52 protein-coding genes (1 of these 52 cut by a window edge) are annotated in these 56,125 nt (G+C 68.7%); 38 read left to right on the top strand and 14 right to left on the bottom strand.

Annotated features, from left to right (window positions below; translation table 11 throughout):
* The 4 genes from recG to AAD027_RS16950 all read left to right on the top strand — a co-directional run.
* A protein-coding gene (recG, locus tag AAD027_RS16965) for an ATP-dependent DNA helicase RecG (protein WP_341727217.1) crosses the window boundary here: on the top strand, positions 1-1,133 show its 3' portion. Its footprint begins 1,021 nt before the window's first position; the window shows 1,133 of its 2,154 coding nt (coding positions 1,022-2,154); its start codon lies beyond the left edge, outside the window; its stop codon occupies positions 1,131-1,133.
* A 224-nt stretch (positions 1,134-1,357) separates the two neighbouring features.
* Positions 1,358-2,296, top strand: a complete 939-nt coding sequence (locus AAD027_RS16960; RefSeq protein WP_341727216.1) for a nucleoside hydrolase — start codon at positions 1,358-1,360, stop codon at positions 2,294-2,296.
* Between the two features lie 338 nt (positions 2,297-2,634).
* Positions 2,635-2,877 carry a type B 50S ribosomal protein L31 gene (locus AAD027_RS16955; protein ID WP_341727215.1) on the top strand — a complete coding sequence of 81 codons (243 nt, stop codon included), beginning with the start codon at positions 2,635-2,637 and terminating at the stop codon, positions 2,875-2,877.
* Between the two features lie 265 nt (positions 2,878-3,142).
* Complete coding sequence (locus AAD027_RS16950; protein WP_341727214.1) at positions 3,143-4,432, top strand: citrate synthase; 1,290 nt, start codon at positions 3,143-3,145, stop codon at positions 4,430-4,432.
* Positions 4,433-4,492: 60 nt separating this feature from the next.
* Here the strand turns inward: AAD027_RS16950 and AAD027_RS16945 are convergent, their stop codons facing one another.
* From AAD027_RS16945 to AAD027_RS16935, 3 genes are all read right to left on the bottom strand, one after another.
* Complete coding sequence (locus tag AAD027_RS16945; protein ID WP_341727213.1) at positions 4,493-5,311, bottom strand: TIGR04325 family methyltransferase; 819 nt, start codon at positions 5,309-5,311, stop codon at positions 4,493-4,495.
* A 261-nt stretch (positions 5,312-5,572) separates the two neighbouring features.
* Complete coding sequence (locus tag AAD027_RS16940; protein WP_341727212.1) at positions 5,573-6,229, bottom strand: hypothetical protein; 657 nt, start codon at positions 6,227-6,229, stop codon at positions 5,573-5,575.
* Positions 6,230-6,380: 151 nt separating this feature from the next.
* Positions 6,381-8,804 carry a penicillin-binding protein 1A gene (locus AAD027_RS16935; protein ID WP_341727211.1) on the bottom strand — a complete coding sequence of 808 codons (2,424 nt, stop codon included), beginning with the start codon at positions 8,802-8,804 and terminating at the stop codon, positions 6,381-6,383.
* Between the two features lie 216 nt (positions 8,805-9,020).
* Here AAD027_RS16935 and AAD027_RS16930 point away from each other — a divergent pair, with 216 nt between their 5' ends.
* The 14 genes from AAD027_RS16930 to AAD027_RS16865 all read left to right on the top strand — a co-directional run bounded on the left by AAD027_RS16930 (position 9,021) and on the right by AAD027_RS16865 (position 25,246).
* Positions 9,021-10,079 carry a pilus assembly protein PilM gene (locus tag AAD027_RS16930; protein WP_341727210.1) on the top strand — a complete coding sequence of 353 codons (1,059 nt, stop codon included), beginning with the start codon at positions 9,021-9,023 and terminating at the stop codon, positions 10,077-10,079.
* Positions 10,079-10,864 (top strand): PilN domain-containing protein, encoded by a 786-nt coding sequence (locus AAD027_RS16925; protein WP_341727209.1) that lies wholly within the window; start codon positions 10,079-10,081, stop codon positions 10,862-10,864. Before AAD027_RS16930 ends, AAD027_RS16925 begins: the two co-directional genes overlap by 1 nt.
* Positions 10,861-11,529, top strand: coding sequence for a type IV pilus inner membrane component PilO (locus AAD027_RS16920; RefSeq protein ID WP_341727208.1), 669 nt, complete (start codon positions 10,861-10,863; stop codon positions 11,527-11,529). The genes AAD027_RS16925 and AAD027_RS16920 overlap by 4 nt, the downstream gene beginning before the upstream one ends.
* Before the next feature lie 5 nt (positions 11,530-11,534).
* A complete protein-coding gene (locus tag AAD027_RS16915) occupies positions 11,535-12,056 on the top strand; it encodes a pilus assembly protein PilP (protein WP_341727207.1) in 522 nt (173 codons plus the stop codon).
* A gap of 14 nt (positions 12,057-12,070) precedes the next feature.
* A complete protein-coding gene (locus AAD027_RS16910; RefSeq protein ID WP_341727206.1) occupies positions 12,071-14,005 on the top strand; it encodes a type IV pilus secretin PilQ in 1,935 nt (644 codons plus the stop codon).
* A 164-nt stretch (positions 14,006-14,169) separates the two neighbouring features.
* Positions 14,170-15,195 (top strand): AAA family ATPase, encoded by a 1,026-nt coding sequence (locus AAD027_RS16905; protein WP_341727205.1) that lies wholly within the window; start codon positions 14,170-14,172, stop codon positions 15,193-15,195.
* Between the two features lie 37 nt (positions 15,196-15,232).
* Entirely contained in the window at positions 15,233-16,129 is an 897-nt protein-coding gene (locus AAD027_RS16900) for a DUF58 domain-containing protein (protein WP_341727204.1), read from the top strand.
* Positions 16,129-16,581 carry a DUF4381 domain-containing protein gene (locus AAD027_RS16895; protein WP_341727203.1) on the top strand — a complete coding sequence of 151 codons (453 nt, stop codon included), beginning with the start codon at positions 16,129-16,131 and terminating at the stop codon, positions 16,579-16,581. Before AAD027_RS16900 ends, AAD027_RS16895 begins: the two co-directional genes overlap by 1 nt.
* Positions 16,578-17,603, top strand: a complete 1,026-nt coding sequence (locus tag AAD027_RS16890; protein ID WP_341727202.1) for a vWA domain-containing protein — start codon at positions 16,578-16,580, stop codon at positions 17,601-17,603. The genes AAD027_RS16895 and AAD027_RS16890 overlap by 4 nt, the downstream gene beginning before the upstream one ends.
* Positions 17,582-19,366 carry a VWA domain-containing protein gene (locus tag AAD027_RS16885; RefSeq protein WP_341727271.1) on the top strand — a complete coding sequence of 595 codons (1,785 nt, stop codon included), beginning with the start codon at positions 17,582-17,584 and terminating at the stop codon, positions 19,364-19,366. Before AAD027_RS16890 ends, AAD027_RS16885 begins: the two co-directional genes overlap by 22 nt.
* Positions 19,363-21,042: a BatD family protein gene (locus AAD027_RS16880; protein ID WP_341727201.1), complete on the top strand. Its 1,680-nt coding sequence runs from the start codon at positions 19,363-19,365 to the stop codon at positions 21,040-21,042. The genes AAD027_RS16885 and AAD027_RS16880 overlap by 4 nt, the downstream gene beginning before the upstream one ends.
* A gap of 167 nt (positions 21,043-21,209) precedes the next feature.
* Positions 21,210-22,532 (top strand): dicarboxylate/amino acid:cation symporter, encoded by a 1,323-nt coding sequence (locus AAD027_RS16875; protein ID WP_341727200.1) that lies wholly within the window; start codon positions 21,210-21,212, stop codon positions 22,530-22,532.
* A gap of 102 nt (positions 22,533-22,634) precedes the next feature.
* The gene (tkt, locus tag AAD027_RS16870; RefSeq protein WP_341727199.1) at positions 22,635-24,650 is read left to right on the top strand and encodes a transketolase; all 2,016 of its coding nucleotides are present in this window, start codon (positions 22,635-22,637) and stop codon (positions 24,648-24,650) included.
* 122 nt (positions 24,651-24,772) lie between these two features.
* A complete protein-coding gene (locus AAD027_RS16865; protein ID WP_341727198.1) occupies positions 24,773-25,246 on the top strand; it encodes an REP-associated tyrosine transposase in 474 nt (157 codons plus the stop codon).
* Between the two features lie 89 nt (positions 25,247-25,335).
* Here the strand turns inward: AAD027_RS16865 and AAD027_RS16860 are convergent, their stop codons facing one another.
* Positions 25,336-27,276 carry an acetyl-CoA hydrolase/transferase C-terminal domain-containing protein gene (locus tag AAD027_RS16860; RefSeq protein WP_341727197.1) on the bottom strand — a complete coding sequence of 647 codons (1,941 nt, stop codon included), beginning with the start codon at positions 27,274-27,276 and terminating at the stop codon, positions 25,336-25,338.
* A 109-nt stretch (positions 27,277-27,385) separates the two neighbouring features.
* Here AAD027_RS16860 and AAD027_RS16855 point away from each other — a divergent pair, with 109 nt between their 5' ends.
* The 3 genes from AAD027_RS16855 to AAD027_RS16845 are packed head-to-tail and all read left to right on the top strand — an operon-like array spanning position 27,386 to position 29,950.
* On the top strand, positions 27,386-27,754 hold the full coding sequence (locus AAD027_RS16855) for a BlaI/MecI/CopY family transcriptional regulator (protein WP_341727196.1): 369 nt from the start codon (positions 27,386-27,388) through the stop codon (positions 27,752-27,754).
* On the top strand, positions 27,744-29,429 hold the full coding sequence (locus AAD027_RS16850; protein ID WP_341727195.1) for a TonB family protein: 1,686 nt from the start codon (positions 27,744-27,746) through the stop codon (positions 29,427-29,429). Before AAD027_RS16855 ends, AAD027_RS16850 begins: the two co-directional genes overlap by 11 nt.
* Positions 29,426-29,950, top strand: a complete 525-nt coding sequence (locus AAD027_RS16845; protein WP_341727194.1) for an energy transducer TonB — start codon at positions 29,426-29,428, stop codon at positions 29,948-29,950. Before AAD027_RS16850 ends, AAD027_RS16845 begins: the two co-directional genes overlap by 4 nt.
* A gap of 3 nt (positions 29,951-29,953) precedes the next feature.
* On the opposite strand, the gene modC is transcribed toward AAD027_RS16845, so the two are convergent.
* The 5 genes from modC to AAD027_RS16820 all read right to left on the bottom strand — a co-directional run bounded on the left by modC (position 29,954) and on the right by AAD027_RS16820 (position 33,666).
* Positions 29,954-30,571, bottom strand: a complete 618-nt coding sequence (gene modC / locus AAD027_RS16840) for a molybdenum ABC transporter ATP-binding protein (RefSeq protein ID WP_341727193.1) — start codon at positions 30,569-30,571, stop codon at positions 29,954-29,956.
* 199 nt (positions 30,572-30,770) lie between these two features.
* The gene (gene modB, locus AAD027_RS16835) at positions 30,771-31,472 is read right to left on the bottom strand and encodes a molybdate ABC transporter permease subunit (protein WP_341727192.1); all 702 of its coding nucleotides are present in this window, start codon (positions 31,470-31,472) and stop codon (positions 30,771-30,773) included.
* 10 nt (positions 31,473-31,482) lie between these two features.
* Positions 31,483-32,268, bottom strand: coding sequence for a molybdate ABC transporter substrate-binding protein (gene modA / locus AAD027_RS16830; RefSeq protein ID WP_341727191.1), 786 nt, complete (start codon positions 32,266-32,268; stop codon positions 31,483-31,485).
* Positions 32,269-32,305: 37 nt separating this feature from the next.
* Positions 32,306-32,806, bottom strand: coding sequence for a hypothetical protein (locus AAD027_RS16825; protein ID WP_341727190.1), 501 nt, complete (start codon positions 32,804-32,806; stop codon positions 32,306-32,308).
* A 35-nt stretch (positions 32,807-32,841) separates the two neighbouring features.
* Positions 32,842-33,666, bottom strand: a complete 825-nt coding sequence (locus AAD027_RS16820; RefSeq protein WP_341727189.1) for a S1/P1 nuclease — start codon at positions 33,664-33,666, stop codon at positions 32,842-32,844.
* Between AAD027_RS16820 and AAD027_RS16815 the strand changes: the two genes are divergently transcribed.
* Positions 33,665-34,108: a hypothetical protein gene (locus AAD027_RS16815; protein ID WP_341727188.1), complete on the top strand. Its 444-nt coding sequence runs from the start codon at positions 33,665-33,667 to the stop codon at positions 34,106-34,108. The genes AAD027_RS16820 and AAD027_RS16815 overlap by 2 nt on opposite strands.
* Here AAD027_RS16815 and AAD027_RS16810 read toward each other — a convergent pair.
* Positions 34,105-34,728 carry an OmpW/AlkL family protein gene (locus tag AAD027_RS16810; RefSeq protein WP_341727187.1) on the bottom strand — a complete coding sequence of 208 codons (624 nt, stop codon included), beginning with the start codon at positions 34,726-34,728 and terminating at the stop codon, positions 34,105-34,107. The genes AAD027_RS16815 and AAD027_RS16810 overlap by 4 nt on opposite strands.
* 149 nt (positions 34,729-34,877) lie before the next feature.
* On the opposite strand from AAD027_RS16810, the gene gap reads away from it, so the two are divergent.
* The 5 genes from gap (at position 34,878) to AAD027_RS16785 (ending at position 42,424) form a co-directional block, all read left to right on the top strand.
* Positions 34,878-35,882, top strand: coding sequence for a type I glyceraldehyde-3-phosphate dehydrogenase (gap, locus tag AAD027_RS16805; protein WP_341727186.1), 1,005 nt, complete (start codon positions 34,878-34,880; stop codon positions 35,880-35,882).
* Positions 35,883-36,132: 250 nt separating this feature from the next.
* Entirely contained in the window at positions 36,133-38,883 is a 2,751-nt protein-coding gene (locus AAD027_RS16800; RefSeq protein WP_341727185.1) for a DUF2339 domain-containing protein, read from the top strand.
* Positions 38,880-40,238 carry a DUF3999 domain-containing protein gene (locus tag AAD027_RS16795; protein ID WP_341727184.1) on the top strand — a complete coding sequence of 453 codons (1,359 nt, stop codon included), beginning with the start codon at positions 38,880-38,882 and terminating at the stop codon, positions 40,236-40,238. Before AAD027_RS16800 ends, AAD027_RS16795 begins: the two co-directional genes overlap by 4 nt.
* A 148-nt stretch (positions 40,239-40,386) precedes the next feature.
* The gene (locus AAD027_RS16790) at positions 40,387-41,559 is read left to right on the top strand and encodes a phosphoglycerate kinase (RefSeq protein ID WP_341727183.1); all 1,173 of its coding nucleotides are present in this window, start codon (positions 40,387-40,389) and stop codon (positions 41,557-41,559) included.
* Between the two features lie 223 nt (positions 41,560-41,782).
* Entirely contained in the window at positions 41,783-42,424 is a 642-nt protein-coding gene (locus AAD027_RS16785) for an HAD hydrolase-like protein (protein WP_341727182.1), read from the top strand.
* Between the two features lie 175 nt (positions 42,425-42,599).
* On the opposite strand, the gene AAD027_RS16780 is transcribed toward AAD027_RS16785, so the two are convergent.
* Positions 42,600-42,848 carry a hypothetical protein gene (locus AAD027_RS16780; protein WP_341727181.1) on the bottom strand — a complete coding sequence of 83 codons (249 nt, stop codon included), beginning with the start codon at positions 42,846-42,848 and terminating at the stop codon, positions 42,600-42,602.
* Here AAD027_RS16780 and pyk point away from each other — a divergent pair.
* Genes pyk through AAD027_RS16765 form a run of 3 tightly spaced genes read left to right on the top strand, consistent with a single transcriptional unit; the run spans position 42,847 to position 45,540 of the window.
* Entirely contained in the window at positions 42,847-44,313 is a 1,467-nt protein-coding gene (gene pyk / locus AAD027_RS16775; RefSeq protein WP_341727180.1) for a pyruvate kinase, read from the top strand. The genes AAD027_RS16780 and pyk overlap by 2 nt on opposite strands.
* A gap of 23 nt (positions 44,314-44,336) precedes the next feature.
* The gene (locus AAD027_RS16770; RefSeq protein WP_341727179.1) at positions 44,337-44,525 is read left to right on the top strand and encodes a hypothetical protein; all 189 of its coding nucleotides are present in this window, start codon (positions 44,337-44,339) and stop codon (positions 44,523-44,525) included.
* Between the two features lie 10 nt (positions 44,526-44,535).
* Positions 44,536-45,540, top strand: coding sequence for a class I fructose-bisphosphate aldolase (locus AAD027_RS16765; protein ID WP_341727178.1), 1,005 nt, complete (start codon positions 44,536-44,538; stop codon positions 45,538-45,540).
* Between the two features lie 91 nt (positions 45,541-45,631).
* On the opposite strand, the gene AAD027_RS16760 is transcribed toward AAD027_RS16765, so the two are convergent.
* Positions 45,632-46,246 carry a DUF6498-containing protein gene (locus tag AAD027_RS16760; RefSeq protein WP_341727177.1) on the bottom strand — a complete coding sequence of 205 codons (615 nt, stop codon included), beginning with the start codon at positions 46,244-46,246 and terminating at the stop codon, positions 45,632-45,634.
* Positions 46,247-46,361: 115 nt separating this feature from the next.
* Here AAD027_RS16760 and AAD027_RS16755 point away from each other — a divergent pair, with 115 nt between their 5' ends.
* The 6 genes from AAD027_RS16755 to AAD027_RS16730 all read left to right on the top strand — a co-directional run bounded on the left by AAD027_RS16755 (position 46,362) and on the right by AAD027_RS16730 (position 51,285).
* Positions 46,362-46,835, top strand: a complete 474-nt coding sequence (locus AAD027_RS16755; protein ID WP_341727176.1) for a MarR family winged helix-turn-helix transcriptional regulator — start codon at positions 46,362-46,364, stop codon at positions 46,833-46,835.
* Between the two features lie 5 nt (positions 46,836-46,840).
* Positions 46,841-47,935 (top strand): HlyD family secretion protein, encoded by a 1,095-nt coding sequence (locus tag AAD027_RS16750; protein ID WP_341727175.1) that lies wholly within the window; start codon positions 46,841-46,843, stop codon positions 47,933-47,935.
* A 157-nt stretch (positions 47,936-48,092) separates the two neighbouring features.
* Positions 48,093-49,646, top strand: a complete 1,554-nt coding sequence (locus AAD027_RS16745; protein ID WP_341727174.1) for an MDR family MFS transporter — start codon at positions 48,093-48,095, stop codon at positions 49,644-49,646.
* A gap of 209 nt (positions 49,647-49,855) precedes the next feature.
* Positions 49,856-50,242 (top strand): SMU1112c/YaeR family gloxylase I-like metalloprotein, encoded by a 387-nt coding sequence (gene gloA2, locus AAD027_RS16740; RefSeq protein WP_341727173.1) that lies wholly within the window; start codon positions 49,856-49,858, stop codon positions 50,240-50,242.
* Between the two features lie 238 nt (positions 50,243-50,480).
* Positions 50,481-50,798: an NINE protein gene (locus AAD027_RS16735; protein ID WP_341727172.1), complete on the top strand. Its 318-nt coding sequence runs from the start codon at positions 50,481-50,483 to the stop codon at positions 50,796-50,798.
* A 25-nt stretch (positions 50,799-50,823) separates the two neighbouring features.
* Complete coding sequence (locus AAD027_RS16730) at positions 50,824-51,285, top strand: DUF6265 family protein (RefSeq protein WP_341727171.1); 462 nt, start codon at positions 50,824-50,826, stop codon at positions 51,283-51,285.
* A gap of 28 nt (positions 51,286-51,313) precedes the next feature.
* On the opposite strand, the gene cysK is transcribed toward AAD027_RS16730, so the two are convergent.
* The gene (gene cysK / locus AAD027_RS16725) at positions 51,314-52,273 is read right to left on the bottom strand and encodes a cysteine synthase A (RefSeq protein ID WP_341727170.1); all 960 of its coding nucleotides are present in this window, start codon (positions 52,271-52,273) and stop codon (positions 51,314-51,316) included.
* Positions 52,274-52,302: 29 nt separating this feature from the next.
* The gene (cysG, locus tag AAD027_RS16720; protein WP_341727169.1) at positions 52,303-53,766 is read right to left on the bottom strand and encodes a siroheme synthase CysG; all 1,464 of its coding nucleotides are present in this window, start codon (positions 53,764-53,766) and stop codon (positions 52,303-52,305) included.
* A 168-nt stretch (positions 53,767-53,934) separates the two neighbouring features.
* On the opposite strand from cysG, the gene AAD027_RS16715 reads away from it, so the two are divergent.
* Both AAD027_RS16715 and AAD027_RS16710 read left to right on the top strand, forming a co-directional pair.
* A complete protein-coding gene (locus AAD027_RS16715) occupies positions 53,935-54,918 on the top strand; it encodes a LysR family transcriptional regulator (RefSeq protein ID WP_341727168.1) in 984 nt (327 codons plus the stop codon).
* Positions 54,919-55,020: 102 nt separating this feature from the next.
* On the top strand, positions 55,021-55,365 hold the full coding sequence (locus AAD027_RS16710; protein ID WP_341727167.1) for a hypothetical protein: 345 nt from the start codon (positions 55,021-55,023) through the stop codon (positions 55,363-55,365).
* Positions 55,366-56,125: the final 760 nt, after the last annotated feature.

The raw sequence follows: 56,125 nt of genomic DNA, 5'->3' as shown, positions 1-56,125 counted from the left end.
AGCACCTGGCCAACCTGCGCACTTGGCTGGAACCGCTGGGCGTGCGGGTGGCGTGGCTGGCCGGCAAGGTCACCGGCAAGGCGCGCGCCACCGTGCTGGCCGACGTGGCGTCCGGACAGGCGCAGGTGGTGGTGGGCACGCATGCGCTGATGCAGGAGGCGGTGACCTTCCGCGACCTGGGCCTGGCGATCGTCGACGAGCAGCATCGCTTCGGCGTGCACCAGCGGTTGGCGTTGCGCGACAAGGGCGCGGGCAAGGACCGCGTGCCGCACCAGTTGGTGATGACCGCCACGCCGATCCCGCGCACGCTGGCGATGGCGGCCTACGCCGATCTGGACGTGTCCGCCATCGACGAACTGCCGCCGGGACGCACTCCCGTGCAGACCGTGGCGCTGAGCGCCGAGCGCCGGCCGGAGCTGGTGGAACGCATCCGCGCGGCATGCGCGGAAGGGCGGCAGGCGTACTGGGTGTGCACCTTGATCGACGACAGCGAAGAAAGCGGAAAGTCCGGCCAGGGATGGCCGGGTGCTGGCGGAGGGACCCGCATCGAGGCGCAGGCGGCGCAGACCACGTTCGAGACGCTTTCCACCGCCCTGCCGGAACTGCGCGTGGCGCTGGTGCACGGGCGCATGAAGGCGGCCGACAAGCAGGCGACGATGCGCCGCTTCAAGCAGGGCGAGATCGACCTGCTGGTGGCCACCACCGTGATCGAAGTCGGTGTGGACGTGCCCAACGCATCGCTGATGATCATCGAGAACGCCGAGCGGCTGGGCCTGGCGCAGTTGCACCAGTTGCGCGGACGCGTCGGCCGCGGCGCCACCGCGTCCAGCTGCGTGCTGATGTACCAGCCGCCGCTGTCGATGATGGCCAGGCATCGCCTTGCGACGATGCGGCAGACCAACGACGGCTTCGTGATCGCCGAAAAGGACCTGGAACTGCGCGGCCCCGGCGAACTGCTGGGCACGCGGCAGACCGGCCTGGCCGCATTCCGCGTGGCCGATCTGGCGCGCGACGCGGCGCTGCTGCCGCAGGTGCGCACCTTGGCCGACCGGCTGCTCGCGGACGATCCCGTCGCCGCCGACCGCGTCATCGCACGCTGGGTCGGCGGCGCGGCGCGGTATGCGTCGGCGTGATGCCGTGAATCCGCCGACTCCCCTGTAGGAGGGGCTTCAGCCCGCGCCCCGACCGTCGTCATGAGCGCACATTGACGAACGCGCCGCAGCGCGCCCGGATGGCGAACAATCCTGATGGCCGTTTCCCGTTCCCGGTCGAGGCTGAAGCCCCTCCTACATGATGCGACTTTCACCGGACATGCAACGGTGCGAGACTCTCAGACCGATAGAAGAAGCGACAGAAGATGACGAAGAAGATTCCCCTGCTGATCGACACCGATCCCGGCGTCGACGACGCGCTGGCCCTGCTGATGGCTTTCAACGACGACCGCCACGACGTGGTGGGCCTGACCATCGCCGCCGGCAACGTCGGCCTGCGACACACGGTGCGCAATGCGTTGAAGCTGTGCGAGGTGGCCGGCCGCGACGACGTGCCGGTGTTCGCCGGCACGCCCGAACCGCTGCTGCACCCGGCGCCGGATGCCGGCTATGTACACGGGCAGGATGGATTCGGCGACATCGGCTACCCGCCGCCCGCCCGCAGCGCGGAAACCGAGCATGCGGCGCTGGCGATCCTGCGCCTGTCGCACGAACACGCCGGCAGGCTGCTGCTGGTGGCATTGGGGCCGCTGACCAACATCGCGCTGGCGCTCAAGCTCGATCCGACGTTGCCGCAGCGGGTGGCGCGTTTCGTGGTGATGGGCGGCGCGGTGACCGGCCACGGCAACATCACCCCTGCCGCCGAATTCAACTTCTACTTCGACCCGGAGGCCGCGCACCTGGTGTTCCAGGCTTTCGGACGGATCGACCTGGCGGACTGGGAAGCGACCATCGCCCACGGCCTGCACCACGAGCGGGTGGCCGAATGGCTGCGGGCCGACTCCCCGCGGGCCCGCTTCTATGCCGGGATCTCCGAGAAGACGCGGCTGTGGTCCATCGACCGCCGGGGCGACCACTGGTATGCCGCCGACGCCGTGGCCATGGCCTTCGCCCTGGCCCCGGAGGGGGCGCTGGAGGTGGCCGAGCGGCCGGTCGCCATCGAACTGCAGGGTGCCCATACCCGCGGCGCCAGCGTGGTGGACTGGCGCCGCGAGAGCGGCCGGCCCGACAGCGCCCATATCCTGCTGAAGTACGACCAGGACCGCTTCGAAGGCCTGATCCGGGCGGCGCTGGCCGCAGGCTGAGCGGCCAGGGCCTGCCGACGCTATTGGGACAGGCCCTGGGGCGAATCGCTGTCCAGCTTCAGGATGGTCAGGGGGGTAAAGAGGGAAGTCGGCGGCTTCGCCGCCTGTAAGTTCAGGAGTAACGGCGCTTTTCCTTACCGCCTTACAGGCGGCGAAGCCGCCGACTTGCCAGTGCGCGCAGCGCACGACTTCCCGTTTTCCGCCAAGCAGTCGCTCCGAAAGGTCGGCGAGGCCTGTCGGGACCGAAGGTCGATCCAGCCCGGTCGGGCAGGTTGCGCGGGACGGGCGGGGCGGGCTACAATGCCGCTCTTCCATTCCCGCAACACGGTGTGCCCGCCATGAAGGCCGACATCCATCCCCAGTACCGCGAAGTCGTCTTCCACGACGTGACCTCCGATTTCAAGTTCCTGACCCGCTCGACCCTGGGCAGCAAGGAAACGACGAAGTGGGAAGACGGCAACGAATACCCGCTGATCAAGGTCGAAATCTCCTCGGCCTCGCACCCGTTCTACACGGGCAAGCACAAGGTCATCGACACCGGCGGCCGCATCGACAAGTTCCAGAAGCGCTACGCGCGCTGATAGACGTTCGTCGTGTCGCCCTACGGCCGCGCCTGGTGCGCGGCCGTTTGCGTTTCCGTCTTCCGCGCGCATGTCGCGGATCGGCCGGAAACCCTTGCTGCGCGGGCCGTGGGCCTTATTCTTTGGTCTGACTTTGGTCCGGTCCTGAGCGACGGCTCCGAGAGCGGTGTGCGATAATTCGGGTCATCCAAGGCCCACTGCCTGGACATCCGTCACGCACCGACCGGGCAATCGGCCGGTGCACCCCCACGAAGGAGCGCACACTGTGTCCGAACTCGACCAGGTCACGCTGAATGCAGGCGACAAATCCGTCGTCCTGCCAGTCCTGAAACCCACGCTTGGCAACGATTGCGTCGATGTTTCCAAGCTGACCAAGGAAACCGGCCTCTTCACCTACGATTCCGGTTTCACCGCCACCGCCAGCTGCAAGTCCGCCATCACCTACATCGACGGCGACAATGGCGTGCTGCTGTACCGCGGTTACCCGATCGAACAACTGGCCAAGCATTCCAGCTTCCTGGAAGTCGCCTACCTGCTGATGAACGGCGAACTGCCGACCGCGGCGGAATTCGAGAAGTTCGACCACGAGGTCACGCATCACACGATGATGCACGAGTCGCTGAAGAACTTCCTGCACGGCTTCCACTACGACGCGCACCCGATGGCCATGCTGGCCGGCACCGTCGCCTCGCTGTCGGCCTTCTACCACGACACGCTGGACCTGGAAGACCCGGAACAGCGCCGCCTGGCCGCGATCCGCCTGATCGCCAAGGTGCCGACGATCGCCGCCGCCGCCTATCGCTATTCCATCGGCTGGCCGATCCGCTATCCGCGCAACAACCTGGAATACGTGGATCGCTTCCTGCACATGATGTTCGAAGTGCCGAGCGAGCCGCTGGAAATGAGCCCGGTCGTGGCCAAGGCGCTGGACCTGCTGTTCATCCTGCACGCCGACCACGAGCAGAACGCCTCGACCTCGACCGTGCGCCTGGTCGGCTCCACCGGCGCCAACCCGTACGCGTCGGTGGCCGCCGGCATCACCGCCCTGTGGGGCCCGGCGCACGGCGGCGCCAACGAGGCCGTGCTGAAGATGCTGGAAGAGATCGGCACCCCGGACAAGGTGGATGCCGCCGTGGCCAAGGCCAAGGACAAGGAATCGGGCTTCCGCCTGATGGGTTTCGGCCACCGCGTCTACAAGAACTTCGACCCGCGCGCCAAGATCATCCGCGAGATGACCCACAAGGTGCTGGGCGAGCTGGGCGTGAACGATCCGCTGCTGGAAGTGGCGATGAAGCTGGAAGAGGCCGCGCTGAAGGACGAGTACTTCATCCAGCGCAAGCTGTACCCGAACGTCGATTTCTACAGCGGCATCATCTACAAGGCGCTGAAGATCCCGACCGAGATGTTCACCGTCATGTTCGCCATCGGCCGCACCGCCGGCTGGGTGTCGCACTGGCTGGAGCAGCAGGTCGATCCGGAAGCCAAGATCGGCCGCCCGCGCCAGATCTACACCGGCTACGACGTGCGCGACTACAAGGGCCAGGACCAGCGCTGAGCCGTCTGGCTCCGTCCCGGAAGCAAGAGCAACGCCCCGCATCGCGGGGCGTTGCCCGTTTCAGTGGACCTCGCCGGTGATGCGCTGGAAGTAGAAGCCGTAGTAGCGGTCGATGTCGTGGCCGGGCTGGAAGGGGATGCGTACATGGCGTTCCGGCAGGTCCCAGCGGTCGCGCACGGCATAGCCCACTTCCTTCATGTCCGCGATCATCCGGGCAATGCCTTCTATCCGGTAGGGGCATACGGCGATGCCCAGGTTCTGCAGGGTGAAGTAGCGGTCCGTGGGGTGCATCGGGGTGAGGTTGAACAGCACGTGCGGGGGCGGGCGCCGCAGGCGCGACAGCAGCTCCGCCAGGCCGTAGTCCAGGTACTGCAATGCGCCGCTGCTGATCAGCAGGTCGCTTCCGTCCGCCTGCTCCGCGTCGTCGCAGAATCGCAGGCGGCGCTGCGGATCGTGTTCGCGCGCCCATTCGTTGCCGGCCGCCATCACATGCGGGAGATCGTGCACGCGCCATTCCAGGTCGGCCGGCAGGGCCAGGTAACGCCCGAAGCCGTAGTAGGCCAGGCCGATATGCCCGCCCAGGTCGAACACCCGGCGCGCGCCCTGGGCCAGCGCCTGCTCCAGCCAGAACATGACGGGATAATCGCAGGCGCGCAGGCGATGCAGTTGCGCGCGGTACATGCGGCTCGCGGCTTCCACGTCGTAGCTGGGCGGCAACTCGCGGGAGGAGAACGCCCGTGCCTGCTGCAGCGCCTGCGCATAGCTGTCGAAGACGCCGTAGTACAGATTGCCGTGGCGATAGGGCCGCCGGAAGTAACGCCGATAGAGCGGACGGGCGACCTGGCGGACGCCGGGCAGTTCCATGGCTTCGCGCGCCATGCGGATCAGATGCTGGCGATATCCGGGGAATCCCTCTTGTCCGCCGACGATGCCCATGGCCACAGTCCACCTGCAACAACTAGCCGATGCCCTTCACAACGGCAGTGCGTGCGATTGCCGGCCGCCCGCAACGAAAAAAGTGCGTCGCAAGCTGAATGGGCGCCGCGGTGGCGGTCGGTCGCCATCCTGTCCCGGCCGGAATGGCGCCCGGGGCCGATATACAGCCTCTGCAATGGGACCGATGCGCGGGCGTTCCCCGCGTCAGCCGTGGGCCGCGTCCTGTTCGTAGCCCGCGATTTCCTGTTCCGCCAGCAATTGCCGCAGTTGCGCGCCGGAAGCGCGCTTCATTGGTTTTTCGTCCACCGACGACAGCGGCGCCTGGCGCAAGGCGTCGTGCGGCAGCACGGTCAGGTCGAAGCCCAGTTCTTCCGCGCTGAACACCCAGACCGGCAGGTCGGCGATGCGTTCGCGGTCCATCCGCAGCCGGCGGGTGCGCGGCTCGGCGGGGATGCGGTGCTCTTCCAGGAAACGGGTGACGGCGTCGGGGTCGTCGCTGTGCAAGTGCAGATGCACCGGCGAGTTGGCGTCGGCGGTGCCGTCCAGCACGGGACCGACCAGGCGCGGCGAGAACGGTTCGAAAAAGCCGAGTGCGCGCAGGGCCGCTTCGCGGCGCTGGCGCAGCCCGACGGCATGGCTTTCGCCCACGAAGAGCCGCTGGTACTGGCGCAGCGCATCCTCGATCTCGCGGTTGCGCGGCAGCGATGCGTCGTCGTGGATGCCCAGCCGGTTGGCGGCCTTGAGCTTGGCCTGGTGGTAGTCGCGGACGCCGCCTTCGGCCATCAGCCGGGCGGCTTCATGGGCCAGCCGCTGGCGGCGTTCGCGGGTGCGGGTTTCGGCGTGCTGACGGGCGTGGTGCATGGCGTGCCTCCGCGTCGAAACTGGAAGCGACTGTACACCAACGGGCCGGGATGCCGGGATTCGCGAGTGGGGATTCGTTCAAGCGGCGGCATCGACCCTTTTACCGAATCCTTAATCCCGAATCCCGAATCCCGAATCCCGAATCCCGCGATCAGAAGATGTCGAACGCTTCCTCGTCCGGCACGGCGTCTTCCGGGCCGTACAGGTCGTATTCGTGGATGCGGTCCATGTCTTCGACCTTGACCCACTCGGTCACGCCGTTGAGGGTGGCCTGGACCATGCCGTCCGGCGGGTCGTTCAACGCCACCGGCTTGTCCTTCAGGGCCACGCGCATGTAGTCGATCCAGATCGGCAGCGCGGCCCGGCCGCCGTATTCGCGGTAGCCCAGCGACTGGAAGTTGTCGCGGCCCACCCATACCACCGTGGCGTAGGGGCCACCGAAGCCGCTGAACCACGCATCGCGGTGCTCGTTGGTGGAGCCGGTCTTGCCGCCCACGTCCTCGCGGCCCAATACCCTGGCCGCGGTGCCGGTGCCGCGCTGGACCACGTCGCGCATCATCGAGGTCAACTGGTAGGCCGTGCGTTCGTCGATGGCGCGCGGTGCGGTCACCATGTTCGGATCGGCCGGCTTCTCGGCCGGCTGGGGCGCATCAGTGACCGGTGCGGGGGGCTTGGCCGCCTGGGCCGGGCCGAAGTTGAAGCCGTCCACCACCTGGCTGGCCGGCGCACTGCTGCCGTACTGGCCCTGGCCGCAACCGCGGCAGGCGGTGGCCGGGTTCTCCTTGAAGACCACGTTGCCTTCGCGGTCCTTGACCTCATCGATGAACCACGGCGTCACCCGCGAGCCGCCGTTGGCGAACACCGCATAGCCGCGCGCCATCGACAGCGGCGTCAGCGACGCGCTGCCCAGCGACATCGACAGGTTGGGCGGCAGCTCCGCTTCCTCGAAACCGAACTGGCTGATGTACTGCCGCGCGAACGGCACGCCGATGCCGTCCAGCAAACGCACCGACACCAGGTTGCGCGATTGCACCAGCGCCTCGCGCAGGCGCATCGGCCCGCGGAAGCCGCCGCCGTCGTTCTGCGGGCGCCACATGTGGCCGCGACGGTCGCGGAACACCACCGGCGCGTCCAGCACGATCGACGCCGGGTTGAAGCCCTTCTCGAACGCGGCCGCGTACAGGAACGGCTTGAAGCTGGAGCCAGGCTGGCGGCGCGCCTGGGTGGCGCGGTTGAACTTGTTGCCGGCGAAGCTGTAGCCGCCCACCAGCGCGCGCAACGCGCCGTTGCCGGCATCCAGCGAGACCAGTGCGGCCTGCGCGCGCGGGATCTGCTCGATGACGTATTCGCCCTCGTTCTTGCCGGCCCTGACCCGGGCCAGGTCGCCGCGCGTGAACAGCTTGGCCGGCGTGCGGCCGGTCCACTTGCTGGACGAAGCGGGCAGGACGATCTCGCGGCCATCGACCGTCACCACGGTGGCGCTGCCGTCGTCGCCGGTGCGCGCGACGATCGTGGGTACCAGGCCGTTCTGCGCGACGATGCCGCGCAGGTGGGTGGCCAGCGTGGCGGCGTCGGCGTCGGCGGCCACGTCGAAATGCTGCTCCACGCCGTTCCAGCCGTGGCGGTGGTCGTACAGGCCCAGGCCGTCGCGCACGGCGTCGTTGGCGCCGGCCTGCAGGGCGGAGTCCAGCGTGGTGGTGACGTGGTAGCCCTTGGTCAGCGCCTCCGGGCCGAAGCGCGCGATCATCTCCTGGCGCACCATCTCGGCCACGTACGGAGCGTGGACCTCGACCGGGCGCTCGTGCGGCTTGGCGTGCATCGGTTCGGCCTTGGCCTGGGCGGCCTCGGCGGCGGTGACGTAGCCGTCCTCGCGCATGCGCTCGACCACGTAGGCGCTGCGCTCCTGGTTGCGGCCCGGGTTGCTGATCGGATTGCCGCTGGAAGGGAACTTCAGTGCGCTGACCAGGGTGGCGGTCTCGGCCAGGGTCAACTGGTCGAGGGTCTTGCCGTAGTAGTACTCGGCGGCGGCGGCGATGCCGTAGGAGCGGTTGCCGAAGAAGCTCTTGTTGAGATACAGCTCAAGGATCTCGTCCTTGCTCAGCATCTTCTCGATCCGCATGGCCAGCATCATTTCCACCAGCTTGCGGGTGTAGCTGTACTCGGAACTCAGGAACCATTGGCGCGCCACCTGCTGGGTGATGGTGCTGCCGCCGGCCACGCGGCCTTCCTTGCGGCTGACGATCTGCCAGACCGCGCGGGCGATGCCGGTGGGGTCCACGCCGTTGTGTTCGTAGAATCGGCTGTCCTCGGCGGCGACGAAGGCCTGCTTGACCTGGGCGGGCACCTGGGCGATCTGCACCGGATAGCGCCGGGTCTCGCCGAACAGGCCGATCAGGCGGCCGTCGCTGGCGTAGACGTAAAGGGGCTCCTGCAGTTCGACATTGCGCAGGGACTGGATGTCCGGCAGCTTGGACGAGACCGTGTAGTACAGGAAGCCCAGACCGGCCAGGCCGGCCAGGGACAATACGAGGAACGTGATCAGCGTCCAACGCAGAAGACGACGGAAACGGGGCATCCGGTGCTTTCCGATTGCAGAATTCGTGGCGGCAGAGTATAGATGACCGCCGGGGTCGCCATGGGCGATCCCAAGGGGAACAGGGACTTGGGGAACAACCCTCGAGAAGCGTGACAGGCCGCACAGCCACGCAAACGTCGGTTGCCAAGAGTAAAAACTTGGTTATTAATGTGGGCGCACGCTGTACGCCCAGTGCCCGTCGGAAGGGGAAAGACCGTGGGGCTAATCCCAAAAAGCCAGTCGCCGCTCATCGGCGTCGATATCAGTTCGACCGCGGTCAAGCTGCTCCAGCTGTCGCGCGTCGGAAACCGCTACCGCGTGGAGCACTACGCGGTCGAACCGCTGCCGCCCAACGCGGTGGTGGAGAAGAACATCGTCGAGGTCGAGGCGGTGGGCGAGGCCATTCGCCGTGCGGTCAACCGCGCGGGCAGCAAGGCCAAGCACGCCGCGGCGGCCGTCGCCGGTTCGGCGGTGATCACCAAGATCATCCCGATGCCCGCCGACCTGGACGACAGCGACCTGGAAGCGCAGGTCGAGCTGGAGGCCGTCAACTACATTCCGTACCCCATCGAGGAAGTGAACCTCGACTTCGAGGTGCTGGGCCCGATGCCCAACAACCCGGAGATGGTGCAGGTGCTGCTGGCCGCGTCGCGCTCCGAGAACGTCGAACTGCGCCAGTCCGCGCTGGAACTGGGCGGGCTGACCGCCAAGGTGATGGACGTGGAAGCCTTCGCGGTGGAGAACGCCTTCGCCCTGATGGCCGACGACCTGCCGATCCCGCAGGATGGCGTGGTCGCGCTGGTGGACATCGGCGCCACCATGACCACGCTCAACGTCCTGCGCCGTGGCCGCAGCCTGTACAGCCGCGAACAGGTGTTCGGCGGCAAGCAGCTGACCGACGAAGTGATGCGCCGCTACGGCCTGACCTACGAGGAAGCCGGCCTGGCCAAGCGCCAGGGCGGGCTGCCGGAAAGCTACGAAGTGGAAGTGCTGGAGCCCTTCAAGGAAGCCACGGTCCAGCAGATCAGCCGCCTGTTGCAGTTCTTCTACGCGGGCAGCGAGTTCAACCGCGTCGACCAGGTGGTCCTGGCCGGTGGTTGCGCCGCCCTGCCGGGCCTGCCCGAGATGGTCGAGGAACAGCTGGGCGTGCCGACCGTGGTGGCCAACCCGCTGGCGCAGATGACCCTCGGCCCACGCGTGCAGGCGCATGCGCTGGCCCAGGACGCCCCGGCACTGATGATCGCCACCGGCCTGGCTTTGAGGAGCTTTGACTGATGGCAAGAATCAACCTACTCCCGTGGCGCGCCGAGCGCCGCGTGCAGCGCCAGCGCGAGTTCTACGCCATGCTGGGCGCCGCCGCCATCGCCGGCCTGCTGCTGTCGTCCCTGCTGTGGCTCCACTACGACCGCCAGGTGGCGGGGCAGAACGTCCGCAACGATTTCCTCAAGGCCGAGATCGCCAAGGTCGAGGCGCAGAACAAGGAAATCGAGAAGCTCGACGAACAGAAGCGCCGCCTGCTGGCCCGCAAGGAAGTCATCGAGAAGCTGCAGGCCAACCGTTCGCAGATGGTGCACCTGTTCGACTCGCTGGTCCGCACCATTCCCGATGGCGTGGCCCTGGGCAACATCAAGCAGGACGGCGAAGTGCTGACCCTGGAGGGCCGCGCGCAGTCCAACGCCCGCGTCAGCGCCTACATGCGCAACCTCGAGACATCGGGCTGGATGACCAAGCCCGAGCTGTCGATCATCGAGTCCAAGCCCGAGGACGCGAAGGAACTGGCCTCGACCGGCGCCAGCCGCGCGCTGCCCTACGTCTTCAAGCTGCAGGTGCGCCTGGCCAATCCGACCGCCGAGGAAGAGGCGGCCGCGGCGGCGGCGGCCGATCCGGACGCGGCGGCCGTCGCTCCTGTCGAAGGCCAGCCCACGGCCACGCCGGCGGATGCCGCGCCTGCCGAGGCACCGGCACCGGTGGAGCCCGCTCCGGCCGCGCCGTCCGACACGACACCCCCTGCCACCACGCCCAGCGGTGACACCTCGCCGGCCACCGGGAGCGCGTCATGAGCCAGAAGAAGACATCGCTCAAGAACCTGGACATCAACAACATCGGCGCGTGGCCGCAGAACGCCAAGATCGGCTTCTGCGTGATCCTGGCGCTGTTCATCCTGGCGCTCTCGTTCTTCCTCTTCATCAAGGGCAAGCGCGAAACCCTGGAGTCGCTGGAACGCGAGGAAGTGACGCTGCGCGACAAGTTCGAGACCGAGCAGGCCAAGGCCGCCAATCTCGAGCCGTTGAAGCAGCAGCTCGCGCAGATGGAACAGGTGCTGCAGCAGATGCTGCGCCAGCTGCCCAGCAAGACCGAGATGCCGGACCTGATCATCGACATCTCGCAGACCGCCCTCTCCAGCGGCCTGTCCAACGAACTCTTCCAGCCCCAGCCGGAAACGCTGAAGGAGTTCTACGCCGAGAAGCCGATCCAGTTGCGCATGGTGGGCAGCTACCACCAGTTCGGCGCCTTCGTCAGCGGCGTGGCCTCGCTGCCCCGCGTGGTCATCCTGACCATGCACGACATCTCGCTGAAACCGAAGGAAGGCAAGGGCGGCATCACCAGCCGAGGCGCGCTCGAACTGTCGGGCACGGTGAAGACCTACCGCTACCTGGACGAGAAGGAAGTGGCCGAACAGGAGGCCGCGGCGGCCGCGGCGGCGAAGGCGGGGGGTATGAAATGAGTGTGATGCAATCCCGTTGGGTCGTCGCCGGTTCGCTGGTCCTGCTGCTCGGCGCGTGCGCCCGCGGCGTGACCAGCACCCCGGGCGATGCGCCGAACCTGCAGAAATGGGTCGCCGACGTGCGTGCCCGGCCGGCGCCGCCGCTGGAGCCGTTGCCGGTGATGCAGCAGTTCGAGACGTTCGAATACGCCGCCCAGTCGCTGCGCGATCCGTTCAGCGACCTCTGGAACAACACCGACGGCCCGGGCCTGCGCCCGGATCCGAACCGGCGCAAGGAAACGCTTGAGCAATACCCGCTGGACAGCCTGGACATGGTCGGTACGCTTGGCGGCGGTCCGGGGCTGGTGGCGCTGGTGATGGGGCCCGACAAGGTCACCTACCGGGTACGTCCGGGGAACTACCTGGGGCAGAGCGATGGCCGTGTCACCACGGTCCGTGAAGATGGCATAGAACTTGTCGAACTGGTGCCGGATGGCGCGGGCGGTTGGCTGGAACGGCCGGCTGCCATCGCGCTTGAAGATCAATGATTAGGGGATACACGATGACCGCTTCTAACGCCCACCGCCTGCGGCCTGCCCGGCACCTGGCAATGCTCCGGGTCTGCTATCTGGGACTGGCCATCGGCCTGTTGGCTGCCGCCAGTGCCGCCAGCGCCGGGTCGCCGGCGGCGCAGACCGCTTCCCCCGCCACCGCGTCGCCAGCCGCTCCGGCGCCCGCACGCGCGGTATCGGTGTCCAACATCGACTTCCGGCGCGGCGAGGATGGCGCCGGCCGGCTGACCGTCAAGTTCGATGGCCAGGGCGCGGCGCCCGACCTGCGCAACCAGGGCGACAGCGTGGTGGTGGATGTCGGCAACGCCGTCATCCCGGCTTCGCTGCAACGCCCGCTCAACGTGGTCGATTTCGCCACGCCGGTCCAGCGCGTCGAAGCCCAGTCCAAGGGCGGCGGCACCCAGCTGGTGCTGAGCACCCGCGGCGACTTCGAATCGCTGGCCTACCAGTCCGGCAACGAGTACGTCGTCGAGATCGTCCCGCGCGCCGGCCAGAAGGCGGTCGGCAGCTCGAACGCGACCGCCGGCACCAGTTCCAGCGCCATCGCGAACGCCGCCGCCAAGGTGGCCAGCGAGGCCCGCCGCTACGGTGGCCGCCCGGTGACCTTCAACTTCCAGGACGTGCCGGTACGCACCGTCCTGCAGCTGATCGCCGAAGAGTCCAACCTCAACATCGTCGCCTCCGACACCGTGCAGGGCAATGTCACCCTGCGCCTGGTCAACGTGCCGTGGGACCAGGCGCTGGACATCGTGCTGCGCGCCAAGGGCCTGGACAAGCGCCGCGACGGCAACGTCGTCTGGGTCGCCCCGCAGCCCGAACTGGCCAAGTTCGAGCAGGACAAGGAAGACGCGCGCATCGCGATCGAGAACCGCGAGGACCTGACCACCGATTACATCCAGATCAACTACCACAACGCCAGCGCGATCTTCAAGGCGCTGACGGAAGCCAAGGGCATCGGCAATAGCAGTGGTGGCGGCGGCAGCGGCAATACGGATAACGAAAACGGCTTCCTGTCGCCGCGCGGTCGCGTGGTGGCCGACGAGCGCACCAATACCCTGATGATCAGCGACATCCCGAAGAAGGTCGCGCAGATGCGCGAACTGATCGCGGTGATCGACCGCCCGGTGGACCAGGTGCTGATCGAGGGCCGCATCGTCATCGCGACCGACAGTTTCGCGCGTGACCTGGGTGCGCGCTTCGGTGTCCAAGGACGCAGGATTGGGGACCGTAACCAGACGATCGGTGGTTCGCTTGAGGGCAATACCAGCATCATCGAAGACGGCGAGATCCAGATTCCCGGTGGCCTGAACGTCAATCTCCCGGCGGGCGGCTTCACCAGTGGCGCGACGCCTGCTGGCGCCATCGCCTACACCTTGCTGGGGCGGAATTTCTCTCTGGATCTGGAGCTGTCCGCCCTGCAGGAAGAGGGCCGTGGCGAGGTGATTTCCAACCCGCGCATCGTCACCACCAACCAGCGCGAGGCGGTGATCCAGCAGGGTCGGGAAGTCGGCTATCTGACCGTTACCGGCAGCGGCACCGGCATCGCCACGCCGACGGTCCAGTTCAAAGAAGCGTTGCTGGAATTGAAGGTCACGCCGACCATCACCGACGACAACCGCGTGTTCCTGAATCTGAACGTCAAGAAGGACGAGGTGATCCGGTTCATCGACCTGGGCGATTTCGGCTCCGTGCCCGAGCTGGCACGTCGCGAGATCAGCACCGCCGTGCTGATCGAGGACGGCCAGACCGTCGTCATCGGTGGCGTGTACGAATTCACCGACCGCAGCAGCATCAGCAAGGTCCCGTTCCTGGGCGACATCCCCTTCCTGGGCAACCTGTTCAAGAAGAAGGGCCGCAGCAAGGAGAAGGCCGAGCTGCTGATCTTCGTCACGCCGAAGGTGCTGCGCGTGGCCGAACGCCGCTGAAGCGCGCTGCGCAAGAGACTGTTCCGCACGGGGGCCGCAAGGCCCCCGTGCCGTTTCCGGGCCGGCTTCACCCTGAACCCCGCATGCGCCTGTCCACCGCCGGATGAACCATCCGTGCGCGGCTGGGTCAAAATCGCTCCAGGCTCCGCCCACCAACAGGCCCCATGGACAGCTCACACGATCCGTCTCCCGCTTCGCCCACCGTCGCCGATCCGGAAAACGCACGCCTGCACCAGGCGTTCATCGCACTCCGTGAGGGACTGGCTCAGACCATCGTGGGACAGGCAGCGCTGGTCGAGCGCCTGCTGATCGCGCTGCTGGCCGACGGCCATCTGCTTGTCGAGGGCGCGCCGGGGCTGGCCAAGACTACCGCCATCCGCGCGCTGGCCTCGCGCCTGCAGGCCGATTTCGCGCGCGTGCAGTTCACCCCGGACCTGCTGCCGGCCGATTTGACGGGTACGGAAGTGTGGCGTCCGCAGGAAGGGCGCTTCGAGTTCCAGGCCGGGCCGATCTTCCACCCGTTGCTGTTGGCCGACGAGATCAACCGCGCGCCGGCCAAGGTGCAGTCGGCGCTGCTGGAGGCGATGGGCGAGCGCCAGGTCACGGTGGGTCGCCACACCTATCCGTTGCCGGCGCTGTTCCTGGTGATGGCCACCCAGAATCCGATCGAGCAGGAGGGCACTTTCCCGTTGCCGGAAGCGCAGCTGGACCGCTTCCTGATGCATGTGAAGATCGGCTATCCCGAAGCGGCGGCCGAAGCCGAGATCCTGCGGCTGGCGCGCGCACGCGCACGCGAGCACATGCGGTCCGTGCCATCGCCGGTGGAGCGGATGCCGCTGGAGGACGTCTTCGCCGCGCGCGCCGCGGTGCTGGGACTGCACATGGCGCCGCAGCTGGAACGCTACCTGATCGAACTGGTGCTGGCCTCGCGCGATGCCGCGCGCTACGACCCCTCGCTGGCGAAGCGCATCGCCTGGGGCGCCAGTCCGCGCGGTTCCATCGCGCTGGAGCGCTGCGCGCGCGCGCGCGCCTGGCTGGCCGGGCGCGACTACGTGACGCCCGACGACATCCGCGTGATCGCGCCGGACGTGCTGCGCCATCGCGTGCTGCCCAGCTACGAGGCCACGGCCGAAGGCTGGGACGGCGACCGCCTGGTGGCCGCATTGCTGGACGTGGTGCCGCTGCCGTAAGGCAACGGCCGGACTGCGCCGCAGGAGTGACGGACGGGTGAGCGAAGGCATCGTCCCCACGTTGGCCGAACTGGTCGCGTTGCGCGGCAGCGCGCAGCGCCGCGGACCCGCGCGGCAGGGGCGCCATCACGTGGCCGGGCCGGCGCAATCGCAGTTGCGCGGGCGCGGCATGGAATACGCCGAGTCGCGCGAATACGTCGCCGGCGACGACGTGCGCCACATCGACTGGCGGTTGACCGCGCGCAGCGGGCGCACGCACACCAAACTGTTCCAGGCCGAACGCGAGCGGCTGACCTTGATCGTCGCCGATACCGCGCCGGCGCTGTACTTCGGCACCCGCGTGCGCTTCAAGTCGGTGCAGGCGGCGCGCGCCGGCGCCATCGCCGCATGGTCCTCGCTGCGCGATGGCGACCGCATCGCGGCCTTGCGCGGCAGCGTGGCGGAAGCGCCGGTGCCGCCGGCTTCCGGTCCCAGGGGGGCCTTGCGCGTGCTGGATGCGCTGGTGCGCTGGTACACCGCGCCGCCGCTGGACGACACGGGCCTGGCCTCCGCGCTGGACAACGCCGCGCGCCTGCTGCGCCCGGGCTCGCGCCTGCTGGTGCTGGCGGACCCTCGCAGCATCGCCGACGTACCGGATGTGCGCTGGCCGGCGCTGGCGGCGCACCACGAGGTGGTCGTGCTGCTGCTGACCGATCCGCTGGAAACCGATCCCCCGGCGGACACGCTGCCGTTCGCGCTCGGCGCGCGGCGGCTGGACCTGGACCTGGCCAGCCCCGCCCAGCGACAGGCTTGGCGCGATGAGTTCCGCCAGCCGCTGGACGATGCGCTCGATCGCCTGCCGCGTCGCGGCGTGCGGGTCTGGTCGCTGTCCAGCGATGCGGCCAGCGACGCCTGGTTGCCGCTGCTGGGCCGTGCCCAGCCGCAGGTGGCGTGATGGCGCTGGCCACGCTCGTGTTGCGCGATGTGCATGTCCCCGCCGCGCCGCCGCTGTGGCCGCCGGCGCCGGGTTGGTGGCTGGTGGCGGGCGTGGTCCTGTTGGCATGCGCCGTGTGGGCGGCATGGGCGTGGCGCCGCAAACGAAGGCTGCGGACCTGGCAGCGCTGGTTCGATGCCGCGCAGGCCGGACCGGGATCGGCGCAGCAGGTCGCGGCGATGTCGGAACTGCTGCGGCGTGCGGCGCGGCGGGTCGAACCGCAGGCGGATCGATTGCAGGGCGAGGCGTGGCTGCGGTTCCTCGACGGGAACAAGGGCACGGCGTTCTCGCAGGGTCCGGGCCGCCTGCTGCTGGAGGGTGGCTACCGCCGCGACGTGGATGCTGGCGAACTGCAGGCGGCGGCCGAGGTGGCGCGCGCGCGATTTCTCGAACTGATGGCGGGGCGGCGATGAGCCTGTCGTTGCCCACGTTGCAGTTCCTGTACGACGGCTATGCCGGTTTCGCATGGCCCTGGCTGTGGCTGGCGTTCCCGCTGCCGTGGCTGGTGCGCTGGCTGTTGCCGGCGCGGCGCGGCCAGGGCGATGCGTTGAAGGTGCCTTACCGGCAACAGTTGGAAAGCATCGCCCGGCTGGGCGGACGCGCCGCGCCGCGCCGCACGGCGGCACTGGCCTGGCTGGCGTGGTTCCTGCTGTGCGCCGCCGTCGCGCGTCCGCAGCAGTTCGGCGAAGCGGTCGTGCCGCCCGGCAGCGGGCGCGACCTGATGCTGGCGGTGGACCTGTCCGGCAGCATGACCGAAGCCGACATGGAACTGGGCGGCGCGGTGGTGGACCGGCTGACGGCGGCCAAGGCGGTGCTGGCGGATTTCCTGGACCGCCGCGAGGGCGACCGCGTGGGCCTGCTCGTGTTCGGCCAGCGCGCCTACGCGATGACGCCGCTGACGCGCGACCTGCAGACGGTGCGCGAGCAGTTGCGCGATGCGGTGGCGGGACTGGCCGGCCGCGAAACCGCCATCGGCGATGCCATCGCGCTGGCGGTACGCCGCCTGCGCACGCAGGAGGAAGGCCAGCGCGTGCTCATCCTGCTGACCGACGGCGTCAATTCCGCCGGCGTGCTGACGCCGCAGAAGGCGGCGGAACTGGCGAAGGAAGAGCACGTGCGCATCCACACCATCGCCTTCGGCAGCGATGGCCGCATGGTGAGCGTGTTCGGCATTCCGCTCCCGCTTCCCTCGAGCGCGCCCGAGGGCATCGATGAAGCCACCCTGCGCGACGTGGCCATGCAGACCGGCGGGCGATTCTTCCGTGCGCGCGATACGCGCGAACTGGCGGGCATCTATGCCGAACTGGACCGCCTGGAACCCGTGCGGCAGCCGGGCGAAGCGGTGCGCCCGCGGATCGAGCGTTACTACTGGCCGCTGGCGGGCGCGCTGTTCGTCGCCCTGTTGGCGCTGGCCTGGCCGCGGAGGCGCGCGTGAGCGGCTGGCTGGACACACTGCATTTCCTGCGCCCGCATTGGCTGTGGGCGTTGCTGGCGCTGCCGTTGCTGGTCGTTTTCTGGCGGATCCGCAGGCGGCGCGCCAGCGCCTGGCGCGGCCGGGTCGATGCGCACTTGCTGCCGCACCTGCTGGCTCCTGGTGCCACCGCCGCGCGCGGCGGCCTGATCGTCGCGATCCTGGCCTACGTGCTCGCGGTGCTGGCGCTGGCGGGCCCCAGCTGGCGCATGGGCGAGCAGCCGCTCTGGCAGTCGCGCGCGTCGCTGGTCGTGGTGCTGGATCTGTCCAGCCGCATCACCGCGTCGGACATCCCGCCGTCGCGGCTGTTGCAGGTGCGCGCCAAGCTGGCGCGACTGCTCGATGCGCGCAGCGGCGGACAGGTGGCGCTGGTGGTCTATGCGGACGACGCCTTCACCGTGACCCCGCTCACCGAGGATGCCGCCAACATCCGCCTGTACCTGGACGATCTGTCGCCGGACATCATGCCGGTGGACGGCCAACGCCCCGCGCGCGGCATCGCTTGGGCGACGCGGTTGCTGAAACAGGCCGATGCCAGGCAGGGCGAGATCCTGCTGATCAGCGACCGCGCCGACAGCGAGGCGCGCGATGCCGCGGCGGCGGCGAAGTCGCAAGGCTATACCGTGTCCGCGCTGGGCGTGGGAAGCGCCGCCGGCGCGGCGTATCGCGGCAGCGACGGCACGATCGGGCGCGCGGCACTCGACAGCGGATCGCTGCAACGCCTGGCATCGGCGGGCGGTGGCCGCTACCAGGCGCTCACGGCCGGCGACGCGGATCTGTCCAGTCTCGGCGTGCTGTTGCCGGAACAGGCTGCGCAGGCCGAAGCGGGCATGGGTTCCGGAAAAGCATGGCGCGACGAAGGCTATTGGCTGTTGCTGCCCTTGATGCTGCTGTCGCTGCTGGCTTTCCGTCGCGGCGGCATCCTGCTGGTGGCGGGCTGCCTGCTGCTGCCGATGGCATCGCCCGCCCACGCGGCCGGCCAGGACTGGTGGCAACGCGCCGACCAACAGCAACACGCGCGACTCGAACAGGGTGCGCAGGCCTACCGCGGCGGCGATTTCGCCGCGGCCGAACAGGCGTTCGCCGGCATCGACACCGCCGAGGGCTGGTACAACCTGGGCAATGCGCTGGCGAAGCAGGGCCGGTACGACGACGCCATCCGCGCCTACGACTCCGCGCTGCAACGCCAACCCGGCATGGAGGACGCGGTCGCCAATCGCGCGGCCGTGGACGCCGTCCGCAAGCGTCCGCCATCGGACGGGGGGCAGGGACAGGGCAACGAATCGAAAGGCCAGGGCGACCAGGGACGGCAAGGCGAGTCGCAGAACAAGTCGCAGGACAAGCCGGACGACCGATCGCATCCGCCACAGGATCCATCGTCGCAGGATGCGTCCGGCAAGAATGAAGAAGACGCCACGGCACAACGTCCGCCGCCGTCTTCGCCATCCGGCACATCCCCCGCACCGCAGTCGCCGCCCGACGCGGCGGCGCAGGCCGCCGCCGATGCCGCGCAACGCGAGCGCATGCAGCAGGCGATCGCGCAGCAGGCCGGCGAAGGCAAGGCGGACCAGCCCGGGCAGCAGGCGGTGGCGGCGGAAACGCCCGAGCAGCGCGAGCGCCGGCAGGCCGTCGACGCCTGGCTGCGTCGCGTGCCGGATGAACCCGGATCGTTGTTGAAGGCGAAATTCCGGCTGGAGCACGAACGCCGGCAGAGGGAAGGACAATGAAGCGTGTCATCGCACTGTGGCTGCTCACGCTGCTGGCGTTCGCCGACACGGCGAGTGCCGCCGCGCGCGCCTGGCTGGAACAGCCTGAGGTGGCGCTGGGCCAGGCCATCACGTTGAACATCGAGACCGATGCGGTATCCGCCACGCCGGACCTGACGCCGCTGCTGCGCGACTTCGAACTGGAAGGCCAGTCCGACAGCCGCAGCGTGCGCCTGGTCAATGGACGGATGACCTCCAGCACCACCTTCGCCATCGCGCTGCGGCCGCGCCGCGCCGGCACGCTGGCGATTCCGGCGTTGCAGGTGGGGGCGCAGCGCACGTCGCCGTTGACGGTGGACGTCGCCGCCACGGCCACGGCGGATGCCGCGGCCAATGGCCTGGCCTTCGTCGAAATGGAGATCGACGACGCCAGCCCATACGTGCAGCAGTCCGTCGGCGTCACCGTGCGGCTGTACTACGCCATGCCGCTGGTGTCCGGCCAGCTCGACCTGGATCCGCCCGAGGACGCGCTGCTCCAGCGCGTGGGCGAGATCGTGCAGTCCAGCCGCGAGATCGACGGCCGTCGCTACAGCACCGCCGAGCGCCGCTTCCTGCTGGTGCCCGAACGCAGCGGCGCACTGACGCTGCCCGGCCCGCGTTTCGAGGGCCGCGGTGCGGGCGGCTGGATGGACGACCTGCTGGGCGGCAACAGCCGCGAAGTGCGCATCAACGGTTCGCCGCGCACGCTGCAGGTGCGCCCGCAGCCGGCCAACGCGCCGCAACCGTGGCTGCCGCTGCGCGACCTGCGCCTGCGCTACGCCGGCGCGCCCCAGCAGTTGCGCGCGGGCGAAGCGGCCACCTTCACCGTCGAGGCCACCGCGGTGGGCGCCACCCAGGCGCAGTTGCCGGAACTGCCCACGCCGTCGATCCCCGGCGCGCAGGTGTTCGCCGAACCGCCGCAGTACAACGAGACCTTCGCCGGCGGCACGCCGCAGGTGAAGCTGACACGGCGCTACGCCGTCGTGCCGGAACAGGCGGGGCGGCTGGTGGTGCCGGGACTGGCGATGGACTGGTGGGACGTGCGTGCCGGGGCGGCGAAGACCGCTTCATTGCCCGACCTGACGCTGGCGGTGGCGGCGGGTACAGGGGCCGGTGTCTCCGCACCGCCGCTGGCGAACCCGGCCAACGTGGGCGCGGCGACCGGCACGGGCGGCGATGTCATCGCATTCGACAGCGAGGACCGCAACCTGCCCGCGCACCTGTGGCCGTGGGTGGCGGCGGGCTTTGCCGTGTTGTGGCTGGCCACGCTGGTGTGGGGTTTGTTGGCGCGCGGGTCAGGCGTCCGTGCGAAGCCACGCGCTCCACCGCCGGGGGCGCCATCGACATCCGTTCCGTCGCGGGCCACGCATTCGGCCGCCGACCTGAAGCGTGCGCTGGATGCGGGCGGACTGGAGGATATCGAAGACACGCTGTGCGGCATGGCGCGCCCGCCCGCGCGGGACCTGGACGAACTGCTCGCGCGGTTGGCTTCGGCCCCCCAGCGCGGTGCGGTGGAGGAACTCCGGCGCGCGCGCTGGGCCGGCGGCGATATCGCGCTGGCACGGCAGACCTTGCGCGAGGCCTTCCGTGGCGGGCCCGTATGGCAACCCGAGCGCGCCCCGCCAGAAGAACCGCTGCCGCCGCTGTATCCGAACTAGTCACACTACCCGTCGTGGGAGCGACGTGAGTCGCGACCGGAAACTCATCGTCGCGACTCGCGTCGCTCCCACACGGCATGCGGCGGAAGTCTGCCTGGATGCCGCCGCACAATGGGTCGGCGGACGGGTTTGCTAAGCTGCGGTCTTCACTTCCGCAGGACTATCCCATGACCGAAGCCAAGACCGCCGGCAAATCCAAGCTTCCGCTGCACTGGAAGATGGCCATCGGTTTCGGCATCGGCCTGTTGGTCGGGTTGGTCGTGCACGCCACCGGCAATGCCGAGGCGGGCTGGGTGCAGGACCTGACCCGCTACGTCACCACGCCGTTCAGCAAGGTCTTCCTCAACCTGATCTTCATGCTGATCGTGCCGCTGTTGTTCTCCGCGCTGGTGGTGGGCATCGCCGAGATGGGCGACATCCGCGCGCTGGGCCGGATCGGCTGGAAGACGCTGGCCTACACCGTGCTGCTGTCGGCGGTGGCGGTGCTGCTGGGCCTGGTGCTGGTCAACGTGCTGAAGCCGGGCGCCGGCGTGGACCCGGCGCTGGCGCAGCAATTGCTGGTCGAGAACGCCGAGCGCGCCCGGCAGATCGTCGCCAGCGTGGACACCCAGCCCAAGGGGCTGGACATGCTGCTGTCGATCGTGCCGGACAACGTGCTCAGCGCGGCTTCCGACAACGGCTCGATCCTGGCGCTGATGTTCTTCGCGGTGATGTTCGGCGTGGGCATGGTGCTGACCCCGTCGGAAGCGACCGCGACGCTCAAGCGCGGCATCGAGGGCGTGTTCGAGATCTCGATGACGCTGATCGGGCTGGTGATCCGCCTGGCGCCGTACGCGGTGGCCTGCTTCATGTTCAACCTGGCCGCGATCTTCGGCTTCGACCTGCTGATCCGGCTGGGCGCCTACGTCGGCGTGGTGGTGCTGGCGCTGGGCCTGCACCTGTTCGTCAGCTATTCCGTGGCGCTGAAGCTGGCCGGCGCCTCGCCGCTGCAGTTCTTCCGCGGCAGCCAGGAGGCCATGGTGATGGCGTTCTCCACCGCTTCCAGCAACGCCACCCTGCCCACCGCGCTGCGGGTGGCCGACGAGAAGCTGGGCCTGCCCAAGCAGGTCTCGCGCTTCGTGCTGACCGTGGGCGCCACCGCCAACCAGAACGGCACCGCGCTGTTCGAGGGGGTGACGGTGATCTTCCTGGCGCAGTTCTTCGGCGTGGACCTCACCCTGGGCCAGCAGTTCATGGTCATGCTGGTCTGCATCCTGGGCGGCATCGGCACCGCCGGCGTGCCGTCCGGCTCGCTGCCGGTGGTGGCGCTGATCTGCGCCATGGTGGGCGTCAATCCGGTCGGCATCGGCCTGATCCTGGGCGTCAACCACTTCCTGGACATGTGCCGCACCACCCTCAACGTCACCGGCGACCTGACCCTGGCCACGCTGGTGGCGCGGGGCGAAAAGGGCGATGTCCGTCTGCCGGGCCAGGCCGGGGACGCGGGCTAGCACCGCCGCTGAACGCCCGCAACCGCGACAGCGGCGGCGGGGGGTGGGACAATACGCGGGCCCGCGGTCCGCCGGGCGCCGCCCCCATTGCCTGCCGATACCATGACGACGCCTGCCCCTGACAAGCCTGGCCGCCGCCAGCTCGCCAACGCCATCCGTTTCCTCGCCGCCGACGCGGTGGAAGCCGCCAAGTCCGGCCACCCGGGCATGCCCATGGGCATGGCCGACATCGCCGAAGTGCTGTGGAACGACTACCTGAGCCACAGCCCGAAGAACCCGCACTGGTTCAACCGCGACCGCTTCGTCCTGTCCAACGGCCACGGCTCGATGCTGCAGTACGCGCTGCTGCACCTGAGCGGCTACGACCTTCCGCTGGAAGAGCTGAAGCACTTCCGCCAGTTGCACAGCAAGACCGCAGGCCACCCGGAGCGCCACGAAACCCCGGGCGTGGAGACCACCACCGGCCCGCTGGGCCAGGGCTTCGCCAACGCCGTGGGCTTCGCGCTGGCCGAGAAGCTGCTGGCGCAGCGCTTCAACCGTCCCGAATACGCCATCGTCGACCACCGCACCTGGGTGTTCATGGGCGACGGCTGCCTGATGGAAGGCGTGTCGCACGAAGCCGCCTCGCTGGCCGGCACTTGGGGCCTGGGCAAGCTGGTGGCCTTCTGGGACGACAACAAGATCTCCATCGACGGCAACACCGACGGCTGGTTCACCGACGACACGCCCGCGCGCTTCGAAGCCTACGGCTGGCAGGTGGTGCGCAACGTCAACGGCCACGACCCGGTCGAGATCAAGACCGCCATCGAGACCGCGCTGAAGTCCGACGACAAGCCCACGCTGATCTGCTGCCGCACGACGATCGGCTTCGGCGCGCCCAACAAGGCCGGCAAGGAATCCAGCCACGGCGCGCCGCTGGGCAAGGACGAACTGGAAGCCACCCGCGCGGCGCTGGAATGGCCGTACGGTCCGTTCGAGATTCCGGAAGAGATCTATGCCGGCTGGCGCGCCGGCAACACCGGCCTGGTCCGCGAGGAGCAGTGGAACCGGTTGTTCGACCAGTACGCCGCGCAGTATCCCGACCAGGCCGCCGAACTGAGCCGCCGCTCGCACGGCGAACTGCCGGAAGATTTCATCGCCGCCGCCGATGCCTACATCGCCAGGTTGCAGGCCGAAGGCCCGGTGATCGCCTCGCGCAAGGCCTCGCAGATGGCGATCGAAACCTTCGCGCCGCTGCTGCCGGAACTGATCGGCGGTTCGGCCGACCTGGCGCACTCCAACCTCACGCTGTGGAAGGCCAGCAAGTCGGTCGCCAGCGACGACCCCAACGCCAACTACGTCTACTACGGCGTGCGCGAATTCGGCATGACCGCGATCGCCAACGGCCTGGCGCTGCATGGCGGCTTCGTGCCCTTCGACGCCACCTTCCTGGTGTTCAGCGACTACGCGCGCAATGCGGTGCGCATGAGCGCATTGATTCCCGCGCACAGCATCCATGTCTACACCCACGACTCCATCGGCCTGGGCGAGGACGGTCCCACCCACCAGCCCATCGAGCACCTGGCCTCGCTGCGCTACATTCCCAACAACGACGTGTGGCGTCCCTGCGACGCGGTCGAATCGGCGGTGGCGTGGAAGCAGGCCATCGTGCGCAAGGACGGGCCGAGCTGCCTGGTGTTCTCGCGGCAGAACCTGCCGCACCAGCCGCGCAGCGACGCGCAGGTGGCCGACATCGCGCGCGGCGGCTACGTGCTGGCCGACGCGGACGGCACGCCGGACGTGATCCTGATCGCGACGGGCTCGGAAGTCGGCCTGGCCACGCAGGCCAAGGCCACGCTGGACGCCGATGGCATCAAGACGCGCGTGGTGTCGATGCCGTCCACCGACGTGTTCGACCGCCAGGACGCCGCCTACCGCGAGTCCGTGCTGCCCAACGCCGTGCGCAAGCGCGTGGCCGTGGAAGCCGCCATCACCGACTTCTGGCTGAAGTACGTGGGTCTGGACGGCGCGGTGATCGGCATGCACGGCTTCGGCGCCTCCGCCCCGGCCGAAGCGCTGTACAAGCACTTCGGCATCACCGTCGAGAAGGTGGTCGAGGCGGCGAAGTCGCTGAACTGATCGGAGCCGCTGTAGGAGGGGCTTCAGCCCCGACCGGATGTTGAGACAAGATCGGAATTCTCCGAGGTTGTAGAAAGCGGAACGCCGATACGAACCGAAGCCATGGCGCGCGAAAGTGCGTCATGGCTTCTTCGCTTCCAAAGCCCGGTCACCGCGCATTGCGTAAAGGGCGTGGGTCCGAATCTGGGCGCATCTACCTGGTGACGACCACGACACATCGGCGCATCCCGTATTTCGCCAAGTGGGAACTGGCCAGCAGGATGTCTGCGGTGATGGATCGTGACGATACCTGGTTACCGCATGCGCAATTGCTGTGTTGGATTCTTATGCCCGACCATTGGCATGGCTTGGTGCAGTTGTCGGATGCGACTTCTCTGTCGAAGGTTATTGGTTTGGCCAAGGGTCGCTCCGCTCGTGCGGTTGGCCGCGTCGCCCGGCCAAGCGGGCAGATATGGGCGGCAGGCTTCCATGATCGCGCAATGCGCTGCGATGACGACGTGCTGACTGCGGCCCGCTATATCGTCACCAACCCTGTCCGCGCAGGATTGGTGACCAGCATCAGGTATTACCCCTACTGGAATTCCATCTGGCTCTGATCGGCTAGTGGACAGATGGCGGTCGGGGCTGAAGCCCCTCCTACAGTGGGGGCTTTTGTAGGAGGGGCTTCAGCCCCGACGCTTTTGGCCTACCGCGTCGCGCGCAAACCAAGCGCCAGCAGCTTCGCCTCGATGCGTTCGCCGATGCCGGCGGGCGATTCCAGGCCCATCCGCGCCATCGCCTCCGCATCGTCCGTGGAGGTGGGAAGCGCGCGCAGCACCGTGCTTACCTTTGCCCATGGCGTGGTGGTGTTCGCCTTCAGCCAGCCCAATGCCTTGACGATGCGCTGTTCCACCTCGGTGAAGTCGCTGCCCAGCGGGTAGTCGGGCAGGGTGCCGTCGCGGCGGAACGCGCGCAGCCGCGCGGACAGGTGCACGGGCGTGTTGTCGGTCCAGTGGCCGGGCGGGTGGAAGCCGGCGCGCAGCTTGCCCGCGCGTTGCGCCTGTTCGACCAGGCCGGACTGGAAGCGCGCGTCGGCGATGCCGGCCATCGCGACGATGCAGTCCTCGTCGTTGCGGCCGCGCAGGTCGGCGATGCCGTATTCGTCGACGTAGACATCCCGCAGGTGGCGCGGGATGGTGGTGTGGCCGTAGTTCCAGCGCACGTTGGATGCCGTCTTCCCGCCGTCCTCGCGCACCGCGCGGAACATCAGCACGCTGCGCGCGTCGTCCAGCGCGTGCGACATCGCCACGAAGTTGTACTGCCCGCCCACGCCGGAGACCACGCGCCCATCCTCCAGTCCGTCCGATACCGCCGCGCCCAGCGCGGTGGCCATCATGCAGGAGTTGAAGAAGCGCGCCTCGCGGCGTTGCAGGCGCTCCAGCGGTTCGTGGTCGCCGTACAGCTGGTTGATTTCGCTGATGCGGCGCATGCCGATGGCGCGGCGCTGATCGTCCGGCAGCTCGCGCAACCATTGGTAGAACGCGGGGGAACCGAGATAGAACGCGCCGTGCAGGTATTCGCCATCGCGTTCCAGGCGGGCCTGGTCGCCCAGGTTGGCGGTGCCGTCGGCGATGCGCCGCATCAGCAGTTCGTCGTCCACCACCTTGCGGCGGATCACGCCGGTTTCGACCAGCCGCTTGAAGCCTTCGTTGATCATCTCGCTGCAGCCGTACAGGCCGGTGGCGAAGGGGTCCAGTCCGCCGCTGGCGATCACCGCGGGGTGGCGTTCCAGTTCCGGGTCCAGCGCCGCCAGCACGCGCCGGTACGTCGCGTTGTCGGCATGCCGCAGCACCAGCGCATGGCACAGCGCGTCGGCCAGCGCGCCGATGCCGATCTGCAGCGTGCCGCCGTCGCGCACCAGTGCGCTGGCGTACAGGCCGATGGCGTATTCGGCGTCGGACAGCGGCTGGCGCGGCAGGCCGAACAGCGCGGGGTAGGGCCCCGGCGGCGCGACCACCAGGTCGAAGTAATCCTCTTCCACGGCCGCAGTGCCGCCGATCCACGGCAGCAGCGGGTCCACTTCGGCGACCAGCAGCGGCCGTGGCAGCCCGCGCGCCACGATGGCGTCCACCGTGTCCTGGGTCAGGTCGTTGTTGCAGGACAGCGACAGCCGCGTGCCGCCGGGTTCGCGCGCCACTTTCTGCACGATCACGTTGAGCGCGCGGTCGGCCAGCGCCCGCGCCACGTGGGTGTAGTTGAGGCTGGCGTAGCCGCGCTGCGCCGTGCTCGAACGCAGCAGCCCGCCGGACTGCATGTAGAACTCCTCCACCTCGATGTTGGCCGGCAGCGCGTCGCGCTTCATCGCCTGCACGTAGGCCAGGCGCGGGAAGTCCTCGCCGAAGTGGCGGGCGGCGAACGGCTCCACGAAGCGCGCTTCCAGTCCCTTGCCGCCGCCCGGCGGATCCAGCGACAGCGCGGTGTACAGCGACCACGGGCGCGCCGGCTCACGGGCGATGCGTTCGTACAGCGCGTTCAACAGCCGGTGCGGCTTGCCGATGCCCAGCGGGGCGCCCATGCGCAGCGGGCCATCGATGCGGGAGAGGATCAGGTCGACGGCGTCGTCGAGGCGGGTCGGGTGGAGAGTCATCGCGACAGCTTAGGGGAAGACGCATTAGCGGCCGACGAACGGCAGCGGGCAGCGCTTGACATCGGTTCTATTTACGTGCGTAATCAATAAAAATTACAGGTGTAAACATATGTCGATCAGCGAAGCCGAAGCCGTGGTGATGGAGGTGCTGTGGCGGTGCCATCCCTCCAGCGCCGAAGACGTGGTGGCCGCTCTGGCGGGGAAGGCCGAATGGGCCGAGCCCACGGTCAAGACGCTGCTCAACCGCCTGCTCAACAAGGGTGCGATCCGGGCGGAGAAGGAAGGCCGCCGTTACCTGTACTCGCCCGTGCTGAGCCGCGAGGCGTGGGTGGGCCAGCAGAGCTCGGGCCTGGTCGAACGGCTGTTCGGCGGACGGGTGGCGCCGCTGGTGGCGCACTTCAGCGAACACGGCAAGCTGTCGGCCGACGACATCGCCGAACTCAAGCGGCTGATCGCGGAGCTCGACGATGAGCCATGACATCCTCGCGGCACTGGTCGAAACGACGCTCGCCGCCTCGGCGGCGCTGCTGCTGGTGTTGATGCTGCGACGCCCGGTGCGCCACTGGCTGGGCGCCAGCGCCGCGTATGCCCTGTGGCTGTGCGTACCGGTGGCGGTGGTGGCCGTGCTGTTGCCGGCGCGCCAGGGCGAGATGCAGTGGGTCATCGCGATGCCGGGCGTATCGCTTGCGCCGGTCCAGGCCGGCGCCGCGATCTCTCCATCGGACGGAAGCCTGGGTGCGTTGCTGCTGGCGGCCTGGCTTGCCGGCGTGCTGGTCGCGGCCGCGCGGTTCTGGTGGCAGCAACGCCGCTTCAAGCGCGGGCTGGGCGTGCTGGCCGATCGCGGCGACGGATTGTTCGCCGCGCAGAACGGCCATGGGCTGCCCGCGGTGATCGGCGTACTGCGCCCGCGCGTCGTCGTGCCGGCCGACTTCGACCGGCGCTACAGCGCGGAAGAGCGTGCCTTGGTCCTGCGCCACGAGCGCACGCACATCGCCCGCGGCGACCTTCCCGCCAACCTGCTGGCGGTGTCGCTGCGCTGCCTGCACTGGTTCAACCCGCTGGTCCACTACGCGCTGCGCCGTTACCGCCTGGACCAGGAACTGGCCTGCGACGAATGGGTCATCGCGCGCCATCCCCATGCCCGCCGCACCTATGGCGAAGCGATGCTGAAGACGCAACTGGACGACCTGCCGCTGCCCGTCGGCTGCCACTGGCCGGCCCGACATCCCCTGAAGGAAAGGATCGCCATGCTGAAGAGACCGACGCCCTCCGTAAAGCACTGGATCGCCACCGCCGTCCTCGTCGGCGTGTCGATGGCGGCGACCGCCTATGCCGCGTGGGCGGCCCAGCCCGCGCAGGCACCGGCGCAGCGGCACGACTTCCACTACCGCGTGGCGATGGCGATGGACGTGGACGGCGAGCGCAACGACTTCGAGGTGCGCGAGTGGCCGGGCCGCACGTTCGGCATCGCGTCCACGGATGGCCGTGGCCGGGCATGGCGCGGCGAGTTCGCGATCGATTCCCTCGGTGCGGACCAGGTCAGGATCAGGGGCGACATCACGGTGGACGGCAGGCCGGTGGCGACGCCGGAACTGACCAGCGCGCTGGACAGGGAAGCGACGGTCCAGGTCGCGCCGCCGGATGGCGGCGCCATGTTCACGCTGACGATGACGGTCAGCCGGCAAGCCGGTCCCGTCCTGCCCGACGACCTGGCCCGCTCGCCGTCGCAGGCGCCCCCTCGATACCCCGCGGCGGCCGTGGCCGGCAAGCAGGGCGGACGTGTCCTGCTGAAGCTGCTGGTGGGCACGGACGGCCGGGTCAAGGACGCGGTGGTGGAGAAGTCGAGCCCGGCGGGCATCTTCGACGAAGCGTCGCTGACGGCGGCCAGGCGCTGGACCTTCGAACCCCGGATCCAGGGAGGGAAGCCGGTCGAGGGATGGGTACGGGTTCCGATCGCCTTCGAGCCCGACCCGCCCTCGGATGATTCCAACGGCGACGCCAGTACGGTTCCATCCGGTCAGCGCCATGCCTGGTCGACACTGGATACCCGCGCTGTCCCGGGCCTCACAGGCGTGGAGTGCGATGCGGTGGAAATGAAGGACGCGGATGCGGGCGTGCTTTCCTGCGGCAACCGGACGGCGGCTTCCCGGTGACGTATCGAAGCGGTTTCCTGATCCTCATCGTATTGCTGGCAGGCTGCGCCACGCGCATCAGCGCGGTGGACAAGCGCCTGATCCTGCCGGAAGGCACATCGCGCTACGGGATGGCCGCGCACCAGGCATTCGTCTATCCGGTGCCGCTGAACAATCCGACGCCGGCGTTTCCCGCCGGCTATGCGCCACGGGAACTTCCCGCCACCACGCTCTGTGTCTCCTTCGTGGTCGATGCCGAAGGCCTGCCCGCCGACGTGTCGCCGCTCGCCCAGGCGGGTTGCGCCGCGCCGGAGTCGTTCGCACCGCTGCGCGATGCGGTGCTGTCCGCGGTGGTGGGCTGGCGTTTCAAGCCCGCGATGTTCTGCGACTATCCGGACGCCGCGACGCGCGACCGCGACTGGAATGGCAACGGCTGCGCCGGCGAGCGGGTCGAGGCGCGCGTGGTGCCGGTATCGCTGGCCTATGCTTTCACGTTCGAAGTGCGCGACGGACAGCGCCGCGTGGCATCGGCGAAGCAGTGACCGTCAATCCAGCGCATGCACCGAATCCGCCACCCGGCGCACCTCGTCCGGGTGGTGGCTGACGTAGACGATGGGCAGGCGGATCTCGTCGCGCACGCGCTGCAGGTAGGGGATCAGTTCCTCGCGGCGGGCCTGGTCCAGCGCGGACAGCGGCTCGTCGAACAGCAGCATGGCCGGTTGCGAGAGCAGGGCGCGGCCGATCGCCACGCGCTGCGCTTCGCCGCCGGACAGGTTGCGCGTGCGGCGCGCCAGCAGCGGCGCGATGCCCAGCAGTTCCACCACCGCATCGAAACCGAACCGCGCTTCGCCGCGTGCGCCATGACGGCCGTAGAGCAGGTTGCGCCGCACGTCCAGGTGTGGGAACAGCCGCGCGTCCTGGAACACATAGCCCACGCGGCGCTTGTGCACCGGCACGTCGATCCCCCCCGTGCTGTCGAACAGGCAGCGGCCGTCCACGTCGATGCGGCCGGCGATGGGCTTGACCAGCCCCGCGATGGCGTTGAGCACGGTGGTCTTGCCGGCGCCGGAGGGACCGACCAGCGCGACCACGCGCGCTTCGTCCTCGATGCGCACATGGCGATGGAAACCGCCCCGGCGCAGTTCGATGTCGAGTTTCAGCATCGGCGGCTCCCGGCGGGGATCGTCTTTGTAGGAGGGGCTTCAGCCCCGACCGATTTCCTGACGAAGCAAGCCAAAGCCTCGGTGGTTCGCCAAACCGGGCGCGCTGCGGCGCGTTCATCATTCATGACAGCAGCAACACTATCGTGGCGCGGGCTGAAGCCCCTCCTACAGAATCCTTTCTGGCTGCCGCGCCGCATGTTCAAGCGTCCTCCCCATGCCGCGTGTGATGCCGCCGCACCAGCCACTCGGAGAGCAGCAGCGCCGCCAGCGAGATCGCCACCGCCACCGCCGCCAGCCGCCAGATGCCGGCTTCGCCGCCGGGCACCTGCATCAGCCCGTAGATGGCCGACGACAGCGTCTGCGTCTCGCCGGGGATGTTGGACACGAAGGTGATGGTGGCGCCGAACTCGCCCAGCGCCTTCGCGAAGGCCAGCACGCTGCCGGCCACCAGCCCGGGCCAGGCCAGTGGCAGGGTAATGGTGAAGAACACACGCCACGGTCCTGCGCCCAGCGTGGAGGCGGCCTGTTCCAGCCGCCGGTCGGTGGCTTCCAGCGACAGCCGGATCGCGCGCACCATCAGCGGGAAACCCATCACCGCGCAGGCCAGCGCCGCGCCGGTCCAGCGGAACGCGAACACGATGCCGAAGTGTTCCTTCAGGAAGCCGCCCACGGCGCCCTGCGTGCCCAGCGTCACCAGCAAGGCGTAGCCCATCACCACCGGCGGCAATACCAGCGGCAGGTGCACCAGCGCATCCAGCAGCGCCTTGCCCGGGAAGCGTTTGCGCGCCAGCAGCCAGCCCAGCGCGACGCCGAACGGCAGGCTGGCGAGCGCCGCCGTCGAGGCCACCTTCAGGCTCAGGCGGATCGCGGTGATTTCCTCCGGCGTGAACCAGTCCGGCATCGTCCGCCGCTCATTCCTTCACGGCGAAGCCGCGGCGCTGGAAGATCGCCCGCGCCGGCGGCGATGCCAGCCACTGCACGAAGCGCGTGGCCTGCGCGGACTGCGTGCCGTGCAGGACGGCGACCGGGTAGACGATGGGCGGATGCGAGTCCTCGGGGAAGGTCGCCAGCACGCGCACCGCGGGCTCGGCCTTGGCGTCGGAGGCATAGACGATGCCCAGCGGCGTCTCGCCGCGCGCCACCAGCATCAGCGCGGCGCGCACGCTTTCGGATTCGGCCAGCCGGGCTTTCACGCCGTTCCACAGCGTCAGCGACTCCAGTGCGGCGCGTGCGTACTTGCCGGCCGGCACGCTGTTGGTCTGCCCCACCGCCAGGCGCCCACCGCCGAGCGCGGCCAGGAACGTGGCCGGCCGTTTCAGATCGACCTGCGCGCGGCTGGCCTTCGGCGCGATCAGCACCAACTGGTTGCCGAGCAGGTCGCGCCGGGTGGAGGCCTCCAGCTTGTCGCGTTGCTGCAGGTAGTCCATCCATTCCAGATCGGCCGAAAAGAATACGTCGGCGGGCGCACCCTGTTCGATCTGCCGCGCCAGCGCCGAACTGGCGGCGTAGGAGACGCGCACCGGCACGCCGGTCTGCTGCTGGTAGGCCACGGCGGCTTCGTCCAGCGACTCCTTCAGGCTGGCGGCGGCGAACACGGTCAGCGGCGCCGGTTCATCGGCGGCGCGCGACGCGGGGATGGCGAAGAGCAGCATCGCCATGATCGACAGCGGAATACGGAGGAAGCCCAAGGCGCTCATGTGTGCGTGCTCCTGTCGGTGGAAGGGCGGGTCGTGGTTACAGCACGGTCAACGACTGCAACTGGCGGATGCTGCGCGCGGGGCGGCCGTCCTGCGGCAGGACGAGGCGAAATGGCCCGTCGTGCTCGTCCAGCGGCTGGCCGTTGCAGCGATCGACCAGGAACACGGGCTGGTTGCCCAGCGTGGGGTCGAGCTCGCCCAGCGAGAACGTCACCCGGTAACCGTCGCGCGCCTGGGCTTCCACGCGGCGTGCGAGGTGCGCCCCGCGCAGCGGTTCCGCCGGCATGGCGCCGGCACGGCGCAGTACCTCGGCCAGCGCCACGCCGGAGCATTGCAGCGACGTGCCGTGCACCTGGAGGTTCACGTCGTGGCGCGGCAGGCCGGACAGCAGGGCGGGCTCCACGGCGATATCGACCCGGGGCGCAGGCACAGGAATGGCGACCTCGCGATGCTCGGCATGCGCATGCTCGGTCGCCGCGGTCGCCTGGCAGGACAACGCCAGCGCGAACAGGACGGGCAGTCGGTACGGGATTGCCATGTGCCACCTCGTTGCCATGGAGGAAAGTGCGCCGGTCAATGCGTACTGCCCAGCGCGGCATTCAATACGCCGGCCAGTGCCGCGCCGCCTGCGCGCAACTGCCGTTCCGCAACGGGCAGGTAGCGGTCCACGTAGGCCTGGTCCAGCCGCGCGCGCGGCGGGTAGAAGCCGGGCTGCCGCACCACGCGGCACGACTGCTCCGCCCATCGTGCGGACGGTGGCGGCAGCGCGATCCTGTCCGCGTCCGGGCGCGGCAATGTGCGCAGGTAGGCAAGGTAGCTGGCCTCGTCGCGCTTCGTCGAGGCCAGCATGCGGCTGTCCCACAGGCTGTGCAGGTTCGTGCCGGTGCCGTTCCAGTTCACCTGCACCTCGTTGCCGCCCTTGTCGCGGGCGTAGCCGGCGTGCAGCGGCTGGTGCACGTCGCCGACGAAGTGGACGACGAATTTCAAGGCCCGCACTCGCTCCCCGCGTGGCTTGCCGGGGTCGGCGAGGATCGCGGCCTGTGCGCGGATCGCTTCCACCACGCAGTTGCCGCCGGGACAGTCGCGCGGCAGGTCGTACACGCAGTCGTGTTCGCCGATGTTGACGTAGTGCCAGCGCGAGGTCTTGCGACCCAGGTCGGGATCGTTGTCGCGCAGCTCGTCGGCCCAATTGGCGATGCCGGCCAGCGTGGGCACGGCTTCGCCGGCCAGGAGGTCGTCGATCTGGCGTCGTGTCTCCGGCGTCAGGTCGTCCCAGGCCAGCGACGCGACCAGGCGGTGGCCCAGCGCCCCCCATGCGTGTGCGGGAGTGGGCAAAAGCAGGGCGGCGGCGAGAAGAAAAAAGAGGATCCGGTTCATGCCGGCCACTTTAACCGACATGCCCGGATCCCCGGTCGTGCGCCTGGGCTGGATCGACCTTCGACCCCGACAGGCATCGCCGAACCGTTTCGAGGCGACGCCCGGCGGAAAGCGGGAAGTCGTGCGCTGTGCGCACGGGCAAGCCGGCGGCTTCGCCGTCTGTAAAAAGGGTAAGGGCCTGTTCACGATTTCGAGGAGCGCGGCCGGTATTCGAAAAAGAAGACCCGTCGTTCCGGCGGCTTTCAACAGCCGAATGGCTGGTCAAGCCGGAACCCAGCGACTTTCATGGAGTCGACACGAGCATTCCGAAGAGCAAAGACACTGGGTTCCGGCTTTCGCCGGAATGACGAACTCCTTCTTCGAGACCGTGAACAGGTTCTTGCAGGCGGCGAAGCCGCCGACTTCACCCTTCACCCCTTACTACTTCTTCCGCTGCATAAGGCCGAATGCCGATTCGCCCTAGAACTTCAGCACATAAGCCACGCCGTACACCCACGGGTCGATGTTGGCCGTGCCCAGCTTGGCGCCGTCCACGTGCACGTCGGTGTCGATGTCGATCCAGCGCGCATCCACGCGCACCGCGCCGCGTTCGCCGACCTTGAAGTCGATGCCGGCATGCGCGGCCAGGCCCCACGAATCGTCCAGCTTCAGGCGGGTGCCTTCCAGCGCCCCCCGCGTGTGCTCGCTGAAGAAGGTGGTGTAGTTGATGCCCGCGCCCACGAACGGCGACACCTTGCCCTGGCCGTTGAAGTAGTATTGCAGCGACACCGTCGGCGGCAGGTGCTTGGTGCTGCCCACCGTGCCCACGCCCTTGACCGCGATGTCGTGCTCGAACGGCAGCGCGGCCAGCACTTCCAGGCCCAGGTTGTCGCGCAGGAAGTATTCGAAGGTGATGGTCGGCTTAACGTCGCTGTCGATGTCCAGCGGCAGGGTGCCGCCGGCCAGCGCGCCGTTGTCGGACTTGGGATTGACCTGGTGGACGCCGATGCCCAGCGTCCAGTCGCCCTTGGACTGGGCCAGCGCGGAGATGGGGGCGGCGCCCAGGGCAAGCGCCAGGGCGAGGGGGATCAGGGCCTTGTTCATCGTTTTCATGCTCGTTGGGAACCGCGGGCAGTCTCCGCCCGCGTTGCGGCCGGCGCCTTGATCCTGATCAATGCTGCGCATGGGGGCCTGTTAGAATGGCGGCCCCGTCAACCCCGCCGCGCCGGGCGCGGCCGCAGGAGTCCTGAGCAATGTCGATCAAGGTGGGTATCAACGGCTTCGGCCGCATCGGACGCAACGTGCTGCGTTCCGCCGTGCAGAATTTCGGCAACGACATCGAGATCGTCGCCATCAACGATCTGCTGGAACCGGACTACCTGGCCTACATGCTGCAATACGACTCCGTGCACGGCCGCTTCAAGGGCGACGTGAAGGTGGAAGGCAACACCCTGACCGTCAACGGCAGCAAGATCCGCCTGACCCAGGAGCGCGACCCGGCCAACCTCAAGTGGGACGAAGTCGGCGCCGAAGTCGTCATCGAGTCCACCGGCCTGTTCCTGGACAAGGCCACCGCGCAGAAGCACCTGGATGCCGGTGCGAAGAAGGTCATCCTGTCGGCGCCGTCGAAGGACGACACCCCGATGTTCGTGTTCGGCGTCAACGACAAGACCTACAACGGCGAGGCGATCATCAGCAACGCCAGCTGCACCACCAACTGCCTGGCCCCCCTCGCCAAGGTGCTGCACGACAAGTGGGGCATCAAGCGCGGCCTGATGACCACCGTGCACGCGACCACCGCCACGCAGAAGACCGTGGACGGCCCCAGCAACAAGGACTGGCGCGGCGGCCGCGGCATCCTGGAGAACATCATCCCGTCCAGCACCGGCGCGGCCAAGGCCGTCGGCGTGGTGATCCCGTCGCTCAACAAGAAGCTCACCGGCATGTCGTTCCGCGTGCCGACCAGCGACGTGTCGGTGGTCGACCTGACCGCCGAACTGGAAAACCCGGCGACGTACGAGGAGATCAAGGCCGAGATGAAGGCGCAGAGCGAAGGCGCGCTGAAGGGCATCCTGGGCTACACCGAGGACAAGGTGGTGGCCACCGATTTCCGCGGCGACGTGCGCACCTCGATCTTCGACGCCGACGCCGGCATCGCGCTGGACCCGACCTTCGTCAAGCTGGTGGCGTGGTACGACAACGAATGGGGCTATTCCAACAAGTGCCTGGAAATGGTCCGCGTGGTGGCGGGCAAGTAAGCCCGCCCCGTCCGCGCGCCGCCTTGCGCGGCGCCGGGCCGTCGATACCAGCGAGCGCCCTCCGGGGCGCTCGCGTCGTTTTCCGGGTATCACGTCGCGATACCCGGGGCGCCCTCCGCCGCCACCGGCGGATCGGAATCTTGCAAATGCCCGGCGCTTGCCGGAGGCTGCGGGACATCGCCGCGGATGGCCTGGGGACCGGGCCTTCCTCGTCCTTGCATCAGATGAAGGACCCACATGAGGGCTGGGAATGGATGACGTAGTCGGCTTGTTGATCGTGCTGGGCCTGGTCGTGCTGGCCGTGCCGGTGCTGCTGATCGTGGCACTGGTGTCGGTGAGCGGGCTGAAGCGGCGCGTCGCGGCACTGGAAGCGCAGGTCGCCGCGTTGCGCAGCGCCCGCCCGGCCACCGCGCCTGCGCAGGGCGTCGCATCGCCGCCACGGCCTGCACCCGCATCCACGGTGCGGGAACCAGCCGACGATCCCACGCTGGCCGAGCTGCCGCGTGCGCAGGCAACCCCGCCTGCCGCGCGCGAAGCGGCGCCCCCGCCCGCGAGTACGGGCGCGGTGCCGCCGCCCGTGCCGCCATTGCCGGAACCACCGCGCGCGACGTTCGAGAACGTACGGCGCGAACCCACTCCGCCGCAGCAACCTCGTCCGCCCGCGGAATCGGACTTCGCCACCCTCGCGCTGCGCACGGTGAAGCGCTGGTTCACCGTCGGCAACGTGCCGGTGAAGATCGGCGTGCTGGTGCTGTTCGCCGGTGTCGCCGCGTTGCTGAAGTACGCGGCCGACCAGGGCTGGCTGACCGTGCCGCCGGAACTGCGGCTGGCGGGTATCGCCGCGGCGGCGCTGGGCGCGCTGGTGTTCGCGTGGCGCAAGCGCGAAAGCAATCGTACCTTCGCCCTGAGCCTGCAGGGTGGCGCCATCGGCGTGCTGATGCTGGTGGTGTTCGCGGCGTTCAAGATATTCGCGCTGATGCCGGCGGGCGCGGCGTTCGCGTTGAGCATCGTGCTGGTCGCCGGCGCCGGCATGCTGGCGGTGCTGCAGGACGCGAAGGCGCTGGCGGTGTTCGCGCTGCTGGCCGGCTTCCTGGCGCCGATCTGGCTGTCCACCGGCAGCGGCAACCACGTCGCCCTGTTCTCCTACTACGCGGTGCTGAACGCCGCCATCGTCGGCATCGCCTGGCACAAGTCCTGGCGCGTGCTCAACCTGCTGGGCTTCGCCTTCACCTTCGGCATCGGCACGGCCTGGGGCGCGTTCGACTACGTGCCGGAGAAATACGCCAGCACACAGCCGTTCCTGGCGTTGTTCTTCGTTTTCTACCTGCTGATCCCGTTGCTGTTCGCGCGTCGCCAGCCGGCCAGCCGCCGCGACTTCATCGATGGCTGCCTGGTGTTCGGCATGCCGCTGGTGGCGTTTTCGCTGCAGGCCGCGTTGATGCAGGGCAGCACGTTCGATGAGAGCCGGATGCCGCTGGCGTTCTGCGCGCTGGGCCTGGGTGTGCTGTACGCCGCGCTGGCCTGGTCGCTGCGCAGGCGCGAGAACTTCGACGTGCTGGCGCAGGCCTACGCGTTGCTGGCGGTCGGTTTCGCCACGCTGGCGGTGCCGCTGGCGCTGTCGGCGCGCGCCACGGCGTCGGTATTCGCGCTGGAAGGCGCCGCGCTGGCGTGGCTGGGCCTGCGCCAGCAGCGCCTGTTGCCGCAGATCAGCGGCGCGGGCCTGCAACTGGCGGCGGCGGTGGCGTTGCTGCTGGTGGTGGATGCCTGGCGCTTCGATGAAGTGGCGCTGGCCAACCCGACCTTCATGGGCGCGCTGCTGATCGCCCTGGCGGGCTTTGCCAGTGCCTGGGCGTACCGTGCGGGCGGCAAGCCCGGGTTCGCGCTGGCCTACTACCTGTGGGGGCTGGCGTGGTGGTGCGGGGCGGCGCTGCGCGAGTTCGACCAGTTCCTGCCGCCGGCGTGGCGCGCCGATGCCGATGCGCTCCTCATGTTCGTGGCCCTGACGGGGTGGCTGGCGGCGGAGGCGCATCGTCGCCGCCCCGCCACCGCGCTGGCGTGGACGACGCTGGCTGCGCTGGCCCTGGCTTTCCCGCTGGCGCTCTGGCAGACCGGGGCGCACCAGCATCCGTTCGCCGGCCTGCTGGGCGCATGGTCCTGGCTGGCGTATGCGGTGTTCGGCATCCGCAGCCTGCAGTGCCTGCGCGACAGCGAGCATCGCCTGGCCGGCGCCGCGCAGTTCGTGTGGTGGCTGGTGTGGCCGCTGGCGGCGAGCCTGCTGCTGGGCTGGCTGCCGGACCGCATCGACGGCATGGGCCAGGGCTGGCAACTGGCGCTGATGGCCTTGCCGTGGCTGGCGACGGTCGCGATGGCGCTGTTCCGCTGGCGCTGGATCTCGGCGCCGCTGGGCGAACGCTTCGATGGCTGGCGCAACGTGCTGCTGGGCGTGCTGTTCGCGGTGTTGTCGCTGTGGTGGCTGGGCGCGCTGTTCAGCGCGGGCGATGCCTCGCCGCTGCCGTGGCTGCCGGTGCTCAATCCGATGGAACTGGCGCAGTTGGGCGTGCTGGTGCTCGCCTTGTGCTGGCTGCTGCCGCAAGGCCATCCCGGCATCCCGCGGCCATCGCTGATCGTGCTGCTCGCCGCGGTCGCCTTCGTGTGGGTCACGTCCGTGGTACTGCATGCCGTGCACCACTGGGGCGGTGTGCCGTGGGATGGCAGGCTGCTTTCCACCAGCCTGGCGCAGACCAGCCTGACCGTGGTGTGGAGCGTGCTGGGCGTACTGGGCTGGGTGATCGGTTCGCGCCGTGGCCAACGCATGCTGTGGCTGGCCGGCGCGGTGCTGATGGCGGTGGTGCTGGCGAAGCTGGTGCTGGTGGACCGCCAGCACCTGGGCAACCTGCTGGGCATCGGCTCGTTCATCGCCTACGGCCTGCTGTGCACCGTGGTGGGTTATCTGGCGCCGGCGCCGCCGCGCCAACAGGACAGCGAGGAGTCCGTCGCATGAAGAAGCTTGCATGGCTGCTGATGTTGTTGCCGCTGGCCGCGTTCGCCGGCGTCGGCGAGCAGTATGCGCAGCGGTGGCCGCTGCTGCTGGCCAGCGACGGTGCCGGCGCCTACCGCGTGGCGCTGGACCGCGATGTCTACCGGACCACCGCCTGGCCGGACCTGCGCGACATCGACGTCGTCGATGCACGGGGCAATCCCGTGGCCGCCGAAGTCTTCGGCCCGGACCAGCCGTTGGCGCTGCCGGTTCGGCGCGTGACGGTGCCATGGTTCCCGCTGCCGCCGCAGGAGCAGGGCGATACGCCGGCGCTGAGGCTGTCGGCGCAGTTCGGCGACCACGGCCGCATCCTGCGGCTGGAAGCCGAGCAGGGCGCGACGCCGCCCGCCGACGGGACGGCGCGCGCCTTTCTCGTGGACCTTAGCAGCGTCCGCGACAACGCGCAGGCGCTGGAGATCGACTGGGAGCCGGGCACGCCGCGCGAATCGTCGTATCGGGTGGAAAGCAGCGACGATCTGCAGCACTGGCGGGCGGTGAGCCAACGCGTCGCGCTGCTGGAACTGCGGCAGGGTGGCGAGCGCCTGCTGCGCAACGAGGTACCCATCGCCAGCGGCCTGCGCTACCTGCGCTTCGTCCCCCTGGACGCCTCGCCCGCCTTGCCCGTGCGCGCGGTGCGCGTGCGCCTGGACACAGACTACATGCAACAGGCGATGACGTGGATCCAGGCGCAGGGCCGCAAGGTGTCGGAACAGGGACGCGACTATTTCGTCTACGAAAGCGATGGCCGTTATCCCATTTCGCACGCGGACCTGGCCATGGACGACTATGCGGTGGGCGAATGGACGCTGGAAAGCCGCGATGCCGCCGATGCGCCGTGGCGGCGCCGTGCGGGGCCATGGGTGGCGTACCGGGTCGGCGGCGAACGGCAGAGCGTGTCGCCGGAACAGGACGTCGGCGGCGCACCCGTGCGCGACCGTCACTGGCGGCTCAGCGTGTCGGGGCCACTGCCGGCGAAGGCGCCGACGTTGCGGTTGGGTTACCGGGCCGAGGTCGTGGTGTTCCTGGCGCAAGGGCAGGGTCCATACGCACTGGTGGCCGGCAGCGCCACCGCGAAGCGCGCGCATGCGCCGATGCCGCAGTTGGTCGACGCGTTGCGCGCCGACCGTGGCCGCGACTGGCAGCCCACGCCCGCCTATCTGGCGCAGCCGCAGAAGCTGGCCGGCGATGCCGCGCTGCAGGCGCCGCCCACGCCGCGCGACTGGAAGGCCTGGCTGCTGTGGGGCCTGCTGGTGGCCGGCGCCTTGCTGGTGGCGGGTTTCGCCTTCAGCCTGTTGAAGCGCCCGTCCGCGCAGCGGTAGTCCCGCACCCCGGCTTTCCGTGGGAGCGACGCGAGTCGCGACCGGAAATCAATGTCGCGACTCATGTCGCTCCCACGGGGAATGCACGGTTTGCGGTGTCCGCGCGCAGCCGGGACAATAGGCCTCTTTCCCGTTGCCAGGAATGCCCATGTCCATCGTCCGCATGACCGACCTCGACCTGACCGGCAAGCGCGTGCTGATCCGGCAGGACCTCAACGTGCCCATCGAGGACGGTCGCATCACGTCCGAGCAGCGCATCACCGCATCCCTGCCGACGCTGAAGCTGGCGTTGCAGAAAGGCGCGGCGGTGATGGTGACTTCGCACCTGGGCCGGCCGAAGGAAGGCGTGTGGAGCGAGACCGACTCGCTGGCGCCGGTAGCCGCGCGCCTGTCCGAACTGCTGGGCACCGAGGTGCCGCTGGTGAAGGACTGGGTGGACGGCGTGGACGTGAAGCCCGGCCAGATCGTGCTGCTGGAGAACTGCCGCATGAACGTGGGCGAGGGCAAGGACGACGAAGCGCTGTCGAAGAAGTACGCCGCGCTGTGCGACGTGTTTGTGATGGACGCCTTCGGCACCGCGCACCGCGCGCAAGCGTCCACGCACGGCGTGATCCGTTTCGCCAAGGTCGCCGCCGGCGGCCCGCTGCTGATGGCCGAACTGGATGCGCTGGACAAGGCGCTGGCGAACCCCGCTCGCCCGCTGCTGGCCATCGTCGCCGGCAGCAAGGTGTCCACCAAGCTGGAATTGCTGACCAACCTGGTCGGCAAGGTGGACCAGTTGATCGTCGGCGGCGGCATCGCCAACACCTTCATCGCCGCCGAAGGCCACGCGGTGGGCAAGTCGCTGTACGAAGCCGACCTGCTGGACACCGCGCGCAAGATCGACGCCGACGCCAAGGCGCGCGGCGCCGAGATCCCGCTGCCCAGCGACGTGGTGGTGGCGAAGGCCTTCGCGGCCGATTCGCCGGCCACGGTGAAGGCCGTCGACGCGGTGGCCGACGACGACCTGATCCTCGACATCGGCCCGCGGACCGCGCAGCGCTACGCTGAACTGATCAAGTCGGCCGGCACGGTGGTTTGGAACGGCCCGGTGGGCGTATTCGAGTTCGACGCCTTCGGCAAGGGCACCGAGACGCTGGCGCGCGCGATCGCCGCGTCGAAGGCGTTCTCCATCGCCGGCGGCGGCGACACGCTGGCGGCGGTGGACAAGTACGGCATCGCCGACGACATCAGCTACATCTCCACCGGCGGCGGTGCGTTTCTCGAGTTCCTGGAAGGCAAGACCCTGCCGGCCGTGGCGGCACTGGAAGCGCGCGGTTGAAGGAAGCACTCTCCGTGGGAGAGGGATCGAAGTGAGGCGCGCGAGGCCGCGGAAAGAGATACCCGCGACGGAACGGCCGGGTGCACGGATGCGGTTGTCGAACGGCTTGGCGATTCCGTGCAACCGGCTCCGTTTGCCGACCCTCCGGCGCTTCGCGGCGCCCTGCGTTCAATACGCGCAGGCTGTTCTCCCGACGGGGGAAGGAAACGATCCGGGTACAACCATGTCCACACTGTTCTTCGATCTCGACGGCACCCTGATCGACTCCGCCGCCGGCATCACCCGCTGCGTGGCGCACGCGCTGGACCAGCTGCGGTTCCCGGTTCCTCCGGAACCGGAACTGCGGCGCTGGATCGGTCCGCCGCTGCGCACCAGCTTCGCGCCGCTGCTGCGCGACCCGGCGTTGGTGGAGTCCGCGGTCGAACATTATCGCGACCGCTTCGAGACGCACGGCTGGGCCGAGCACGACATCTATGCGGGTGTCGGCGAAGCGGTCGAAGCCCTGCACGTCGCGGGATTCCGCCTGGCGGTGGTCACCGCCAAGAACGAACCGCATGCCCGCAAGATCGTCGCGCACCTGCCGTTCGGCCATCGCTTCGCCGATGTCGTCGGCGCCACGCCGGACGGCCGCCTGAGCCACAAGCCGGAACTGATCGCCGAAGCGCTCCAGCGCCTGTCGCTGGATGCGGCGGATTGCTGGATGATCGGCGACCGCCACATGGACATCGAAGGCGCGCGCCACCATGGCATGCGCAACATCGGCGTGCTGTGGGGATTCGGCGGCGAACAGGAACTGCGCGACGCCGGCGCGGATCATCTGGTGGCCGCGCCGCACGACCTGCACGCGGTGCTGGCCCCCCTGTAGGAGCGGCTTCAGCCGCGACCGAACGGCCGAAAAGCCTTCAAGCCCCGAATTGACACGGATAAAGCGGATAAGGCGGACCAAAGCCTAAAAGCTTTATCCGTGTTCATCCGCGTTGATCCGTGTCTTCCGCGTTTTGCGATTGGCCATCGGCGAGCGGTCGCGGCTGAAGCCACTCCTACAGGGCAGGGCGGCGGCGCAGATCCATGTGCGCGCGCAACACCGGATGTTGTTCACGAGACCAAAAAAATACCAGTCGACGCATCGCGCGGATATGCGCGAAACCGCATGAAAACAGGGGTTTCGTCGATCCCGATGCTGTCGGCGGCAGGCTGTCCCGGGACAGGGGCGCCATGCCATCGGCGCAGGTCATCGTGATGCGCGTCCGGTGTGGTAGCGTTTGCGCGAATTCAGGAAGCCGCACCATGACCGAACGCCAGCGCCGCACCAAGATCCTCGCCACCCTCGGACCGGCCACGGACCCGCCCGGTGTGCTGGAGGGCCTGTTCCGTGCCGGCGTCAACGTGGTGCGCCTCAACTTCTCCCACGGCGATCCGTCCGGCCAGGCCAAGCGTGCCGCCGCCGTGCGGCTGGCTGCGCAGCGCGTGGGCGCCGAGGTCGGCATCCTGGCCGACCTGCCGGGGCCGAAGATCCGCATCGAGCGCTTTACCGAGGGCAAGGTGGTGCTGAAGACCGGCGACCGCTTCGACCTGGTCGCCAGCGCCGACGCGCCCCCGGGCGATACCGCGCAGGTGGGCGTCAGTTACCTGGGGCTGCCCAACGACGTGACGGGCGGCGACGTGCTGCTGCTGGACGATGGACTGATGCAGTTGCGCGTCGAACAGGTCGATGGCGAGCGGATCGTCTGCACCGTGCTCAACGACGGCGTGCTGTCGGATCGCAAGGGACTGAACAAGCAGGGCGGCGGCCTGTCGCTGGGCGCGCTGACCGAGCGCGACAAGGAGTTGATCGGCATCGTCGCGCAGATCGGCGTGGATTTCATCGCCGTGTCGTTCTGCCGCAATGCGCAGGACATGAACGATGCGCGCCGCATCGCCCGCGAGCATGGCTGCGACGCCGCGCTGGTGTCCAAGATCGAGCGCACCGAGGCCATCGAGAACCTGGCCGAGATCGTCGATGCCAGCGATGTGGTGATGGTGGCGCGCGGCGACCTGGGCGTGGAGATCGGCGATGCCGAACTGCCGGGCCTGCAGAAGAAGATCATCCGGGAGTCGCTGGCGCGCAACAAAGTGGTGATCACCGCCACGCAGATGCTGCAGTCGATGGTGGACAGCCCCATTCCCACCCGCGCCGAAGTGCTGGACGTGGCCAACGCCGTCATCGACGGCACCGATGCGGTGATGCTGTCGGCCGAAACCGCCGCGGGCAGCTACCCGGTGAAGGCGGTCGAGGCGATGGCGCGCATCTGCCTGGGCGCCGAGAAGCAGTTCGAGATGGACACCGACTTCGAGAAGGCGCCGCGCAACCTGGAGCGCGCCGACCAGGCCATCGCCATGGCCACGATGTTCCTGTCCGAGCATATCGGCGTGCGCGCGATCGTGGCGATGACCGAGTCCGGCGGCACCGCGCGCTTCCTGTCGCGCTTCCGTTCCAGCGCGCCGATCTACGCGTTCTCGCGCCACGATGGCGCGCGGCGCAAGATGGCGATGATCCGCGACGTGTTCCCGATCGCCTTCGACAGCCGCGGCCTGGCCCCGCGCGAGGCCGCGCGCGACGCGATGCGCGTGCTGCACGATCGCGCGCTGCTGGCCGAAGGCGACCGGGTCATCTTCACCAGCGGCGACCACATGGAACAGCACGGCGCCACCAATACCCTGCGCCTGTTGCAGATGGGCACGCAGGGCAAGGCCGAGGGACTCGGCGAGCTCTGACCCATATCCTGTAGGAGCGCCCCATGGGCGCGATGCTTTTTGCTTCTTCTCAATGCGGCAAGGCATCGCGCCCATGGGGCGCTCCTACGGTGAAATCGGTTTCTTCCAAGCGGGAGGGCGGCAGTTCGCTCACCTGGGCGCGCCCTTCACCGCCTTTTTCCGGTTGTCGTCGCGGCGCGGGCTATAATTGGTATTTCCCCGACCGCCCCTGACAGGAACCCCATGAGCATCGAACAGCTTGCCGAAACCGCCCAGGCCATGGTGGCCGCGGGCAAGGGCATCATCGCGATCGACGAATCCACCACCACCATCGCCAAGCGGTTCCAGGGCGTGGGCATCGAGAACACCGAGGAAAACCGTCGCGCCTACCGCGAACTGCTGCTGACCACGCCGAAGCTGGGCGACTACATCTCCGGCGCCATCCTGTACGACGAGACGATCCGCCAGTCCACCAGGGACGGCGTGCCGTTCGCCAAGGTGATGGCCGCCAACGGCATCATCCCCGGCATCAAGGTCGACAAGGGCACGCACCCGCTGGCCGGCTGCCCGGGCGAAGTGGTCACCGAGGGCCTGGACGGCCTGCGCGACCGCCTGAAGGAGTACTACAAGCTGGGCGCGCGCTTCGCCAAGTGGCGTGCGGTCATCAACATCGGCGACGACATCCCCTCCGGCACCTGCATCGAGGCCAATTCGCACGCGCTGGCGCGCTACGCGGCGCTGTGCCAGGAGAACGGCCTGGTGCCGATGGTGGAGCCGGAAGTGCTGATGGACGGCAGCCACGACATCCAGACCTGCTACGAAGTCACCGAAGCCACGCTGCGTTCGCTGTTCGGCGCGCTGTACGAGCACAACGTGCTGCTGGAAGGCACCATCCTGAAGGCATCGATGGTCGTGCCGGGCAAGGACTGCGACGAGCAGGCCAGCGTGGAGGAAGTGGCCGAGTCCACCGTGATGTGCCTGAAGAGCACCGTGCCGGCGATCCTGCCGGGCATCGTGTTCCTGTCCGGCGGCCAGAGCGACGAGGACGCCACCGCGCACCTCAACGCGATGAACCAGCTGGGCGCGCTGCCGTGGCCGCTGAGCTTCTCGTACGGCCGCGCCATGCAGTCGGCCGCGCTGAAGCTGTGGTCGCAGGACCTGGTGGGCAACTTCGCCAAGGCGCAGTCCACCGTCTACGCCCGCGCCAGGGACAACGGCCTGGCCGCGCTGGGCAAGTGGGAAGGGTGAGCGACCTCGCTTGACCGTTGCCTGTCGGCAACGGTCGCGAGCGTGAACGCTACAGTGAAGGAAACGCCGGCGAAAGCCGGCGTTTTCCGTTTCAGCCGGCGTCCGCCCGCGCCCGTTCCGCGGCGCGCTCGGCCAGGCGGCGGTCCAGGGAATCCATCGCCAGGTCCGAGGCCGTCTTCAGTGCAGTGAACACCACCATCACCGCCGCGCCCGTTCCGGTCGTGCCGCCCACCAGGATGATCAGGTGCATCGGCAATATGCGCAGGTAGGGCAGGAGCATCAGCGCGCCCAGGCTGGGCTTGCCTCGCACGTCGGCGGCGTGCTGCGCGGCATAGGTCTGTCGCTGCGAGTAGACGAACGACAAACCGCACAGCGCAAGCAGCGCGATGTCTCGCGGCGAGCCCACCGGGTGCTGCGCGCACAGGAACGCCAGATAGCCCGCGTGGAAGAACCCGTAGTGCAGGGCGAAGAAATTGGCCGTGGAGCGCTTGCCGGCCTCGTCCTCGCTGACCCGCCGACCGTTCGAGGTGAAGCCCTCGGTGGTGAAATCGTGCAGCGCCAGCATCCGGTGGCGCGCATAGAAACCGATCACCACGCTCTGGATCCAGTAGGGCCAGATCAGCCAGCCGGTTTCCCAGTCGAAGGCCAGCGCCAGCAGCAGGGTGAGGGCATTGGAGGCCAGCAGGCCAAGGGCGGACGGGCGCATCCGTTCAGGATACGGCAGGCCCGGAGCCACGGGCGTGGCGATTTTCCTTCCCAAAGCTGAACGAAATCTTCCTGCCTGCAATATGATTGCCTAAGCAGCTATATCATAGGCAGCCATGAACAGCGCCGCGCCCTACAGCACCATCGGTTACCTGATCGCCGACCTCAGCCGGTTGTTCGGCCGGGTCTTCGACCGTCGTTCCGCGCACCTGGGGCTGACCCGCGTGCAGTGGCGCGCGCTCAAGCGCATCCACCAGAACGAAGGCATCACCCAGGCCGAACTGGCCGACCTGCTGGACATGGAGCCCATCGCGGTCGGCCGCGTGATCGACCGGCTGCAGAAGGCCGGCTTCGTCGAGCGCCGTGGCGACCCCGGGGACCGCCGCGTCTGGCGCCTGCACCTGCTGCCGCAGTCCACCGCGCTGATGACCGACATCGAGGCGGTCGCCACCTCGGTGCGCGAGGACTGCCAGGCCGGCGTGGACCCGGCCGAACTGGCCATCGCCCTGAAGGTGCTGGGCCGGATCCGCGAAAACCTCTCCCAGCTCGACCGCGCCAGCCGCGGCGAGTCCTCCCTCCGCAAGGGCTGAACCCCATGACCAGCAAGATCAACGAGGCCGCCGAAGCCGCGGCCAAGCCGTCCACTCCCAAGCGTCGCCGCGTGCCCCTGTGGCTGTGGATCGCCGGGCCGCTCGCCGTCGCCGGCTTCTTCGGCTGGGAATGGGTGGTGTCCAGCCGGGAGGTCAGTACCGACAACGCCTACATCAAGGCCGAGCGCATCCTGATCGCGCCGCAGGTCGGCGGACGCGTGGTGGAAGTGGCGGTCGCGCAGAACCAGCCGGTGAAGCAGGGCGACCTGCTGTTCCGCATCGACACCGACCCGCTGACCATCGCCGTGGCGCAGAACGAAGCCCTGGTCGCGCGGATGGCCAACAGCGCCAGCGCCAGCCGCGCCAAGGTGGTGGGCACCGGCACCTCCATCGAGGCCGCGCGCGAAACCCTGGCCTGGGCGCAGCGCGATCTGGCCCGCATGCAGCAGCTCGCTTCGCAGCAACTGGTGGCGCGCAAGATGCTGGACGACGCGCGCCACGCCGTTGCCGAAGCGCGCACCGACCTGGCCGACGCCATCGCCAGCCAGTCCGAAGCCACCGCTTCGCTCAGCGGCAGCGCGTCCACGCCGACCCAGGACCTGCCCGAGTACCGCGCGGCGCAGGCCATGCTGGCGAAGGCCAGGCTGGACCTGGCGCACGCCGAGGTGCGCGCGCCGGTCGACGGCATCGTCGGCCTGCACGACCTGCAGGTGGGCGAATACATCAATGTCGGCCAGACGGCGATGCCGCTGATCGCCAGCGCCCCGATCTGGGTGGAAGCCAACTTCAAGGAAACCGAACTGACCAGGATGCAGGTCGGCCAGCCTGCGACGATCAAGGTCGACAGCTATCCGGGCGTGAAGTGGAAGGCGCACGTGGCCTCCATCGCGCCGGCGTCCGGCGCCGAGTTCAGCGTGTTGCCGCCGCAGAACGCCACCGGCAACTGGGTGAAGATCGTGCAGCGCATCCCGGTGCGGCTGGAGATCGACGGCGCCGACCGCGGCGATGCGCCGCAACTGCGCGCGGGCATGAGCGCCGACGTCCACGTCGACCTGCGCGATGCCGGTGCGCAGGCCGGCCACGCGACCGCCGCGCGCTGAGCTTTTTCTCGAGGCATTCCTTTTCCATGTCATCCCGGGCGCCAGCGGATGCGATCGACGGCACTGTGGTGGGGCCGAAGAGCGCTGAGGCTGCGCCCCGGGTGACCTCTGGTCCGTACGCGCGTGCAGCGCGCGGCGGATCCCGCCTGGATTCCCCATGAGCACCTCCTCCAATGCCGCTGTAACCGCCGACGCATCGGGCGGCAAGCGCACGCTGCTGGTGGCGTCGGTGATGCTGGCCACGCTGATGCAGGCGCTGGACACCACCATCGCCAACGTCGCGTTGCCGGACATGCAGGGCTCGCTGTCGGCCACCCAGGACCAGGTGTCGTGGGTGCTGACCAGCTACATCGTCGCCGCCGCGATCCTGACCCCGGTGACCGGTTGGCTGGCGGGACGGCTGGGCCGTCGCCGCCTGCTGATCATCGCGGTCAGCGGCTTCACCGTGGCGTCGCTGCTGTGCGGCATCGCCAGCGGCATCGGCGAGATGGTGCTGTTCCGCATCCTGCAGGGCGTGTTCGGCGCGTCGCTGGTGCCGATCTCGCAATCGCTGCTGCTGGACGCGTTCCCGAAGGAAAAGCATGGCGCGGCGATGGCGATGTGGGGCATGGGCATCATGGTCGGCCCGATCCTGGGCCCGCCGCTGGGCGGCTTCCTGACCCAGAACTACAGCTGGCACTGGGTGTTCCTGATCAACCTGCCGATCGGCATCCTGGCGCTGCTGGGCATCATGGCCAGCGTGAAGAAAGACGTGCCGCACCAGCGCCCGCTGGACGGCATCGGCCTGGGCCTGCTGGCGCTGGGCATCGGCGCGTTGCAGCTGTTCCTGGACCGCGGCCAGAGCGAGGACTGGTTCGGCAGCATCGAGATCCAGATCGAGGCCGCGCTGGCCTTCCTCGCGCTGTACACCTACGGACTGTGGTGGTGGCGCAAGCGCGACCGCGCGCTGCTGGACCTGGGCCTGCTGAAGAACGCCAACTTCGCGGTCGGCTGCGCCCTGATCTTCGTCGTCGGCATCGTGCTGTTCGCCACGCTGGCCCTGCTGCCGCCGTACCTGAGCACGCTGATGAATTATCCGGTGCTGACCATCGGCCTGGTGCTGGCGCCGCGCGGCGTCGGCACGATGTTCAGCATGATGGTCGTGGGCCGCCTGCTGGGACGCGTGGACGCACGCTGGCCGATCCTGGTGGGCATGGCGCTGATGGTGATCTCGCTGCACGGCATGACCCGGTTCGGCCCGGATGCGTCGATGGAATCGATCGTCTGGCTGGGCGTGGTGCAGGGCATGGGGCTGGGCCTGGTCTTCGTGCCCATTTCCACGGTGGCCTATGCCACGCTGGAACCGCACCAGCGCACCGAGGCGGCGGGCCTCTTCAGCCTGGTGCGCAACATCGGCTCGTCGGTGGGCATCTCGGTGGTGATGACCCTGCTGTCGCGCGCCATCCAGGTGAATCACGCCGAGATCGGCGCTCGCATCCCGGCGTTCGGTGCGGAAATGACGTTGCTACCCGCCGCGATGGATCCCTCGACCGCCACCGGGCTTGCGCTGCTCAACGCGGAAGTGAACCGGCAGGCGGCCGCCATCGGCTACCTCAACGATTTCAAGTTGATGATGCTGCTGACGCTGGTCTCGATGCCGCTGGTGCTGTTGATGCGGGGTGGCAAGGCGCCTTCCGCCGGCGCCGGCGCGGATGCGGCAGCAGCGCATTGAGCGAACCTGTAGGAGGGCCTTCAGGCCCGACCGCAAAGCATCAGGCCGATGACCCAAGGGCCGCCAGCACCGTTCCCGCAAACCCGGAATCCCTTGTAGGAGCGCCCTTGGGCGCGATGCCTTTCCCTCGCTCCGCGCAAGAGCATCGCGGGCATGGCCCGCTCCTACAAAGGCAGAAATCGGGGGGGCAGGCCTCCTACAATCCGCGCATGAAGATCGAAGGCCTGCACCACGTCGCCATCATCGCGTCGGACTACGCGCGATCGAAGCGCTTCTATGCGGAAGTGCTGGGCCTGCCCATCGTGGCCGAGGCCTACCGCGAAGTGCGCGATTCCTGGAAGCTGGACCTGGCGCTGCCCGACGGCAGCCAGGTGGAACTGTTCTCCTTTCCCTCGCCGCCGCCGCGCGTGTCGCGGCCGGAAGCCTGCGGGCTGCGCCACCTCGCCCTGCGCGTGGCCGACATCGACGCGGCTATTGCGCACCTGCAAGCGCACGGCGTGGCCTGCGAACCGGTCCGGGTGGACGAGTACACCGGCAAGCGCTTCGCCTTCTTCGCCGATCCGGACGGACTGCCGCTGGAGCTCTACGAGGTCTGAGCGTTGGCTCACCCACTGTGGGAGCGACGTAAGTCGCGACCGGAGAAACAAGAAGCCATCGACCCCGAAGTGATGCGGATGAATTCGGACAAGGCCATCGCCCTCTCCGGGCGATCAACATCCATTCGTGACCGGAACCTTTGGGTCTCCGGTCGCGACTTACGTCGCTCCTACAGGGGGACGTCGCAAGCCCCGTCGCGACCTGTTACCGTTCGGCATCGACGAGCGAGGGGGCGGGATGTTCTGCAGGCAATGTGGCCAGCAACTGGCCGACCAGGCCGTGGCCTGTCCGCACTGCGGCGTGGCGACCGGCTACTTCCCGCAGGTGGTCGCGCAGAACAAGAGCCGCACCAGCTACATCCTGTTCGGCGCGCTGCTGGGCATGATCGGGTTGCCCGGCATCCACAATTTCTATGCCGGCTACAACCAGAAGGGATTGGTGCAACTGCTGGTCAGCGTATTGTCGTGCTGGCTGCTGTGGATTCCCATGTATATCTGGGCCATCGTGGAGATCTGCACGGTGACCCACGACAGCGATGGCAAGCCGATGTATTGAGCGGATTCTGTCGCGGGGTGGATGCATGAAGCGCTTGAGCATGCTCGTGGGGCTGATGTTCCTGCTTCCCGCCATCGCGCAGGCCGGCGAACTGGATTGGCTGGCCGGGCATTGGTGTGGAATGCGTGGCAAGACCTTCAACGAGGAAACCTGGATGGCGTCGCGCGGCGGCCTGCTGGTCGGCATGCATCGCGATACGCGCGACGGCAAGGCCACCGGTTTCGAGTTCATGCGCATCGCGCGGCAGGATGGGCAGTGGGTGTTCCTGGCGCAACCGGATGGCGGTGCGGCGGTGGCGTTCCCGGCCACATCGGTGACGGCCGACAGTGCGGAGTTCTCCAATCCGCGACACGACTTCCCGCGCCGCGTGATCTACCGCCGCGTGGATGCCGACACCCTGCATGCGCGGGTGGACGACGGCACCGACACCGGCCAGAAGCTGGAATGGACCTGGAAGCGGGATTGCGAAGCGCCCGCCGATCCGTGATCCGCTCCCACAGGGTGAAGTGTGGCGATCAGTCCAGCGAGGCCAGCCACTCGTCGTCCGAGCCCTCGTTGACGCCCTCGAACAGCGGCGTGGAGAAGTAGCGCTCGCCGGTGTCGGGCAGCACCGCCAGCAACACGGAATCTTCCTCCGCCTTTTCCGCCACCTGCAATGCGGCGGCGACGGTGGCGCCGGCGGAGATGCCGACGAAGATGCCTTCCTCCGCGGCCAGGCGGCGCGAGGTGGCGATGGCGTCGGCGTCGGTGATGGGCAATATCTGGTCGGCGACGTCGCGGTTCAGCACGTCCGGCACGAAGTCCGGCGTCCAGCCCTGGATCTTGTGCGGTTGCCACTCCTTGCCCAGCAGCAGCGAGGCGCCTGCCGGCTCCGAGGCGGTGATGCGCACTTCCGGGCGCGCGACCTTCAGCACTTCGCCCACGCCGGTGAGCGTGCCGCCGGTGCCCCAGCCGGTGACGAAATGGTCGAGCCGCTGGCCGGCGAAATCGCGCAGGATTTCCGCCGCCGTGGTCTGCCGGTGATAGGCGGGATTGGCGGGGTTCTGGAACTGGCGGGCGAGGAACCAGCCGTGCTTGGCCGCCAGTTCCTCCGCGCGCCGCACCATGCCGCTGCCGCGCTCGGCGGCGGGGGTCAGGATGACCTTGGCGCCATAGGCGCGCATCAGCTTGCGGCGTTCGATGGAGAACGTCTCCACCATCGTGGCGACGAACTTGTAGCCGCGCGCGGCGGCGACCATCGCCAGCGCCACGCCGGTGTTGCCCGAGGTGGCCTCGACGATGGTGTCGCCGGGCTTCAACAGGCCTTTGGCTTCGGCGTCCAGGATGATCGCCAGCGCCAGGCGGTCCTTCACCGAGCCGCCGGGGTTGAACGATTCCACCTTCGCGTACAGCGTGACGTGCTGCGGCGCGACGCGGTGCAACTTCACGACGGGCGTGCGGCCGATGGTGTCCAGAATGCTGTCGTAGAGGGCCATGGGGTCTCCGTGAGGGTCTTGGGTGCGGGTCAGGCGGCCTGCAGTGTGGGTGCCGGAAGGTTGCGGGAATGTGTCGGCGCCGCGTCGCCGCGCAGCGGCGCCGGGCCGAACCAGTGCAGCGTCTGCGCCAGCGCGGCCACTTCGCCCAGGATCAGCAGGGCGGGCGAGCGCACCTGGTGCGAACGCGCGGTTTCGGGAAGATCGGCCAGCGTGCCGGTCACCACCCGCTGTTCGCGCCGCGATCCGTTCTCCACCAGGGCGAACGGCGTGCTTGGCGAACGGCCGGCTTCGACCAGCCGCGCGCGGAAGTCCTCCAGCCCGGCCACGCCCATGTAGACGGCCAATGTCTGTCGCTCCTGCGCCAACGACGTCCAGTCCAGCGTGTCGGAGGAGTCCTTGCAGTGCGCGGTCACCAGCCTCACCGATTGCGCGTGGTCGCGGTGGGTCAGCGGTATGCCGGCATATGCGGCGCAGGCGACCGCGGCGGTGATGCCGGGCACCACTTCGTAGGCGATGCCGTGCGCGCGCAGGAATTCCAGTTCCTCGCCGCCGCGGCCGAACACGAACGGGTCGCCGCCCTTCAGCCGCACGACACGCCTGCCGGCGCGCGCGTGTTCCAGCATCAGCGCGTGGATGTCATCCTGCCTGGCGCTGTGTCCGGCGGCCGACTTGCCCACCTCGACATAGGTCGCGTCGCGGCGGCCCAGGCGCAGCACGTCGTCGCTGACCAGCCGGTCGTGCAGGATCACGTCGGCTTCGTTCATCGCGCGCAAGGCGTTCAGCGTGACCAGCCCGGCATCGCCGGGGCCGGCGCCGACCAGCGCCACCGAGCCTTCCGGCGCGCGCTGCACGCTTTCGTCCAGCACCGACTGGAACAGGTTCTCGGCCTGGGCATGCAGGCGCTGCCGGTACAGGCGCGGCAGCGGGCCGGCCAGCAGGCGCTCGAAGAAGCGCCGGCGCTCGCCCAGGCGCGGGAAGCGCTGGCGGATGCGCTCGCGCTGGCGGGCGAACAGGCCGGCCAGGTCGGCCCAGGAATCATCCAGCAGGGTTTCCAGTTGCCGGCGCAGATGGCGGGCCAGCATCGGCGCGCCGCCGCCACTGGAAATCGCGACCTGCAAGGCACCGCGTTCGACCACCGCCGGTACCTGGAACGTGGACAGTCCGGCATCGTCCACCACGTTGGCGAGCAGCCGCCTGGCTTCTGCCGCATCGGCTACCGCCCGGTTGGCCGCGCCATCGTCGGTGGCGGCGATCACCAGCCAGACCTCGTCCAGCCAATGGGGTTGGAAGTGGCCCTCGATCCAGTCGATCCGGCCCTGGTCCCGCCAGGCCTGCAGCCCGTCGGTCAATGTCGGCGACACCACGCGCGGCCGTGCGCCGGCCCGCAACAGCGCTCCCGTCTTGCGTTCGGCCACCGCGCCGCCGCCCACCACCAGCACGGGGCGGTCACGCAGGTCGGCGAACAGGGGGAACAGCGGAGCGTTCACGGGCATGGTCGGCCGGGTCGGGCTGATGACCCTACCGCCCGCTCATAGCCACCGGAAATGACATCCGTCCAGCAACATATTGCTTGCGGTTATAAGTCCGGGCCGCTACGGTCCGGGGAAATCCACTACATTCAACGGCCTCCCTCCTGGCTGGCCGAACCGCGCCCCACGCCGATGACGCTGACCCAACTCCGTTACCTGGTGGCCATTGCCGATGCCGACCTCAACATCACGCTGGCGGCGGCGCGCGTGCACGCCACCCAGCCGGGCCTGTCCAAGCAGCTCAAGCAGCTGGAGGACGAGCTGGGCTTCCTGCTGTTCGTGCGCAAGGGCCGCAGCCTGGAAGCGGTGACCCCGGCCGGCACGGAAGTCATTGACCGCGCCCGCCTGGTGCTCGCCGAAGCCAACAACATCCGCACCTACGCCGCCAACCAGCGCCGCGAGAGCCAGGGCCAACTGGTGCTGGCCACCACGCATACGCAGGCCCGCTTCGTGCTGCCGCCGGCCATCGCGCAGATCAAGCGCGATTACCCGCAGGTGAGCGTGCATCTCCAGAACGCGGCCGAAAGCACCGCGCTGGACCTGCTGACCCAGGGCGACGCCGACATGGCCGTGGTCAGCACGGCCGGCGATCCGCCGCAGGCCGGCATCGCCGTGCCGCTGTACCGCTGGCGCCGGCTGGTGCTGGTGCCGCGCGGCCACGCGCTGGACCGCGCCGGCCCCGCGCCGGGGATGACGGAACTGGCCGCGCAGCCGCTGATCAGCTACGAGTCCTCCACGCGGCCCGGCTCGTCGTTGCAGCGCGCCTTCGCCAAGGTCGGCCTGGAGCCCAACATCGCCTTGACCGCGCTGGACGCCGACCTCATCAAGACCTACGTGCGCGCCGGCCTGGGCGTGGGCCTGCTGGCGGAGATGGCGGTGAGCGGCACCGATACCGACCTGCGCGCCTGGCCCGCGCCGCAGGAAGTGAAGGAATGCATCGCCTGGGCCGTGCTGCCGCGCGAGCGCGTGCTGCGCGACTACGCGCTGGAACTGGTGCGCGCACTGGCCCCGCAGATCGACCGTCGCGACCTGCGCCGCGTGCTGGACGGCAACCAGGACCCCGACTGGCCCGAACCGCCCACCTGGGAATCGCTGACCCAGACGATCACCAACTGAGTGTCGCCAGCCGCTGCCGCGCTTCCCCCATCGTGTGATTGACGCAATGGACGCACTGCGCGAGCCTGATGTCCAGGTCAATGGGTCGCATGGGGTGGTGCCATGAACCGCATATCGAAAATGGTGCTGCGCATGTACGTGCCGGCCGTCGTCATCACGGCGGGGGGATTGGCCACGGCCGAAGCGGTGACGCGCACGCAGAGCACGGTGGGCGACCTGACTCCGCAGCGGCTGGCGTCGCTTTCGTTCCTGCTGGCGATCCTGCTCGGCACCGCGTGGGCGCTGCATTCCAGCTGGCGCCTCTATCGCTGGGCGCGCGGGCGCGAATTGCGCTGCGCCTGCGGCGGCCTGATGTCGCGGCCGCGCTACAACAAGCAGCGGCAGAAATACCGCAAGTGCCTGGCCTGCGGCGGCAAGTCGCTGGAAGGGGCGCATTGCGGTAACTGAATCGATGTGAGCGCCGCGTCCGCGTTGCGACTGTCTGTTGCATTGCACTCTGGATGTAAGCCGCGCTCGCCGCCGCGTTACTCGCTTCCTTTCGGCTGTTGGAATGCGCCTCTTTAGCTTGTGCAAAGCTGTAGGGTGCACCGCTGTTCACCGACATGCACGGTCCAAGCCCCTCTCCCGCCGGGAGAGGGGTTGGGGTGAGGGCCGAACGAAGCCCGTCTGCGTCCCGCTTCATTTACTGGCGACATGCGGATTCACGTATCACGTTCATTTGTGATGAACGCATTATGTTCATTCTCACTCTTCGGAAAGGCCTGCTTTCATCAAGCATGGCGCGCTCGCCGCGAGGCCCTACTTTTCTTTGCTTGTGCAAAGAAAAGTAGGCAAAAGAAAGCACACCCCGGCGGTCCGCCCGCCACTACGTGGCGGGTGCGCAGTCCCGGCAGGAATTTCCGGAAGACACATCCTGTGTCATCCGGAAACGGCGCACATCCTTGTGCGCCGCCCTGCGGGTTGTACCTGCCGGGACTGCCGGACCTAAAGGGGCCCCAAGGGCGACACGGATACATCTGGAGCCCAGTTGCTTCTGCTTTTGCTTTTGCCTCTCGGGTCCCCATTTAGGCGCGGCAAGCGGGCCGGGTAAAACCCGTAGGGCGCCGCCCTGGATGGGCGGCGTTTTCGTATGGCACAGGGATGTGCCTTACGAAAATTCCCGGCCCGCTTGCGGACCCGGAGCGCGCAGCGCGCAGGGCGCGCCGCC

Origin of the sequence: Pseudoxanthomonas putridarboris (genome assembly GCF_038321125.1) — a bacterium.
GTDB classification, from domain to species: domain Bacteria; phylum Pseudomonadota; class Gammaproteobacteria; order Xanthomonadales; family Xanthomonadaceae; genus Pseudoxanthomonas_A; species Pseudoxanthomonas_A putridarboris.
The sequence above is the reverse complement of the archived record's forward strand: the minus strand, read 5'-3'. Positions and strand labels throughout refer to the sequence as shown.

Bases quoted from the DNA above. Each gene is read 5' to 3' on its own strand.
- AAD027_RS16925 (WP_341727209.1), top strand. From the start codon at position 10,079: ATGGCAAGAATCAACCTACTCCCGTGGCGCGCCGAGCGCCGCGTGCAG.
- AAD027_RS16945 (WP_341727213.1), bottom strand. From the start codon at position 5,311: ATGGCGCGCGAAGCCATGGAACTGCCCGGCGTCCGCCAGGTCGCCCGT.
- AAD027_RS16745 (WP_341727174.1), top strand. From the start codon at position 48,093: ATGAGCACCTCCTCCAATGCCGCTGTAACCGCCGACGCATCGGGCGGC.
- AAD027_RS16860 (WP_341727197.1), bottom strand. From the start codon at position 27,276: ATGACTCTCCACCCGACCCGCCTCGACGACGCCGTCGACCTGATCCTC.
- AAD027_RS16960 (WP_341727216.1), top strand. From the start codon at position 1,358: ATGACGAAGAAGATTCCCCTGCTGATCGACACCGATCCCGGCGTCGAC.
- modA (WP_341727191.1), bottom strand. From the start codon at position 32,268: ATGAGCGCCTTGGGCTTCCTCCGTATTCCGCTGTCGATCATGGCGATG.
- AAD027_RS16795 (WP_341727184.1), top strand. From the start codon at position 38,880: ATGAAGAAGCTTGCATGGCTGCTGATGTTGTTGCCGCTGGCCGCGTTC.
- modB (WP_341727192.1), bottom strand. From the start codon at position 31,472: ATGCCGGACTGGTTCACGCCGGAGGAAATCACCGCGATCCGCCTGAGC.
- AAD027_RS16865 (WP_341727198.1), top strand. From the start codon at position 24,773: ATGGCTTCTTCGCTTCCAAAGCCCGGTCACCGCGCATTGCGTAAAGGG.
- AAD027_RS16890 (WP_341727202.1), top strand. From the start codon at position 16,578: ATGAGCCTGTCGTTGCCCACGTTGCAGTTCCTGTACGACGGCTATGCC.
- AAD027_RS16780 (WP_341727181.1), bottom strand. From the start codon at position 42,848: ATGGTGCGGCTTCCTGAATTCGCGCAAACGCTACCACACCGGACGCGC.
- AAD027_RS16785 (WP_341727182.1), top strand. From the start codon at position 41,783: ATGTCCACACTGTTCTTCGATCTCGACGGCACCCTGATCGACTCCGCC.
- AAD027_RS16875 (WP_341727200.1), top strand. From the start codon at position 21,210: ATGACCGAAGCCAAGACCGCCGGCAAATCCAAGCTTCCGCTGCACTGG.
- AAD027_RS16810 (WP_341727187.1), bottom strand. From the start codon at position 34,728: ATGAACAAGGCCCTGATCCCCCTCGCCCTGGCGCTTGCCCTGGGCGCC.
- AAD027_RS16710 (WP_341727167.1), top strand. From the start codon at position 55,021: ATGAACCGCATATCGAAAATGGTGCTGCGCATGTACGTGCCGGCCGTC.
- tkt (WP_341727199.1), top strand. From the start codon at position 22,635: ATGACGACGCCTGCCCCTGACAAGCCTGGCCGCCGCCAGCTCGCCAAC.
- AAD027_RS16755 (WP_341727176.1), top strand. From the start codon at position 46,362: ATGAACAGCGCCGCGCCCTACAGCACCATCGGTTACCTGATCGCCGAC.
- AAD027_RS16910 (WP_341727206.1), top strand. From the start codon at position 12,071: ATGACCGCTTCTAACGCCCACCGCCTGCGGCCTGCCCGGCACCTGGCA.
- AAD027_RS16920 (WP_341727208.1), top strand. From the start codon at position 10,861: ATGAGCCAGAAGAAGACATCGCTCAAGAACCTGGACATCAACAACATC.
- AAD027_RS16880 (WP_341727201.1), top strand. From the start codon at position 19,363: ATGAAGCGTGTCATCGCACTGTGGCTGCTCACGCTGCTGGCGTTCGCC.
- AAD027_RS16715 (WP_341727168.1), top strand. From the start codon at position 53,935: ATGACGCTGACCCAACTCCGTTACCTGGTGGCCATTGCCGATGCCGAC.
- AAD027_RS16800 (WP_341727185.1), top strand. From the start codon at position 36,133: ATGGATGACGTAGTCGGCTTGTTGATCGTGCTGGGCCTGGTCGTGCTG.
- AAD027_RS16935 (WP_341727211.1), bottom strand. From the start codon at position 8,804: ATGCCCCGTTTCCGTCGTCTTCTGCGTTGGACGCTGATCACGTTCCTC.
- AAD027_RS16895 (WP_341727203.1), top strand. From the start codon at position 16,129: ATGGCGCTGGCCACGCTCGTGTTGCGCGATGTGCATGTCCCCGCCGCG.
- AAD027_RS16905 (WP_341727205.1), top strand. From the start codon at position 14,170: ATGGACAGCTCACACGATCCGTCTCCCGCTTCGCCCACCGTCGCCGAT.
- gap (WP_341727186.1), top strand. From the start codon at position 34,878: ATGTCGATCAAGGTGGGTATCAACGGCTTCGGCCGCATCGGACGCAAC.
- AAD027_RS16825 (WP_341727190.1), bottom strand. From the start codon at position 32,806: ATGGCAATCCCGTACCGACTGCCCGTCCTGTTCGCGCTGGCGTTGTCC.
- AAD027_RS16760 (WP_341727177.1), bottom strand. From the start codon at position 46,246: ATGCGCCCGTCCGCCCTTGGCCTGCTGGCCTCCAATGCCCTCACCCTG.
- cysG (WP_341727169.1), bottom strand. From the start codon at position 53,766: ATGCCCGTGAACGCTCCGCTGTTCCCCCTGTTCGCCGACCTGCGTGAC.
- AAD027_RS16855 (WP_341727196.1), top strand. From the start codon at position 27,386: ATGTCGATCAGCGAAGCCGAAGCCGTGGTGATGGAGGTGCTGTGGCGG.
- AAD027_RS16815 (WP_341727188.1), top strand. From the start codon at position 33,665: ATGCCCGGATCCCCGGTCGTGCGCCTGGGCTGGATCGACCTTCGACCC.
- AAD027_RS16735 (WP_341727172.1), top strand. From the start codon at position 50,481: ATGTTCTGCAGGCAATGTGGCCAGCAACTGGCCGACCAGGCCGTGGCC.
- gloA2 (WP_341727173.1), top strand. From the start codon at position 49,856: ATGAAGATCGAAGGCCTGCACCACGTCGCCATCATCGCGTCGGACTAC.
- AAD027_RS16730 (WP_341727171.1), top strand. From the start codon at position 50,824: ATGAAGCGCTTGAGCATGCTCGTGGGGCTGATGTTCCTGCTTCCCGCC.
- AAD027_RS16770 (WP_341727179.1), top strand. From the start codon at position 44,337: ATGGGCGCGATGCTTTTTGCTTCTTCTCAATGCGGCAAGGCATCGCGC.
- modC (WP_341727193.1), bottom strand. From the start codon at position 30,571: ATGCTGAAACTCGACATCGAACTGCGCCGGGGCGGTTTCCATCGCCAT.
- AAD027_RS16955 (WP_341727215.1), top strand. From the start codon at position 2,635: ATGAAGGCCGACATCCATCCCCAGTACCGCGAAGTCGTCTTCCACGAC.
- AAD027_RS16750 (WP_341727175.1), top strand. From the start codon at position 46,841: ATGACCAGCAAGATCAACGAGGCCGCCGAAGCCGCGGCCAAGCCGTCC.
- AAD027_RS16915 (WP_341727207.1), top strand. From the start codon at position 11,535: ATGCAATCCCGTTGGGTCGTCGCCGGTTCGCTGGTCCTGCTGCTCGGC.
- AAD027_RS16940 (WP_341727212.1), bottom strand. From the start codon at position 6,229: ATGCACCACGCCCGTCAGCACGCCGAAACCCGCACCCGCGAACGCCGC.
- pyk (WP_341727180.1), top strand. From the start codon at position 42,847: ATGACCGAACGCCAGCGCCGCACCAAGATCCTCGCCACCCTCGGACCG.
- cysK (WP_341727170.1), bottom strand. From the start codon at position 52,273: ATGGCCCTCTACGACAGCATTCTGGACACCATCGGCCGCACGCCCGTC.
- AAD027_RS16850 (WP_341727195.1), top strand. From the start codon at position 27,744: ATGAGCCATGACATCCTCGCGGCACTGGTCGAAACGACGCTCGCCGCC.
- AAD027_RS16820 (WP_341727189.1), bottom strand. From the start codon at position 33,666: ATGTCGGTTAAAGTGGCCGGCATGAACCGGATCCTCTTTTTTCTTCTC.
- AAD027_RS16790 (WP_341727183.1), top strand. From the start codon at position 40,387: ATGTCCATCGTCCGCATGACCGACCTCGACCTGACCGGCAAGCGCGTG.
- AAD027_RS16765 (WP_341727178.1), top strand. From the start codon at position 44,536: ATGAGCATCGAACAGCTTGCCGAAACCGCCCAGGCCATGGTGGCCGCG.